This window comes from Lacimicrobium sp. SS2-24 (assembly GCF_002201535.1).
Classification (GTDB): domain Bacteria; phylum Pseudomonadota; class Gammaproteobacteria; order Enterobacterales; family Alteromonadaceae; genus Lacimicrobium.
In genome coordinates this window covers 115,047-172,717 of sequence record NZ_NIWW01000005.1, presented here as the reverse complement: position 1 = coordinate 172,717, position 57,671 = coordinate 115,047, and the positions used below count along the sequence as shown (strand labels likewise).

General features: G+C 50.8%; 51 protein-coding genes. 24 read left to right on the top strand and 27 right to left on the bottom strand.

The window, feature by feature from the left end:
- Positions 1-12 precede the first annotated feature (12 nt).
- The 5 genes from CCY32_RS10550 to CCY32_RS10530 all read right to left on the bottom strand — a co-directional run bounded on the left by CCY32_RS10550 (position 13) and on the right by CCY32_RS10530 (position 4,355).
- Positions 13-1,062 carry a TRAP transporter substrate-binding protein gene (locus CCY32_RS10550; RefSeq protein WP_246840596.1) on the bottom strand — a complete coding sequence of 350 codons (1,050 nt, stop codon included), beginning with the start codon at positions 1,060-1,062 and terminating at the stop codon, positions 13-15.
- A gap of 54 nt (positions 1,063-1,116) precedes the next feature.
- The gene (locus tag CCY32_RS10545; RefSeq protein WP_088330589.1) at positions 1,117-2,487 is read right to left on the bottom strand and encodes a TRAP transporter large permease subunit; all 1,371 of its coding nucleotides are present in this window, start codon (positions 2,485-2,487) and stop codon (positions 1,117-1,119) included.
- Positions 2,487-2,996 (bottom strand): TRAP transporter small permease subunit, encoded by a 510-nt coding sequence (locus CCY32_RS10540; protein ID WP_246840589.1) that lies wholly within the window; start codon positions 2,994-2,996, stop codon positions 2,487-2,489. Before CCY32_RS10540 ends, CCY32_RS10545 begins: the two co-directional genes overlap by 1 nt.
- 151 nt (positions 2,997-3,147) lie before the next feature.
- Complete coding sequence (gene bolA / locus CCY32_RS10535) at positions 3,148-3,471, bottom strand: transcriptional regulator BolA (RefSeq protein ID WP_088330588.1); 324 nt, start codon at positions 3,469-3,471, stop codon at positions 3,148-3,150.
- A gap of 278 nt (positions 3,472-3,749) precedes the next feature.
- Positions 3,750-4,355: an alpha-ketoglutarate-dependent dioxygenase AlkB gene (locus tag CCY32_RS10530; protein ID WP_246840588.1), complete on the bottom strand. Its 606-nt coding sequence runs from the start codon at positions 4,353-4,355 to the stop codon at positions 3,750-3,752.
- A 17-nt stretch (positions 4,356-4,372) separates the two neighbouring features.
- Between CCY32_RS10530 and CCY32_RS10525 the strand changes: the two genes are divergently transcribed.
- From CCY32_RS10525 to CCY32_RS10515, 3 genes are read left to right on the top strand one after another with little or no spacing between them, the layout of a single operon-like run.
- Complete coding sequence (locus tag CCY32_RS10525) at positions 4,373-5,506, top strand: methyltransferase (RefSeq protein ID WP_088330671.1); 1,134 nt, start codon at positions 4,373-4,375, stop codon at positions 5,504-5,506.
- Positions 5,507-5,524: 18 nt separating this feature from the next.
- Positions 5,525-6,130 (top strand): peptidylprolyl isomerase, encoded by a 606-nt coding sequence (locus CCY32_RS10520; protein WP_210401727.1) that lies wholly within the window; start codon positions 5,525-5,527, stop codon positions 6,128-6,130.
- A 1-nt stretch (position 6,131) separates the two neighbouring features.
- Complete coding sequence (locus tag CCY32_RS10515) at positions 6,132-6,593, top strand: DUF4174 domain-containing protein (RefSeq protein WP_088330586.1); 462 nt, start codon at positions 6,132-6,134, stop codon at positions 6,591-6,593.
- Between the two features lie 9 nt (positions 6,594-6,602).
- Here the strand turns inward: CCY32_RS10515 and djlA are convergent, their stop codons facing one another.
- The gene (gene djlA, locus CCY32_RS10510; protein ID WP_210401726.1) at positions 6,603-7,448 is read right to left on the bottom strand and encodes a co-chaperone DjlA; all 846 of its coding nucleotides are present in this window, start codon (positions 7,446-7,448) and stop codon (positions 6,603-6,605) included.
- A 547-nt stretch (positions 7,449-7,995) separates the two neighbouring features.
- Between djlA and lptD the strand changes: the two genes are divergently transcribed.
- From lptD to CCY32_RS10475, 7 genes are all read left to right on the top strand, one after another.
- Positions 7,996-10,122, top strand: coding sequence for an LPS assembly protein LptD (gene lptD, locus CCY32_RS10505; RefSeq protein WP_246840587.1), 2,127 nt, complete (start codon positions 7,996-7,998; stop codon positions 10,120-10,122).
- 104 nt (positions 10,123-10,226) lie between these two features.
- Entirely contained in the window at positions 10,227-11,516 is a 1,290-nt protein-coding gene (gene surA, locus CCY32_RS10500) for a peptidylprolyl isomerase SurA (protein WP_088330584.1), read from the top strand.
- A gap of 5 nt (positions 11,517-11,521) precedes the next feature.
- Positions 11,522-12,511 (top strand): 4-hydroxythreonine-4-phosphate dehydrogenase PdxA, encoded by a 990-nt coding sequence (gene pdxA, locus CCY32_RS10495; RefSeq protein ID WP_088330583.1) that lies wholly within the window; start codon positions 11,522-11,524, stop codon positions 12,509-12,511.
- Positions 12,508-13,314 carry a 16S rRNA (adenine(1518)-N(6)/adenine(1519)-N(6))-dimethyltransferase RsmA gene (gene rsmA / locus CCY32_RS10490; protein ID WP_088330582.1) on the top strand — a complete coding sequence of 269 codons (807 nt, stop codon included), beginning with the start codon at positions 12,508-12,510 and terminating at the stop codon, positions 13,312-13,314. Before pdxA ends, rsmA begins: the two co-directional genes overlap by 4 nt.
- Positions 13,315-13,317: 3 nt before the next feature.
- Positions 13,318-13,692, top strand: a complete 375-nt coding sequence (apaG, locus tag CCY32_RS10485; RefSeq protein WP_088330581.1) for a Co2+/Mg2+ efflux protein ApaG — start codon at positions 13,318-13,320, stop codon at positions 13,690-13,692.
- Complete coding sequence (locus CCY32_RS10480; protein ID WP_088330580.1) at positions 13,692-14,492, top strand: symmetrical bis(5'-nucleosyl)-tetraphosphatase; 801 nt, start codon at positions 13,692-13,694, stop codon at positions 14,490-14,492. The genes apaG and CCY32_RS10480 overlap by 1 nt, the downstream gene beginning before the upstream one ends.
- A gap of 122 nt (positions 14,493-14,614) precedes the next feature.
- Complete coding sequence (locus CCY32_RS10475) at positions 14,615-16,639, top strand: methyl-accepting chemotaxis protein (RefSeq protein WP_088330579.1); 2,025 nt, start codon at positions 14,615-14,617, stop codon at positions 16,637-16,639.
- A 79-nt stretch (positions 16,640-16,718) separates the two neighbouring features.
- Here the strand turns inward: CCY32_RS10475 and folA are convergent, their stop codons facing one another.
- The 4 genes from folA to rplU all read right to left on the bottom strand — a co-directional run bounded on the left by folA (position 16,719) and on the right by rplU (position 19,128).
- Positions 16,719-17,228, bottom strand: coding sequence for a type 3 dihydrofolate reductase (gene folA / locus CCY32_RS10470; protein ID WP_088330578.1), 510 nt, complete (start codon positions 17,226-17,228; stop codon positions 16,719-16,721).
- Between the two features lie 8 nt (positions 17,229-17,236).
- Positions 17,237-18,394, bottom strand: coding sequence for an Obg family GTPase CgtA (gene cgtA / locus CCY32_RS10465; protein ID WP_088330577.1), 1,158 nt, complete (start codon positions 18,392-18,394; stop codon positions 17,237-17,239).
- Between the two features lie 149 nt (positions 18,395-18,543).
- Positions 18,544-18,801, bottom strand: a complete 258-nt coding sequence (gene rpmA, locus CCY32_RS10460) for a 50S ribosomal protein L27 (protein WP_088330576.1) — start codon at positions 18,799-18,801, stop codon at positions 18,544-18,546.
- Positions 18,802-18,816: 15 nt separating this feature from the next.
- Positions 18,817-19,128, bottom strand: coding sequence for a 50S ribosomal protein L21 (gene rplU / locus CCY32_RS10455; protein ID WP_088330575.1), 312 nt, complete (start codon positions 19,126-19,128; stop codon positions 18,817-18,819).
- 272 nt (positions 19,129-19,400) lie between these two features.
- Here rplU and ispB point away from each other — a divergent pair, with 272 nt between their 5' ends.
- Both ispB and CCY32_RS10445 read left to right on the top strand, forming a co-directional pair.
- Positions 19,401-20,372: an octaprenyl diphosphate synthase gene (ispB, locus tag CCY32_RS10450; protein ID WP_088330574.1), complete on the top strand. Its 972-nt coding sequence runs from the start codon at positions 19,401-19,403 to the stop codon at positions 20,370-20,372.
- A gap of 228 nt (positions 20,373-20,600) precedes the next feature.
- Positions 20,601-22,058, top strand: a complete 1,458-nt coding sequence (locus CCY32_RS10445; RefSeq protein WP_088330573.1) for an amidohydrolase family protein — start codon at positions 20,601-20,603, stop codon at positions 22,056-22,058.
- 83 nt (positions 22,059-22,141) lie between these two features.
- Here the strand turns inward: CCY32_RS10445 and mdh are convergent, their stop codons facing one another.
- Entirely contained in the window at positions 22,142-23,077 is a 936-nt protein-coding gene (gene mdh, locus CCY32_RS10440; RefSeq protein WP_088330572.1) for a malate dehydrogenase, read from the bottom strand.
- Between the two features lie 273 nt (positions 23,078-23,350).
- Here mdh and argR point away from each other — a divergent pair, with 273 nt between their 5' ends.
- Positions 23,351-23,812 (top strand): transcriptional regulator ArgR, encoded by a 462-nt coding sequence (gene argR, locus CCY32_RS10435; RefSeq protein ID WP_088330571.1) that lies wholly within the window; start codon positions 23,351-23,353, stop codon positions 23,810-23,812.
- 68 nt (positions 23,813-23,880) lie between these two features.
- Here argR and CCY32_RS10430 read toward each other — a convergent pair whose 3' ends face one another.
- Together CCY32_RS10430 and CCY32_RS10425 are read right to left on the bottom strand one after the other, a co-directional pair.
- Positions 23,881-25,050: an endonuclease/exonuclease/phosphatase family protein gene (locus CCY32_RS10430; protein ID WP_088330570.1), complete on the bottom strand. Its 1,170-nt coding sequence runs from the start codon at positions 25,048-25,050 to the stop codon at positions 23,881-23,883.
- A 124-nt stretch (positions 25,051-25,174) separates the two neighbouring features.
- Positions 25,175-28,309 (bottom strand): TonB-dependent receptor, encoded by a 3,135-nt coding sequence (locus tag CCY32_RS10425; RefSeq protein ID WP_088330569.1) that lies wholly within the window; start codon positions 28,307-28,309, stop codon positions 25,175-25,177.
- 330 nt (positions 28,310-28,639) lie between these two features.
- Here CCY32_RS10425 and CCY32_RS10420 point away from each other — a divergent pair, with 330 nt between their 5' ends.
- The 6 genes from CCY32_RS10420 to CCY32_RS10395 all read left to right on the top strand — a co-directional run bounded on the left by CCY32_RS10420 (position 28,640) and on the right by CCY32_RS10395 (position 34,950).
- Complete coding sequence (locus CCY32_RS10420; RefSeq protein WP_141096218.1) at positions 28,640-29,488, top strand: PhnD/SsuA/transferrin family substrate-binding protein; 849 nt, start codon at positions 28,640-28,642, stop codon at positions 29,486-29,488.
- The gene (locus tag CCY32_RS10415) at positions 29,478-30,440 is read left to right on the top strand and encodes a hypothetical protein (protein WP_088330567.1); all 963 of its coding nucleotides are present in this window, start codon (positions 29,478-29,480) and stop codon (positions 30,438-30,440) included. The genes CCY32_RS10420 and CCY32_RS10415 overlap by 11 nt, the downstream gene beginning before the upstream one ends.
- 159 nt (positions 30,441-30,599) lie before the next feature.
- Positions 30,600-31,223, top strand: coding sequence for a uridine kinase (udk, locus tag CCY32_RS10410; protein ID WP_088330566.1), 624 nt, complete (start codon positions 30,600-30,602; stop codon positions 31,221-31,223).
- Between the two features lie 35 nt (positions 31,224-31,258).
- The gene (locus CCY32_RS10405) at positions 31,259-32,467 is read left to right on the top strand and encodes a NupC/NupG family nucleoside CNT transporter (protein ID WP_088330565.1); all 1,209 of its coding nucleotides are present in this window, start codon (positions 31,259-31,261) and stop codon (positions 32,465-32,467) included.
- Between the two features lie 17 nt (positions 32,468-32,484).
- A complete protein-coding gene (locus CCY32_RS10400; RefSeq protein WP_088330564.1) occupies positions 32,485-33,324 on the top strand; it encodes a 2OG-Fe(II) oxygenase family protein in 840 nt (279 codons plus the stop codon).
- Positions 33,325-33,336: 12 nt separating this feature from the next.
- On the top strand, positions 33,337-34,950 hold the full coding sequence (locus CCY32_RS10395) for an alkaline phosphatase family protein (RefSeq protein WP_088330563.1): 1,614 nt from the start codon (positions 33,337-33,339) through the stop codon (positions 34,948-34,950).
- A gap of 33 nt (positions 34,951-34,983) precedes the next feature.
- On the opposite strand, the gene CCY32_RS10390 is transcribed toward CCY32_RS10395, so the two are convergent.
- The 4 genes from CCY32_RS10390 to glnK all read right to left on the bottom strand — a co-directional run bounded on the left by CCY32_RS10390 (position 34,984) and on the right by glnK (position 39,594).
- A complete protein-coding gene (locus CCY32_RS10390) occupies positions 34,984-35,898 on the bottom strand; it encodes a Dyp-type peroxidase (RefSeq protein ID WP_088330562.1) in 915 nt (304 codons plus the stop codon).
- Between the two features lie 18 nt (positions 35,899-35,916).
- A complete protein-coding gene (gene ggt, locus CCY32_RS10385) occupies positions 35,917-37,605 on the bottom strand; it encodes a gamma-glutamyltransferase (RefSeq protein WP_088330561.1) in 1,689 nt (562 codons plus the stop codon).
- Between the two features lie 363 nt (positions 37,606-37,968).
- On the bottom strand, positions 37,969-39,237 hold the full coding sequence (locus CCY32_RS10380) for an ammonium transporter (protein WP_088330560.1): 1,269 nt from the start codon (positions 39,235-39,237) through the stop codon (positions 37,969-37,971).
- An 18-nt stretch (positions 39,238-39,255) separates the two neighbouring features.
- Positions 39,256-39,594 (bottom strand): P-II family nitrogen regulator, encoded by a 339-nt coding sequence (gene glnK, locus CCY32_RS10375; protein ID WP_088330559.1) that lies wholly within the window; start codon positions 39,592-39,594, stop codon positions 39,256-39,258.
- A gap of 269 nt (positions 39,595-39,863) precedes the next feature.
- Here glnK and CCY32_RS10370 point away from each other — a divergent pair, with 269 nt between their 5' ends.
- On the top strand, positions 39,864-40,841 hold the full coding sequence (locus CCY32_RS10370; protein ID WP_088330558.1) for a phospholipase A: 978 nt from the start codon (positions 39,864-39,866) through the stop codon (positions 40,839-40,841).
- Here CCY32_RS10370 and CCY32_RS10365 read toward each other — a convergent pair.
- The 6 genes from CCY32_RS10365 to dbpA form a co-directional block, all read right to left on the bottom strand.
- Positions 40,832-41,638 (bottom strand): M28 family peptidase, encoded by an 807-nt coding sequence (locus CCY32_RS10365; RefSeq protein ID WP_168171490.1) that lies wholly within the window; start codon positions 41,636-41,638, stop codon positions 40,832-40,834. The genes CCY32_RS10370 and CCY32_RS10365 overlap by 10 nt on opposite strands.
- Positions 41,639-41,778: 140 nt before the next feature.
- A complete protein-coding gene (locus CCY32_RS10360; RefSeq protein WP_088330556.1) occupies positions 41,779-42,939 on the bottom strand; it encodes a tetratricopeptide repeat protein in 1,161 nt (386 codons plus the stop codon).
- Between the two features lie 142 nt (positions 42,940-43,081).
- Entirely contained in the window at positions 43,082-44,692 is a 1,611-nt protein-coding gene (locus CCY32_RS10355; protein ID WP_088330555.1) for a M28 family metallopeptidase, read from the bottom strand.
- Positions 44,693-44,706: 14 nt separating this feature from the next.
- On the bottom strand, positions 44,707-45,105 hold the full coding sequence (locus CCY32_RS10350; RefSeq protein WP_088330554.1) for a hypothetical protein: 399 nt from the start codon (positions 45,103-45,105) through the stop codon (positions 44,707-44,709).
- A 7-nt stretch (positions 45,106-45,112) separates the two neighbouring features.
- A complete protein-coding gene (locus CCY32_RS10345) occupies positions 45,113-46,942 on the bottom strand; it encodes an ABC transporter ATP-binding protein (RefSeq protein WP_088330553.1) in 1,830 nt (609 codons plus the stop codon).
- Positions 46,943-47,106: 164 nt separating this feature from the next.
- Positions 47,107-48,486 carry an ATP-dependent RNA helicase DbpA gene (gene dbpA / locus CCY32_RS10340; RefSeq protein WP_088330552.1) on the bottom strand — a complete coding sequence of 460 codons (1,380 nt, stop codon included), beginning with the start codon at positions 48,484-48,486 and terminating at the stop codon, positions 47,107-47,109.
- A 184-nt stretch (positions 48,487-48,670) separates the two neighbouring features.
- On the opposite strand from dbpA, the gene CCY32_RS10335 reads away from it, so the two are divergent.
- Entirely contained in the window at positions 48,671-49,504 is an 834-nt protein-coding gene (locus CCY32_RS10335) for an ion transporter (protein ID WP_088330551.1), read from the top strand.
- Here the strand turns inward: CCY32_RS10335 and CCY32_RS10330 are convergent.
- Both CCY32_RS10330 and pyrC read right to left on the bottom strand, forming a co-directional pair.
- On the bottom strand, positions 49,473-50,279 hold the full coding sequence (locus CCY32_RS10330) for a transporter substrate-binding domain-containing protein (protein WP_168171489.1): 807 nt from the start codon (positions 50,277-50,279) through the stop codon (positions 49,473-49,475). The two genes, CCY32_RS10335 and CCY32_RS10330, sit on opposite strands and share 32 nt — an antisense overlap.
- Positions 50,280-50,284: 5 nt before the next feature.
- On the bottom strand, positions 50,285-51,322 hold the full coding sequence (pyrC, locus tag CCY32_RS10325) for a dihydroorotase (RefSeq protein WP_088330549.1): 1,038 nt from the start codon (positions 51,320-51,322) through the stop codon (positions 50,285-50,287).
- A gap of 131 nt (positions 51,323-51,453) precedes the next feature.
- Here pyrC and CCY32_RS10320 point away from each other — a divergent pair, with 131 nt between their 5' ends.
- Positions 51,454-54,378, top strand: coding sequence for a ligand-binding sensor domain-containing diguanylate cyclase (locus CCY32_RS10320; RefSeq protein WP_168171488.1), 2,925 nt, complete (start codon positions 51,454-51,456; stop codon positions 54,376-54,378).
- Between the two features lie 10 nt (positions 54,379-54,388).
- Here the strand turns inward: CCY32_RS10320 and CCY32_RS10315 are convergent, their stop codons facing one another.
- Together CCY32_RS10315 and CCY32_RS10310 are read right to left on the bottom strand one after the other, a co-directional pair.
- The gene (locus CCY32_RS10315) at positions 54,389-54,829 is read right to left on the bottom strand and encodes a DUF3429 domain-containing protein (RefSeq protein WP_088330547.1); all 441 of its coding nucleotides are present in this window, start codon (positions 54,827-54,829) and stop codon (positions 54,389-54,391) included.
- The gene (locus CCY32_RS10310) at positions 54,819-55,172 is read right to left on the bottom strand and encodes a DUF393 domain-containing protein (RefSeq protein ID WP_088330546.1); all 354 of its coding nucleotides are present in this window, start codon (positions 55,170-55,172) and stop codon (positions 54,819-54,821) included. The genes CCY32_RS10315 and CCY32_RS10310 overlap by 11 nt, the downstream gene beginning before the upstream one ends.
- A gap of 296 nt (positions 55,173-55,468) precedes the next feature.
- Between CCY32_RS10310 and CCY32_RS10305 the strand changes: the two genes are divergently transcribed.
- Positions 55,469-56,257, top strand: coding sequence for a nucleoside-binding protein (locus CCY32_RS10305; protein WP_088330545.1), 789 nt, complete (start codon positions 55,469-55,471; stop codon positions 56,255-56,257).
- A gap of 119 nt (positions 56,258-56,376) precedes the next feature.
- Positions 56,377-57,183 (top strand): cytochrome d ubiquinol oxidase subunit II, encoded by an 807-nt coding sequence (locus CCY32_RS10300; RefSeq protein WP_088330544.1) that lies wholly within the window; start codon positions 56,377-56,379, stop codon positions 57,181-57,183.
- The last annotated feature ends 488 nt before the right edge of the window (positions 57,184-57,671 follow it).

Here is a 57,671-nt window from a genome sequence, read left to right as displayed (position 1 = left end):
TCGCCCTCATCACTACTGGCGGTTCTTGTAGTATTCAAACTCGGACAGTCTATGGTAGCGACTGACGTTTTTCTGAAATTCCTGATAAGAGGCATATATCCTGGCAAACTGAGGATCGGCCTGTGCCTGCTCCTGCATGACCTCGGCAGAAGCCCGTTTCAGCGCTTGCATAACGTCTTCGGGTAATGGCAACACCTTCACTCCATGCTTGTCCTGTAATGCCTGCAAGGCTTCATTATTGCGGGCGGTGTATTCATCAAGCATGTCCTGATTGACCGCGCGGGTAGCCACTTCAATGATGGCCTGTAAATCCTCTGGCAGCGACTGGTAGGCCTCTTCATTAACGGTGAATTCCAGCATCGCGCCAGGCTCATGCCAACCGGAGTAGTAATAATAATCCGCCACTTTATGCAGACCAAAAGCCAGATCATTGTAAGGGCCGACCCACTCGGTGGCATCAATTGCACCGGTTTGCAGTGAAGTGAAAATCTGCCCTCCAGGCAAGGCGACTGGCATCCCCCCCACCTTTTTAAGCACTTCTGCGCCCAGTCCTGGCATACGCATCTTCAGGTTTTCTAAATCAGCGATACTAGTGATTTCTTTCTTAAACCAGCCAGCCATCTGCACCCCGGTGTTACCCCCTGCAAAGGGAATCACACCAAAGGGCTTATATAGCTCACGCCATAGCTCAAGACCGCCACCATAATGGATCCACGCATTCATTTCCGTCACATTCATACCAAAGGGGATGGCAGTAAAAATCTGTGCTGCGGGCGCTTTACCCTTCCAATAATAGCTACCAGCATGTCCCATTTGTGCTGTGCCATTGGATACAGCATCAAATACTTCAAACCCCGGCACCAGCTCACCTGCCCCATAAACCTGGATCTTGAGGCGACCGCCTGACATCCTGTCTACGTAGTCAGCGAAGGTTTCAGGTGCCCTGCCCAGACCTGGAAAGTTTTTGGGCCACGAGGTCACCAGTTTCCATTTAAAGGTCTGTTCCTTCGCCGCTGGAGCTGAATCAGTTGTTGTGGATTCAGAGCAGGCAAATAGCAGGATCGTGACGCAGGCAACGCTCAGATTTCTGAAGATATTCAAAACGAACTCCTTGTGTTAACTATAAAGTTTATCCGGCAACCAGGTCACCAGCTCAGGCCAGACGGCGAGTGCACCCAGCAAGAAAAGTTGCAGAATAATAAAGGGAATTACCCCACGGTACATATCCGATGTTTTGACACTTTCTGGTGCCACACCCCGCAGATAAAACAGCGCAAAACCAAAGGGGGGAGTCAGAAATGACGTTTGCAGATTAATAGCGATCATGATGCCGAGCCATACCGGATCCACGCCCATCATCAGCAATACAGGCCCGACAATGGGCACCACGACAAAGGTAATTTCAATAAAATCAAGAATAAAGCCCAACAGAAAGATGACCAGCATCACCACCAGCATGGCACTGAACACACCGCCGGGCAGACCGGTAAAAAAGTCTTCTATAAGCGTCTCTCCCCCCAACCCTCTGAACACCAGAGAGAAAACGGAGGCGCCAATCAGAATTAAAAACACCATCGCGGTGACTTTGGTGGTGCTCAGCATGACCTCCTGCAACCGGGGCAAGGTTAACTGACCGCTAAAAAGCGCCAGCAGTAAGGCGCCCAGCGCGCCAACTCCCGCCGCCTCTGTGGGCGTTGCCAGACCGAGTAATATTGACCCCAGCACCAGTACCATCAGCAGCAGGGGGGGCAATAATGCTTTCAGCAGTGGCAACAAACTCAGCGTAGATTCTTGTTGAGTTTGGTCTTTGCGCACAGACTGGGGTTTTAGCATTCCCAGAGCCAGAACATAGATGAGATACATTCCCACCAGCATCAGTCCGGGGATTAGCGCCCCGACGAAAAGGTCTCCTACCGACACCGAATCGGGAGAAAAGATGCCCATGTTCAGTTGCGCCCGTTGGTAAGCGCTGGAGAGAACATCGCCCAGCAATACCAGTGCTATGGAAGGAGGAATGATCTGTCCCAGAGTACCGGTGGCACAAATGCTGCCTGTAGCCAGGGCTGGTGAGTAGCCCCGTTCAAGCATTGAGGGCAGAGACAGGAGCCCCATAGTAACAACGGTGGCACCAACAATACCGGTACTGGCTGCCATGAGCATGCCCACCAGAATCACCGACACCGCCAGTCCTGCCCGATATCGGCCGAAAACCTGCCCCATTGCCGTGAGTAACTGTTCGGCCACCCGCGACTTTTCCAACATCACCCCCATGAATACAAACAAGGGTACTGCCAGCAACGTCTGATTTGTCATGATGCCGTAGATACGACTGGGTAATGCGCTCAGGTACGCCAGATCAAAGGCCCCAAAAGACGCACAGATCCCTGCAAAAATAAGCGCCGTACCCGCCAGTGAGTATGCGACAGGGTAGCCCAGCATCAATACCAGACAGACCACCAAAAACATCAGTAACGCGAGCCATTCCATTAATGATCATCCTGTTTCAATGACAACAGACAACTGATGATGTGTGCCACACCCTGCAACAGCATTGTCAGGGCAAACAGCGGGATCAGGGTCTTGAGTACAAACACCAGAGGTAACCCTCCTGCTTCACCAGACCCTTCCAGCAGGGCCCAGGATTTGGCCGCGTACTCCCAGCCGACAATAAGAATGTAGAGATTGACTGGCACCAGTAAAAACAGCGTGCCGCCAATATCAATGCGGGCCTGCGTTGCCGCTGAAGCCTTACGATAAAAAATATCCACCCGAACATGCTCGTCAGCTTTAAGTGTATGTGCGGCACCCAGCAGAAAGACCATGGCATGCAGATAAAGCGCCGATTCCTGCATGGCTATCCAGCCAAGATTAAACCCGTATCTGAGCACCACAATGGCAAAGACCAGTAATACCATCAGCAAGGTCAACCAGCTGACCAGCCTGCACAGGCGATGATTCAAATCTGAAATGAAGGTGTGACAGCGTTGTAACAACAAGGAAGGTCTGCGCTCTTATTTTGTCAGGTCCGGATAGCTATTAGCTTTTAACAAAATATTTACTGAATTGGAATGGTCAGTAGCAACAAAGGTCGTGGCGGGCTAAAGAAAAGGCGCTGCTACCCGAAGGGCAGCAGCCGCTAGAATGAGATCAGGAAGCCTTGCGTTTTAATCCACCAAGGCACTCGGGCGAGTCAGGCGCACCACCATACAGGCCCCGCCACTCACTGTCGGTGTAGGTATGCAATGCCAACGCATGAATATGGTTGGCCAGTTCGTCACGCAGCACCGCATTAACAGCCCTATGACGGTTAATTAACCGCTCACCATCAAATGAAGGTGATACGAGCACCACCTTAAAGTGCGTTTCAGACCCTGTTGGTACATTATGCTGATGACTCTCATTCACCACTTCCAGATAGGCAGGGTCAAAATGACTGAGTAATTTCTCTTCGATACTGGACTGAATATTCATCAACGTTCCTCTATCCCTTGTTAAGCTGTGTGCTGAACTTCTGGCGTCACGCAAAACCTCACATTTTGCGTTCCCCATGACTAAATTTAGCCTTCTGACACGCCATAACAAGGCAAAAAATGTAATTAACATGGCGCAGTTATGCTAACTCACTGAGCCTCCGATATATATTTTTATGCGATGTCTAAGCGAACTTTTATAACGCAAATATTTTTCAAAAAGCGCTAACGAACACTCTGAAAGTGACGTTTTTTTTATTAATTTTCAACAAGATACCTCTATTTTTGAGGGTAAATCCATCTGAACGTCAGGTTAATGCGCGCGTCCATTGGCCGACGGCTTTTGGGTAAGGCATGTTGCCAATACTGCTGAGTGGTCCCGGCCATGATCAACAGGCTGCCATGATTGAGCACCAACCGATATTTCTCATTGCCTGTTCGGCGCTTAAAATCCATATTGCGGCTTTGCCCGAGACTGACCGAGGCAATCACAGGCTCATTCCCCAGCTCGGGTTCATCGTCGGCGTGCCAGCCCATACTATCTGACCCGTCGCGATAATAATTGGCCAATACGGCATTGAAACGAGTCTGCGTTTGCGTTTCGCAGGCGGCTTTGACTTGCAATAACGCCTCGGTCCAGGGCATAGGTGTCATTTGCAATCCGGAATAACGATAGTTCGCACCAGGATCGCCGTACCATGCCTGCAAGCGCGGTATATTCACCTCTTTACCGTAAATTCTGATACTATCCTGACGCCAGGCCAATGACCGTTGTAACTGCTCAAACAGTGCGTTGGCCTGCTTATGCGGCAGAAAATCAGCCACGAAGGTCAGATCAGCATCGGCCAGAGCAATTGCTTGCTGATCGAAAAGACTATTTTGCACAAATGAACCTTAGCCCCATGAAAACCGACCTGATTTTAACAGATAAAACGCTACAACTTTACCGTTACCCGGCCGCCAGTCAGCATAAAAGCGAGCAGGCCTGGGACGCTGCTGACGAATATCTGTTGGCCTGTCTGAGCGAAAGCGAGCCATCCCAGACGCAGCCGCTTTGGATTTTTAATGACGACTGTGGCGCACTTGGCTGCGCCCTCAGCCAGTTTCATCCGAATTGGATAAACGATTCCTTCGTCTCCCGACTTGCCTGCCAACAAAATTTGCAATGCAACGATATTGATCCATCGCGCATCGTTTTTTTTGACAGTTTAAGCCTGCCAGATACGCCCCCACACCTGGTATTGATCAAAATTCCTAAGACCCTTGCGTTACTTGAATACCAGCTGTGGCAGTTACAATCCAGCGTGACACCTGACACCCGTATTATTGCAGCGGGTAAAGTCACACAAATACATACCTCCACGCTGGCATTATTTGAAAAATACCTGGGGCCGGTGACCACCTCATTAGCCAGGAAGAAGGCCCGTCTCATTTATTGTCAGCCGCAGACACATCAGAGCCAGCCCTGCCCCTATCCGAGCAGCTGGAAAATGCCACAACGAGAATGGCTGATTCAGAATCATTCCAATGTCTTTTCCCGTCAGCAGCTAGATATTGGCGCACGGTTTATGCTTGAGCATTTGCCTCAGGAACCCGTTGACACGGCCATCGATCTCGGTTGTGGCAACGGCGTGTTGGGAATGGCCCTGTTGGAGTCTGGTATTGCACAGCATGTGTGCTTTGCAGATGAGTCTTATATGGCAGTGGCATCCGCTCGTCTGAATGTCTCTCATAACCTGTCGGCGGCCATCTCACAATGTGAATTCCGCGTCAGTGACTGCCTGAGCCAGATCTTACCCCGCAAGACCCATCTTATTCTCTGCAACCCTCCTTTTCACCAGCAACAGCGGATTACCGATCATATTGCCTGGCAAATGTTTAAACAGGCCAAAGATGCTCTACATCGAGGCGGAGAGCTGAGGATCATTGGCAACCGACATCTTGGCTATCACCACAAACTGAAACGTCTGTTCGGGGGTTATCACCAGGTTGCAGCAAATAATAAATTCAGTATCTTATCCGCCATCAAACGCTAACGACCATAAGGAATCATCATGCGAGCCTGGTTTACAATTCTTTTGCTAATGGTGTCTGTCGGTGTGGCAGGCAAAGATGACGGTGCGAAAGTGCAACCGGATAATCTGTTTCCAAAAGTGAAACTGGAGACCACGATGGGAGACATCGTGGTGGAATTGGATCGGATCAAAGCCCCGCTCACCACCAATAACTTCCTGCTATATGTCTCTAAACGCAGTTACGAAGACACCATTTTTCATCGGGTCATTAATGACTTCGTGGTGCAGGGGGGAGGATATGACACCCAGTTCAATACAAAGCCCACGATACGCACCATTTTTAACGAATCTGGCAATGGCAACAAAAATGAGCGCTATACCCTGGCCATGGCAAGAGAAAACGATCCCCACTCCGCCGGTCGGCAATTCTTCTTTAATATGAATGATAATGACAGCCTGGATCCGGGCCGAAAGTGGGGCTATGCCGTATTTGGACGCGTTATCGAAGGCATGGATGTGCTGGATAAGATTGCGGCTGTGGAGACCCATGTTGATCCCACCTACGGCTGGCCTGATGTACCGGTTGAGCCAGTGATTCTGAAAAAAGCCAGCGTGTTACCCCCCAACTACGTGCCCAGTTTCTGAGATGTCCCGTCCATTCACCGTTGCACTGCTTACACTTCTGGCGTTCAGTCTGCCGGTCAGTGCCAAGGCCCCCCTGACGGATTTAAGTGCCCTGCAATGGAAACACCGTGTGTTACTGCTCAATGCCGCTTCTGCAAACCAGGCGAATCTCTTTCAAACACGTCTTTTGCGAGCGTCCGACGAAGTACAAGCACGGCACCTGTACTGGTTTATTGTGCCAGCAGACATCAATGCTGATACGCCGCTGCTAAGCAATTATCCTGGTACCGTATCGTCTCAACTGGGCCGGCAACTTAAGCGCACCTATTTCCGGTCATCGACGGATCGCATCGTTCTGATTGGCAAGGATGGCGGGATCAAATATACCGACCGTACACTGCAATTCAAAACACTCTGGGCGCGTATTGACGCCATGCCAATGCGCAAAGCGGAAATGCGCGAGGCAGACCCACAGCAGCAATGATTGTAGGTCTCACTCCCGCTGCTTTTTAATCAGTTCGTAAGCCGCCTGGATGTCCTGGGCTTTGGCTTTCGCCACCTCCAGCGCTTGTTTGGGTAGCCCCTTGGAAACCAGCTTATCGGGATGGTTTTCACTCATCAGTTTACGGTAGGCTTTTTTGATGGTTGCCATATCATCACTTTTTTTCACCCCAAGGATTTGATACGCATCACTGATACTTTGCGCCTCGGAGTAAGTTGCCCGCCCCCGTGAACTGCCACTACTGCTGCGCCGCTGATGGCTGCGGGTGCGAAATCGCAACTCAGCCTCATACACAGATAACAGATACAGCAGCTCGTGTTGACGGAAACCCAGATGACTGGCAGCAGACTCCAGTACCTTTTGCTCGGCTCTGTCCAGACCGCCGTCGGCATACGCAGCCTGAATCAGTATTTCCAGAAACACCTGCAGAATATCCCGACGTCCGTGGCATGACTCATAGAACTCCTGCAATGTCTGTTTTAACGGAAAGTCTGCGGCTTTGCCCTCCCTGAAAGCCTGCTGGGCTTCTTTACGGGTTTCACCGGTCAGTCCCATCTGGTCCATCAGGGCGGTGGCCATTTTAATCTCGTCGCTGGTCACCTGGCCGTTGGCTTTTGCGACATGTCCCATACTGGAAAACAAGGCATGAAAAAATACGGCCTGACGTTTGAGATCGTCGGCTCGGCCGAAAAACCGTCCGAATCCTCCCTTTTGATTAAAATCCTGGCTGTATCCCCGGTCGAAAAGATGCCCGACGATGAAACCCAGAATGGCACCGGGGATCCGGCCAAACATAAAACCAAAAAATGTACCTAACACCTTTCCCCAAATGGGCATATCAGATTCCTTTACGCTTTACCTTTGCACAACTCTGTCAAGGCAGTGCAAACACCTACCCAACCCATCGTTGTCCCATGTCAGAGCATGAAAATGCGGGTGTAACTTATTGCATTGATTACCATTTTGATAATGACAGCAAACCAGGCTATCAACAGCGGTCCCGCTGATCACGAACTGTCCGTTCACCTTGCCATTGTATAAGAATTTGTGCGTTCGTCATGCACTGTGTGTCGTTTAGATCGGCATTCACACAGCAAACTCGCTGCGCGGATAAGGGCTATGGTGGGCCATATAGCGGCTCAAGGAGGGACCGGACAAGCAGAAAAAAGCCGACGAGGCGCGTTTTAACTTCAGCATTTTAAGGGTAAACGGGTATATTACTGGTAAAACAGACTGAAACCCTTAAAATTGCCTTTTTCGCCCACAACCGGTTTGTTGAGTCATTGCCCGCGCTTTTATGAATTTATCCCGTTTGACAATGTTATCGTTGGGTCTCTGCTGTGCTGCGCTCTCGGCTGAGCCACAGGTATGTCTGGCTCCCCCAATGCCACTTAACGAAAGTGATAGGGTGGTAAAAGATGACAATATCAGCGTTAAAGCCCAGGAAGCCCGAATACAGCAAGACAAGCTAGCGCAATTCAGTGGCAAAGTGGAAATACACAGCAAGCAAGGCACCATACAGGCACAACAGGCCCTTATCGACAAAAGTGCCAGGCAGCTTAAAGCCAGTGGCGATATTGCTTTTAGTGATAATCAGATTTATGTCACCAGCGATAATATGGGATTGGATCTGGCCTCGGGCAGTCTGTCACTGGAAAACACCCAGTATCAGATGCTGGGGTTCGTAGGCAGAGGACAGGCAGAGAATATCGCCATTAGTAATCAGACCGGGATCCAGCTTGATGGCGTCAGTTTCACCACCTGTCCCGCAGGTCAGGAAGACTGGCTTATCAAAGCCAGCAGTATTTCCTTAGCACCTGGAGAGATCTGGGGAGAAGCGCGCAATACCCGCTTCTATCTGGCCGGTGTACCTGTGCTATACCTTCCTTATTTCAGTTTCCCGGTATCAGAGCAACGGCAGACTGGATTGCTGTTTCCAACCCTCTCCAGTTCAGATCGCATTGGTGTCGGTTACGAACAACCCTACTACTGGAATATCGCGCCAAACTACGATGCTACCCTCGCCCCCCGACTCATGTCAGACCGCGGATTGCAGCTGAAAACCGAATTCAGATACCTGAGTGACGAACATCAGGGGCAGCTGAATGTAGAATATCTGCATGATGACAGGCGCAGCGATCTCGACGACGCCCGCTATTTTTACCGTTTCGTTCATCAGGGGCAGCTGACCCAAAGCTGGCAGATCAGTGCCGAAGTGAATGGCCTGAGTGATGATAACTACATTGTTGATTTGGGCTCTGAATTCTATAACCGCGCCGATACCCATCTGAATCAGACTCTGCAATTATTGTACTTTTCAGATGATTTAAATTTCTCTGCTCAAATCAGGGACTTCGAAATCATTGGTAACCATCCCAACAGTTATCGTGCGATCCCTGAGCTTAGGCTGGACTATCACCATGATCTAGGGACATTGCTCGATTTCAGATTCGACTCGGAATTAGCCCACTTTGAAAATGGCGATGAGAACAGTCCGTCTGCCACACGACTTCATCTGGCTCCCACGCTTAGCCTGCCATTGCATAATAGCTGGGGCGAATTCATCGCAGAAGGAACCTTGTTACAGACTTTTTATCGTCAATCCCTGCCTGATAATTCCTCTCTTGAGGAATCTGTCAGCCGTACCTTGGGGCGGGGGCGATTGTATGGTGCAGTAAACTTTGAGCGACAAATCGAACTTTTTGGCGACCAGATGACTCAGACACTGGAACCGAAAATGCAATATCTGTACACCAGCTATGAGGATCAACAACATATCGGACGTTACGATACCAGTCGTCTGCTCAATGACTACGTCGGATTATTCCGTGGCCAGGAGTTTACCGGTCTGGATCGCATCAGTGATTCCAATCAGCTGACCGTGGGTCTGACAACCCGACTGTTAGATGATAATGAGAGCGAACAGTTACGTCTGAGCTTAGGCCAAATTTTCTATTTTGGAGACAGTCGCCTGAGTGACAACGAGCGTGAAGAAGATCGCTCGGCGTTGGCGGCAGAACTGGACTGGCGCATCAGTTCCAAGTGGTTTGTTCGCTCACAGATCCAGCTTTCATCGGTTAATCAGCGGGTTGAGCGCAGTAATCTGTCGTTGGACTACAAGTTAGCCGAGGACAAATTGGTGCAGTTAAATCACCGCTATGTCAGAGATATTTCCGGCAATGAAATTGATCAGGTGGGGGTGACGGCAAGCTGGCCTCTGTCCAGGCAGTGGCACTGGGTGGGACGATGGTACAAAGATTTGTCCAGCAACAGAACCATTGAAAGCTTTACCGGTATACAATATCAGTCCTGTTGTTGGGCCTTACAATTTGTCGCCCAGCGCTATCTGAGTAACCGTTTTGACGCTCTGGGTGAACAGAGTGGTGATGAGTTTGAATCAGGTATTGCATTACAGTTTGTATTCAGAGGCTTTGGTGGAAAAGACTCCGCCAGGTCCTTACTAAATGAAGGGTTGTTCGGATATCGGCACCCTTATTTTCTGAATAACTGATATCATCGAAGCGGGATCCATTGCTTCGCCAGGAATTTCCCCTTGACCACAGCATTAAAGTGGGCAAGCTGGGCGGCGTTGAGGATCCGTAAAATTACAAACCAATGAAGTCGAATATGAAATTAAACGCTGTACTTTGCTTTTTACTGTTTTTCCCGGTTGTAGTCAGCAGCCAGCCCCAGGAATTGGATCGCGTTGCGGTCATTGTCGATCAGGGCGTGGTGCTGGAGAGTGAAATCCAGGAACTGGTCCAATCCGTTAAACGCAACGCCATTGCCTCCGGGCAGGACTTGCCATCGGATCAGGCTGTGCGCACCCAGGCTACTGAACGCCTCATTCTTACTAATCTGCAAATGCAGATGGCAGAGCGAATGGGGATCCAGGTCAGCGACCCTCAGCTTGAGCAAACCATTGAAAGTATTGCTCAGAGCGAAGGTGTCACGGTAGAGCAGCTCCGAGCCGGGCTGACCGCCGAAGGGGTGAGCTACGACAGCTATCGCGAAGAGGTGCGTCGTGAGCTGATTACCGGTGAAGTGCGTCGCGCCAATGTGCGCCGTCGTGTCTATATTACGCCTCAGGAAGTGGAGAGTCTGGTCAGACTGATGCAACAGCAGGGTCTGCAGCAGGCTGAATATCGCCTTGGTCATATCCTTATTGGCTTTCCCCCGGAGCCGAGTGAAGAAGACATCGACAGTGCCAGAGACCGCGCAGATAAAGTGCTTGAGCTGCTGAACAACGGCTCAGACTTTGCCAAAATTGCGATTGCATCTTCCTCCGGCGCTAAAGCACTGGAAGGTGGCGACATGGGCTGGATGAATATTAATGCTATGCCGACACTGTTTGCAGAAGCGGTTCAGGATAAGAAGAAAGGTGAGCTGATCGGACCTATCCGCAGTGGCGCGGGTTTTCATATCCTCAAGGTCATGGACCTCAAAGGGGTTGAGCAGGTTGAAATCACTGAAGTGAACTCCCGTCATATTTTAATTAAGCCTACTGTGATTCTCAGTGAAGAACGGGCAAGACAGATGCTCAGAGAGTTTAAAGAGCAGATTCTCGCCGGAGAAGCTGACTTTGCGGAACTGGCAAAAGAGCATTCAGCCGACCCGGGTTCTGCCCTCAAAGGCGGCGAACTGGGCTGGTCTGACCCCAGCGCTTATGTGCCTGCCTTTAAAGAAGCATTAGAGCGACTCGAACAGGGAGAGATCAGTGATCCCTTCCGCTCGACTCACGGCTGGCATATCGTTCAGCTGCTAGACCGACGCGTGGGTGATGTCACCGATAAAGTACAGGAAGAAAAAGCCTATCGTCTGCTGTTTAACCGTAAATTTGCAGAAGAAACGGACAACTGGCTGCGCGAAATGCGTGACAGTGCCTATATCGAAGTGCTGGAGTAACCATCTTGAGTGATCGTCCTCTGCGTATCGCCATTACGCCGGGAGAACCTGCCGGTATTGGTCCTGACCTGATCATTGCTTTATTGCAACAATCCTGGCCGGCGCAATTGGTATTGTTTGGGTGTCAGGACATGCTTCAACAGCGCGCTGAAGCCCTTGGCTTGCCCTTAACGCTGCTGCCTTATGATGAGCAGAACAAGGCCCTGCAAAAACCGGGGCAGGCATACATTCAGTCTGTCCCAACGGCGGTTGCTGTGCAGGCCGGAAAACTGGATGCGGGCAATGGTCAGTACGTCGTAGAGACCCTGCGTCAGGCCAGCAGTAAAAATCTCAGCGGTGAATTTGATGCGGTCGTAACGGGCCCGGTTCACAAAGGCATTATTAATCAGGCCGGCATCTCTTTCAGCGGGCATACAGAGTATTTTGCCCATCAGGCTAATATTGCCGATGTGGTGATGATGCTGGCAACCGAGGGGCTGCGGGTGGTACTGGCCACGACGCACATTCCGCTGGCCTATGTGTCTAAGGCCATTACACAAGACCGCTTACATAAAGTTATCCGCATTGTTAATGCCGATCTGAAAGCCAAGTTTGCTATCCCCGAACCACGCATCCTGGTCTGCGGCTTAAACCCCCATGCCGGTGAGGGTGGCCATCTTGGTACAGAAGAACTGGATGTGATTATTCCGGCACTGGAAGCATTACGCGCGGAAGGACTGAATCTGGTGGGACCGCTTCCGGCAGACACCATTTTTCAACCCAAATATCTGCAACAAGCGGATGTGGTGCTGGCAATGTATCATGACCAGGGCTTACCCGTGCTCAAATACAAAGGCTTTGGTGCGGCGGTAAACATTACACTGGGTCTGCCTTTTATCCGCACATCCGTGGATCATGGCACCGCACTGGACTTAGCTGGCAGCGGGGAAGCCGATACAGGCAGCTTCAGGCTGGCCCTGCAAAAAGCCATTGATATGGCCGGAGCCAAACAATGAGTAAAAAACACCAGGGCCATACGGCGAGAAAACGCTTCGGTCAGAACTTTCTCCATGATCCCTACATCATCTCTGCCATTATCGATGCCATTAACCCACAAGCTGATGAAAATCTGGTGGAAATTGGCCCGGGTCTTGGCGCACTAACAGAGCCCGTCTGCGAGCACGTGAACAAGCTCACTGTGGTAGAGTTGGACAGAGATCTGGCGGCACGATTGCGCACGCATCCCTTTATTTCCAGTAAGCTGACCATTATCGAAGCCGATGCGATGAAGTTTGATTTTGCTTCACTGACCGACAGCGAACATCCACTTCGGGTATTCGGCAATCTTCCATACAATATTTCAACTCCCTTGCTGTTTCATTTATTCCAGTTTGCCGGGGTCATCAGCGACATGCACTTCATGCTGCAAAAAGAAGTGGTTAAACGCATGGCCGCAAGCCCGGGAAGCAAAGACTATGGGCGCTTATCCGTGATGACCCAGTACTATTGTCAGGTGCTGCCGGTTCTTGAAGTGCCCCCAGGCGCCTTTAAGCCCGCTCCCAAGGTGGATTCTGCGGTGGTCAGATTACTGCCTTATCAGGACAAGCCGGTACCGGTAAATGACCCGGGCAAACTGAATCAGGTTTGTGCTCAGGCGTTTAATCAGCGTCGTAAGACCATTCGCAATAGCCTCAAAACCCTGCTCAACGAAGAACAAATCAGCAGTCTGGGCTTGAATCCAGATGCCAGAGCAGAGACACTTTCACTCAGTGACTTTGCTGCACTGGCCAATCTGTTGGATCACACAGCCCGAGGGTAATCAATGCAGAGTGACGCTATCCGTATTCATGTAACAAGTCAGTATCTTGAACAGAGCTCCATACCCAATGCACAAAAATATGCGTTTTCCTATCATGTGCGCATTGAAAACCATGATACACAAGCCGTCCAGCTGCTAAATCGTTATTGGCTCATCACCGACGCTGATGGCAATAAAAGTGAAGTACAGGGCGCCGGTGTGGTGGGCAAGCAACCTGTTATTGCCCCAGGTGACAGCTATGAATACAGCAGTGGCGCTATCCTTGAAACTCCTGTTGGCAGCATGCAAGGCTTTTATGAAATGCAGCGCACTGACGGAACTCGCTTTAAGGCGCCCATTCCTGTTTTCAGCCTTGTTGTGCCAAGTTTAATCAACTGATGCGTACTTTTATCGTCGGTGACATTCAGGGAAGCTATTCGGCCTTACGCAAGTTATTAGATAAAGTTGGCTTCGATGCGGACACGGATTCGCTGTGGGGAGCAGGAGATTTAATTGGTCGCGGCGAAGAATCCCTGCAGACCTTACGGTTTTTTTCTTCTTTAGGGAAACACGCCAATGCAGTGTTGGGTAACCATGACCTGCATTTTCTCGCCGTGCACCTGGGCATCAAATCGCCGAAGACGCAGGATAAGTTCGGTCCCTTGCTCAAAGCAGATGATTGCGACGAGCTTGCCCATTGGCTGAGGTACCGTCCCATGACCTGGACGCCGGACCAGGACACCCTGCTCAGTCATGCTGGCCTGTTTCCGGGCTGGACCATTGAGCAGGCCTCAGCCCTTGGCAAAGAAGTCGAACAATGTCTGCAGAGTCGCCACTGGAAGGCGCTGCTTTCGACCATGTACAGCAATAACACCAAAGCCTGGACACCACAGCTCAGTGGCTATGAACGCCTGGTGTTTATCATCGACGCCCTGACCCGTATGCGCTGGATCACCTCGGATCTGAAGCTGGATTTAAAAGCAAAATCAGGTCTAAGCTCAGTGCCGCAAGGGTTGTACCCCTGGTTCAGTCACCCTCAGGCAAAGTTGTCCGCTCACCAAAGGGTGTTGTTTGGTCATTGGGCCGCACTGGAGGGCAAGACCGGGCAGACAAACTGCATCGCATTGGATACCGGTTACATATGGGGCGGAAAACTCACCGCGTTGGAGTTACCAGGCAGCCATTTACATCAGATTTAAGAATAAAATCTTTGCGTCGATACAATGACTTAGCATATGTTTAATTTGGCACGTGATCTGCAGCCATTACTCTGGTAATTTTGCCACTAAGATTTGATCAATAGCTGTTCCGGGGACTTTCTATGAAACTAACAGTAGCAATGCGCGTTATCGGTGGTTTTGCCATCATTACCCTACTGCTATTTATTATCAGTATCTTCTCTCTCGTCAACCTTAGCAGCGTCGATTCAGCGGTTGAAGAAGTCAATGAGCTGGCTATCCCGACACTTCAGGGCAGCAGCGGACTCAAGGTCTCCTTTATGAATATGGGCCGGATTACCTTTGAAGGGTATTACGAGTCTGACCTGACAAAACTGGACAACCTGCAAAAACAGCTGGAAACCAGCAAAGGCAACTTTGAGACCCAGTTGAAGCAACTCAAATCAGCTGTTGTCGGACAGGCCGCCCTGACCAAATCACTCAATCAGGTGGAATCGGTTTATCAGGAATACGCTGATAACGTCAGCAGAATGTTCAACAGCCGCCGTAATGACCTGCAGCTGGGGCAACGTTTATCCATGCAGTTAATGTCACTGGAAGACAATACCGATGATACGTCGATGTTGTTGCTGGATTTTTCTGATTTAGATGATGCCCGAAATGGTGGTGCGCTGGCTGAAGCGGCGCGTATTGGCGCAGACCTGGAAACAGAGCTGATGTCACTCATCAGTGTGGCTTCTCAATATAGCAAGACGGCCGATCTTACCCGGGCAGAAACCATCGGCAACGAACTTCAGTTAACCCTGGACAACGTGCTCAGCATCAAGCAAAGCATGATAGAAAGTGCAGCTGGTCGAGATGACAGTGGCATGCTTGCGGATATAGAACAGATGATTCTGGACATTGAGAGCACAGCAACGGCATCGCAGGGCATTGTGAACAATCAGGTGGCACGGCTGGAGAGTCAATTGGATGCCAGTGATGCGCTGGCAGACTCTGAGGCCAATATTACCGCAGCCGTTAGTGACCTTGATGCCCTGTTAAACCAGGCCAATGACATTACTGCCATCGCCAAAGAAGATGTCGCTGATTCTGTGGCAACAGGCACCACCAGTACCGTGATTATTATGCTGGTCTCTGCGGGCGCGGCAGCCGCCATTGCCTTTTTCAGTGTCAGAGCCATCACCATTCCTCTGAATAAAGTCAACGAAATGCTGCATGTGGTTTCCGGTGGGGACCTGACACAGAAGCTGGACGATTCATCCCAGGATGAATTCGGTGAGCTGGCCAGAAACTGTAATAACCTCATAGACAGCCTCAAGGGTCTGATTTCAGGCATCAGTTCCAGAGCCAGTCAGCTTGCCGCTGCGTCTGAACAAACATCAGCCGTCACCGCACAGACCACCAAGTCTATACAGGAACAGAAATCTCAGATTGCACAGGTGGCAACCGCAACCACAGAGATGAACAGTACGTCGCAATTGGTTTCGCAAAGTGCTGAGGATACCCTCAACGAGATCCGCAACGCCGATTCCGAAGCCGAGAAAGTCAAAGCCATTTCTCAGGAAAACCGCAACACCATCATGGCACTGGCTAAAGAAGTTGAGAAGGCCAGTGAGGTTATTAATAAACTGAATCAGGACAGCGCCAGTATCGGCGGTATTCTTGATGTCATCCGCGGCGTGGCCGACCAGACCAACCTGCTGGCACTCAATGCAGCCATTGAAGCTGCCCGGGCCGGAGAGCAGGGACGTGGTTTTGCCGTTGTTGCTGATGAAGTAAGAACCCTGGCCAGCCGCACGCAGGAATCGACGCAGGAAATTCAGTCCATGATTGAAATACTGCAGGCCGGTGCAGAAAAAGCGGTGAACGTGATGCAGCAGGGTAAACAGCAAGCTGAGGTCTGCGTAACACAAACCGAAAAGGCTACCTCGGCACTGGATCTCATCACCAACGCCGTGCATAAAGCGCACGATGTATCGACCCAAATCGAGCAGTCGGCCCGTGAGCAGCATCAGGTTTCTCAGGAAATCAGTGAGAAGCTTGAAAACATCGTTGCCATTGCAGAAGAGACCTCAACCGGGGCCGAGCAAACCACTGACTCCAGTCACGAAGTGGCCAAGCTGGCAGATGAACTGCAAGGCTCTGTGAGACAATTCAGGGTGTAATGGCAACGTCTGTTGTCATGGCATAAAAAACGCGCTGGAAAGCGCGTTTTTTGTTGTTACCATGCCGTTTTTGCACGAATCAGACCTCTAGCACCTTTCGACGCTGCAAGGTCTTAAAGACCAGTGGGTAAGGGTTTTCTTCATCGGCCTGCACATGCTCTTCTTCCAAGGCACGCCAGTTAGCTTCTGCCTGGTAATCGGGGAAGTAGGTGTCACCGTCCACATCGAGTTTAATCTCGGTGATGTACAAGCGCTCACACAAGGGTAAGAAATGGCTGTAAAGCATTCCCCCACCAATCACCATCACCTCTTCCGCCTGTTCCTGCTGAGCCAGCTCGAGTGCCTGTTCAGGGCTCTCGGCACGCTCAACGCCCTCAGCAGCAAAAGACGCATCGCTACTGACAACAATGTTTTTCCGCCCGGGCAGCGCTTTACCAATGGATTCAAAAGTCTTGCGCCCCATCACCACGGGCTTACCCAGGGTCTTACTCTTAAAATGTCTGAGATCAGCAGGCAAATGCCAGGGCATACGGTTGGCTGAGCCGATAACCCGCCCCTTTGCCATCGCTGCAATCATTGAAATTCGCATCGTATTCCTCATCTTGTGTAGATTATCTCTACTCCGGAATCGTCATCTGGATCATCATCGTCCCAGTCATCGTCATCCGGCTCCTGTAATTGTTCTTTGTGGTAGGTATCCCACTTAAATTCAACGTCCTGCTCCACCTCTTCCGCTTCCTGCTCGGCAGGCAGACTGTCCAGATACGCCATCACGTCCTGACACAACGCTTCGGTTCCTGTCTTGCTGAGGGCGCTGATACTGAAATGTTGTCCCTGCCAATCCAGTGACGACATTACGTCGTTCATGACTTCCGCCAACTCGTCCTCGGTCAGCAGGTCAGTTTTATTAAAAATTATCCAGCGCGGCTTCTCAGCAAGTTTGGGGCTATATTGCTCCAGCTCTGCAACGATGGTTTTGGCATTCTCAGCAGGACTGGAGCCATCCACCGGCAATACATCGATAATATGCAGGAGCACCCGACAACGCTCGAGATGTTTCAAAAAGCGAATACCGAGTCCGGCTCCTTCGGCAGCCCCCTCGATTAACCCCGGAATATCGGCGATCACAAAACTGCGTTGTCCCTCCACACGCACCACACCCAGATTCGGGATCAAGGTAGTGAAGGGGTAATCCGCCACTTTGGGTTTGGCTGCCGACACGCTGCGAATAAAAGTGGACTTACCCGCGTTAGGAAGTCCCAGCAAACCGACATCGGCCAGTAACATCAGTTCCAGCTTAAGGTTTCGTACATCACCGGGCGTACCATCGCTTTTCTGTCGCGGCGCGCGGTTGGTGCTACTTTTAAAGCGCGCATTGCCCAGGCCATGAAAGCCCCCTTTGGCGACTTTCAGCTTTTTGCCATGTCGGGTTAAATCGCCTAACACTTCGCCGGTATCAACATCCGTGGCGCGAGTCCCAACCGGCACCTTAAGTACCAGGTCCTCACCACTGCGCCCGGTGCAATTGCTACCCTGGCCATTCTGACCACGCTGGGCACGATGAATGCGATCAAAGCGGTAATCTACCAGTGTATTGAGGTTTTCATCGGCAAGCAGATAAACGCTGCCACCATCTCCGCCATCTCCCCCGTCAGGACCACCTTTGGGAATATACTTTTCACGGCGGAAGCTAATGACGCCATTGCCACCGTCTCCGGCTTCAACACGAATTTCAGCTTCATCTACAAATTTCATCTGTCTAACCTCACTGGCAAACTGCTACTGGGCATTCTACCGGATTTATATTGCATTATGGTATCGCTTCACCAGGCGCCGAATTCATAACCCGGAGCCAAAAAAAAACCCCGCTTCGGCGGGGCTTTTCAAGCTACATGAGCTGCCGTTTATTCAGCAACGATGCTCACGTACTTGCGGTTCTGGGGACCTTTAACTTCAAACTGCACCTTGCCACTCTCCAGAGCGAACAGGGTGTGGTCCTTGCCCAAACCTACGTTGTTGCCAGCGTGAAACTTGGTACCACGCTGACGAACAATAATGCTACCGGCCAATACTGATTCGCCACCAAAGCGCTTAACACCTAAGCGTTTGCTTTCTGAATCGCGACCGTTACGAGTACTACCACCCGCCTTTTTATGTGCCATCTGTCAGTACTCCTCTTAAGCGCTAATACTGGTAATCTTCACTTCAGTGAACCACTGGCGGTGGCCCATCTGAGTGCGTGAATGCTTACGGCGACGGAACTTAACGATCTTAACCTTATCGCCACGACCATGAGTGACCACTTCCGCCTTGACTTTACCGCCATTAACAAATGGGGTACCGATTTTAATGTCATCACCGTTGCTGATCATCAACACATCGTCAAATTCAACAGACTCGCCTGGCGCGACTTCAATCTTTTCAAGACGAACGGTTTGGCCTTCAGCCACACGGTGTTGTTTACCACCACTTTGGAAAACCGCGTACATACTTAACTCCGCTCTATGCGTCTACATGACGCTACAATTCTAAAACAGGGCGCGAATTGTACGTGAAGTGCTCAGCTTGGGCAAGAGCTATTGTCAAATTATTTGACCAGCACACGCCGCTCATGGCGGGCACCTGAGCATTATGTCTTACGCAGCCAGATCGGTCGGCATTATAACCTGAATATTACACCGACTGAACGCACTGCACTGGAACAGAAAACAGATTTCTGCAAGAATGCCGCCAGACTTCAATCGATATGCTCCCAAAATCCATGAATATAGCGCAGATTCGCCAACTGGCAGAGCAGGACATGCAGGCAGTCAATCATCTGATACAGCAGCAGGTGAGCTCTGACGTTGCACTGATCAATCAATTGGGTTTTTATATCGTCAACAGCGGCGGCAAGCGTATCCGGCCTCTGTTATGTGTGCTAAGTGCCAGGGCAATGGGCATTGAAAGTACCCAGCATCATACCCTTGCCGCCATCATTGAATTTATTCATACCGCGACCCTGTTGCACGACGATGTTGTAGACGAGTCGACCATGCGCCGGGGTCGTGAGACCGCCAATGAGCTGTTTGGCAATCAGGCCAGCGTACTGGTGGGCGACTTTCTCTATACCCGTTCTTTCCAGATGATGGTCAGCCTCAAACGCATGAAAGTCATGGAGATCCTCTCCGATGCCACCAATGTCATCGCCGAGGGTGAGGTCATGCAGCTGATGAATTGCAATGACCCGGATATCAGTGAAAAGCGTTATATGCAGGTGATCTATAGCAAAACGGCGCGCCTGTTCGAAGCCGCTACCCAGCTCGCTGCTGTGCTTACCGATCAATCCCCCGATATTGAGAAGGCATTACAGGATTATGGGCGTTATCTTGGCACGGCCTTTCAGCTGATTGACGATGTGCTGGATTATGATGCGGACAGTAACAAGACCGGCAAGAACGTGGGAGATGACCTGGCCGAAGGCAAACCCACCCTGCCTCTGCTTTATGCGATGTGGCATGGCGATACAACTCAGGCAGAAATGATTCGAAATGCCATCGAACACGGCAATGGATTAGCCAATCTCAAGCCAATTTTGCAGGCCATGCAACAAACCGGAGCATTGGAATACACACGCCAACAGGCCATCAAAGCCTCTGAACAGGCCGTCCAGGCTATTCAGAGCCTGCCTGAATCGGACTATAAGCAAGCCCTGATTTCACTGGCACGGTTGTCCGTGTCACGGGAAGACTGACGCAGCAGTTTTAACCTAAACAAAGAACAAACTCAGTACCACGTTTCGCCAAGCGTGCATCTGTGCGGATACAACTAAACCGACGATCAGCACATTCGATGGTTCTCGGTTCTGCCGCCGTCGGTAACCCCGCCATCTCCTCCAATCAACGCGTTTTCACCCCACACCGGGAGGCAGAGTTGTGTTTTCACTGCTAGCTTTATCTGGCTTGCATTAAGGAGAACACTCATGCCCGCTCGTATTCCTGTACTGCCGATCAAAATGGACACCACCTCCAATGGAGAATTTGTTCCACCACGACTTAGTCAAAGAGAAAAGCATATCAATCAACTCGCTGACCAGCAGATAGATCTCGGCGCTCATCGTCTGGGGCTAGACCGACGCACTTTCATGTTATCAACCTGTGCCGCCGCAACCACCCTGCTGTGTGCCAACAAGGTGAATGCCGCAGCGGGTCTTACCGGGGGCTTCTACCAGTTGTCTGGAGAGGCGGCGATGGAAACTGAACCTGCTGATGCGGCATTGATGGGCGATGAGTTTATCTTCGATATACAAGGACACTTTGTGGACCCCAATGGCCGCTGGCTCAACCAGTTACCTGAACAAGCGACACCTTTTGCCGGTATGCCTGGCGCAGCCTGTTCTCTGGCCGATATACCCGGGGACAGATCTTACCTGCAATGCCTGGGTCCTAAGCAGTTTGTCAAAGACGTGTTTATGGACAGCGACACCAATATGATGGTGCTTTCTTTTGTTCCCTCGCGCCGGGAGAACGAGCCGCTGACCATAGAAGAGGCCGACGCCACCCGCCGCATTATTGATGAGCTTGAGGGAGACCAGAGGCTGCTATTACACGGTCGGGTCAACCCCAATCAGGATGGTGACTTACAAGGCATGGAAGAGCTGGCCGAGAAATGGCAGGTCAGCGCCTGGAAGACCTATACCCAATGGGGACCAGAGGGTCAGGGTTTCTTCCTGCATGAGGCCCCCGGTATCGCCATGATTGAAAAGGCCCGACAACTGGGCGTGAATAATATCTGTATTCACAAGGGTATTCCTTTTGGTCAGCAATCCTATGAACACAGCCTGTGTACCGACATTGGCATCGTTGCTAAGGCGTTTCCTGATATCAACTTTATTATCTACCACTCTGGTTTTGATCCTGGCGTTGAGGAGCAGGCCTTTAACCAGGGGGCTGGAAGAGCGGGAACAGACAGCCTGGTGCAATCGCTGATCGATAATGACATTGCCCCCAACACTAATGTGTATGCTGAACTGGGCTCGACCTGGCGCTTCGTGATGCGCCATCCCGAACAGGCAGCACACCTGCTGGGCAAACTGATCCGCTACGTGGGCGAAAACAACGTATTATGGGGCACGGACTCCATCTGGTATGGCTCACCACAGGATCAGATTCAGGCCTTCAGAAGCTTTCAGATCAGTGACACCTTTCAACAACAATATGGTTATTCGTCTTTGACACCAACACTCAAACGCAAGATATTTGGCCTCAATGCCACTAAGCCCTATCAGGTGAGTATAGAGGAAGTACAGCGCTTTATGGGCAAGGACCGTATTGCTACTAGCAAAGCCGAATATCAGCAGGCTCCACAGCCCCATTTTAAGACCTATGGGCCGAAAACCCGGCGTGAGTTTCTTAACCTGATGAAATGGCAGCAAGGGTAAGTACAGGGGCGAAAACAGTACTTTTGGCACAAAAAAACCGGTCTGTAAGGACCGGTTTGTGTGTTTTCTGTAAGCCTTTGACGTTAACCGTTAACGAAGTCTTCACCCAGTTTGATATCGCCACGCAGACCTTCAAGCATATCCTGTTTGGCTTTTTCTTCGAAGTCACTCAGCTTGCCATAGGGCAGCACTTCATCAACCCCTTCTTTGCACAACCGCACAGGGTGAGCAAAGAAACGGGCATCATCAGAGTTCGTTTCAACATAGGTGTATTCCACCACGTTCTCGCCACGCATCGCCGCCACCAGCGACAAGCAGAAACGTGCCGCAGCCTGTCCCATAGACAGAGTTGCGGAGCCACCACCGGCTTTGGCTTCAACCACTTCAGTACCTGCATTCTGAATGCGGTGGGTCAGGCTCTCGACTTCCTCATCGGAGAATTCCACACCTTCCACCTGAGACAGCAGAGGCAGAATGGTGGTGCCGGAGTGACCGCCGATAACCGGAACATGCACGTTAGCAGGATTTAAGCCTTTGAGTTCAGCTACAAAGGTTTCTGCACGGATCACGTCCAGCGTGGTCACCCCAAATAGTTTACTCTTGTTGTATACACCTTTGGCCTTGAGCGCCTCGGCTGCGATAGCCACAGTGGTATTCACCGGGTTGGTGATGATGCCGACGCAAGCTTGCGGGCAGTTATCGGCAACCGCTTCCACCAGGTTCTTAACGATACCGGCATTGATATTAAACAGATCAGAGCGATCCATACCCGGCTTGCGGGGTACACCGGCTGGGATCAACACAATGTCCGCCCCGGTCAGCGCATCAGCCAGATCATCTTTACCATAGCCCTGTACTTTCACATCTGTTGGTATGTGACTCAGATCAACGGCTACACCAGGTACAACAGGCGCCACATCGTATAAAGACAGGGCCGTACCCGCAGGTAATTGGGTTTTTAGCAATAAAGATAAGGCCTGGCCAATTCCGCCAGCAGCACCTAAAACCGCTACTTTCATGATTTTCTCCTGTGAATGGTAATCGTCGCTGAGCTCCGGCAATTGCCGCCTTTACAGAGCGTAGCGTGCGAGAGCACGATTGAATAAATATGCCGGCAAAGTCTACTGTCTGACCGTCTCCTTAGCAAGTACCCAAGCCCGGTTGACGACCACATAAGCCATAAAAACAGGCGTTGTGTACCGACATTGCAGGAAACTACCTCAACATAAGACTATGGTATAGCGGCGACAGGTAAGTATAATAATGCACTTCTAGATGTGACAGGATACAGCATGACAGCCAAACAAGACGATTTAATCAAATCATTTAAAGCCTTTCTTAAAGCAGAGAACTTCGGTTCCCAGGGGGAGATCGTCGAGGCACTCAAAGAGCAGGGATTTGAGAACATCAGTCAGTCCAAGGTGTCGAGAATGCTGAGCAAGTTCGGCGCCGTGCGCACCCGCAACGCCCGCGGTGATATGGTGTACTGCCTGCCTCCTGAGCTGGGCATGCCCACGGCCAAAAGCCCATTGAAACAACTGGTGCTGGACATTGTTCACAATAACGTCATGGTGATTATCCGCACCAGCCCGGGGGCTGCACAGTTAATTGCCCGTTTGCTGGACTCTCTTGGCAAAGCAGATGGGGTACTGGGAACCATTGCCGGTGACGACACCATCTTTATCGCCCCTGCCGACATCAGCCGTATTGAAGAAACCCGTAAACGGGTCGAAACCCTGTTTGAAAACGTGTAGGTCGGGCCTGAGCCCGAGATTTCAGCGTTCTCATCAGGCCGCGCCCGCGGCCTGAACGCCCTGCCCCCTTAATTCTCCAGCATCAGGTCCATCCAGACCAGTCGGTGATCAGAAGACGCATTGCGATTCTCAATCAAGCGATATAGGGGCTCATCGGGTTTGGGCCAGAACACCCCCGCCCCAAGCACCTTCCAGCCAGCTTCAGAGGGAAGCACATAATCAGGACGCATCCTCCAGGCGGCGGTATGCATGGCGCCAAGGGGGTTATCCTGACTGTGGAATGCGCCGCCCGCACTTTTGGGTACAGTGTGGCCATGAACTTTTGCGTGGGTCAGCAGGTTAACAATCGGCTCTTTGTATGCATCGCCTTCGGTCTGTGAGGCATTGAGGTCGCCAATAATCACAAATCGGTCGCCCTTAAGGCCTCCCTGTTGTCCCTTGTCATCGTAAATATAGGCCGACTGCCAGGGCGAGGATAAATAATCCACCCAGAACCGAATCTCGTCATGATTGCGCTTACCATTGCGGTTCTCCGGGCCGTCGAAAACTGGCGGTGTAGGGTGACTGGCAAGCACATGCACGATGTTGCCGTCGACATTCACCGGAATATCCCAGTGCGACTTAGAAGACAGTCTCAACACCTGCTTCGCAGCCTCGCTGTACCAGGGTTTACCCTGCTCATCCACCACCGTGGTCATCAGGTTATCCGGCATATCTTTCCACAAAAATCGCTGGAAGGTGCGCACGTCATCTTCGAGGATGGGGAAACGGCTTAATAAGGCCATGCCATATTGCCCCGGGTACAGTCCAAAACCAAAGGCGTCCGCGCCTTTTCCAGAGGCCACACCATCATTGTTAAGGTCATGGCCCGAATCGACACCGGTATTCACCGGCGCAATATAAAAGTAGGGATAATCGATAGGTGTTGCGCCTGACTGTGAGCGGCTCAGGTAATGACGAATAAACGCCTGAATCCCCTTGTTGGGGTCGGCATCATAGTCAAATTCGTTCAGTAAGATAATATCGGGCCGCACACGCTGAATAATCTCTGCAATGTTACGAATTTGCTGATGTTCGCCACTTGCCAGATGCTCAAATAACTCTTCGCCGGACACCTCTGTGCCCCGAGGCACGTAGTTTTCAGCCTCCATACTGACATTAAAAGTCGCCACCCGAATTTCCATTGCCTGCACTCCTGTGCTGATTAAGGTGAGCCAAAACAGAATCATGTTCTTCATACTGTATTCTTTAAACCTTTTTCGATGCAGTCCAACGCCTGATGCGTCGACACCTGTCGTTATCATAAACAAAAAAGCCGGCGCGAGGCCGGCTTTTGACTTGCTTTAAAGGCGTTGAACGTTTTTAGAAGGTGTATTTCACACCCAAACGAACTTCCCACAGAGACGCATCCGCGACGCGTGTCTGACGCGCAGGCTCATAAAATGTCTCATACACATACTGATTGTTATCATTGATGGTACCGCCAATGATCTGCTGTGCGCGAGGGAAGCTGGCTTCGTACATAACACCCCAATCATCATTGAGTAAGTTACCGAAGTTCTCAATCACGAGGTAGGCTTTCGCTTTATGCTCTTCATAGAAGCCTGGGAATTCCTGTTCCACTTTTACGTCGAACTTAGTCCACCAGTCACTATTGATGCTATTACGTCCCATGATTTCGCCACGGGACAGACCTTCCTCAGCGATAAAGGCATCAAATGCAGCCTTATCGAAGCTATCAGCATACACCACTCTGCTGTCACCCTCTTCCGGGATATAGGCAAGGTGCATATCAATAAAGCCAATAGAGCTTCCCAACGAGCCGTCCAAATCTCCATTAAAGACGTAGCTATACGGGCGACCTTCATTGGCCGTGCCGAACACAGTTACCCGCGTCGCATACCCATCAATGAACTCTTTCTCATAAGAGGCGCGTAATGTGAAACGATGAGGAATCTCATAGTTTGACGTGGCTGCACCTGGATCTTCAGGATCCGTTACTGCCGGGCTGATGTAGTTAGAGAAGGCTACAGAGCTGGTCATCGGGCTGACGTCTTTTGCTTCGGTGAACGCATACGCCAGGCTCCAGTCCAGACCAAAGTCATAGGTCTTGCTCAATGACAATGAGATGCTGGTTGATTCGCCAGAATCTCCCTTCACATTGGTCAGCATGAAGTCCTCACGGCGACCATTTACACTGGTGTAGATGGGACGACCATCGGGTGCCAGTTCTCCGGTGCGTACGCGCGTTACATCCCTGATGATGGCCGCATCTTTCTTGTCAGTGTAAAGCAAGTCGGCCATCAGGACATAGTCGTTGTCAAAGGTGTAGGTCAGACCCAAAGCGTATTTCCATTCAGATGGAATCTCGAAGTTCGGATCCAGAATATTAATACCACCATTACGACCTTCTCCTGCGGCTACTGCATCATACAGATCCTGAGGAATATCATAGATAGGACGCCCTTCGCCGGTAAAGTCCATATCAAAAACAGACGTACCACTGCGATCCTGATTTTCCTTCAGGATAATACCGTTGTTCTGGTAATTATTACCCACCCAGACATTGGGGTTACCACCGGAATAGAGTCCGAATCCACCTCGTACTTCCAGATCATTAGACGCCATCCAGTTAAACCCGAAGCGTGGCTGAATGAGATCTTTACCATCCAGATTCTGGACGTTTGAGAAGCCATACAACTCTTCGATAAGCGGGTTTTCTACCGGATAATCATCACTTGAATACCAGTCGTAGCGGATACCAAAGGTAAAGGTCGCATCCCAATCAATATGATAGAATTCATCCTGAATATAGGCCGTGTGTATCTGATAAGAGAACTCAGCCGCACCATCCGCCGGGTCATTGGTACCCGCAGCACTCTCGTAAGTAATACGGAACGGGGTACCATTGCGGAAGTCTTCGATAGAGCCAAAGCGGTACTCACCTTCGGCTTCCTGTACAAAGAGGTTGAACACATCCAGGTTTTCGTACTCGTACCCGCCGGTGATAACGTGATCACCTATCAGGTAGGTACCGGCCAGTTTAAACGTATCATTAGAGTAGGTCAGCTTGTTTGCGTGACGTGAATCATCTGCACCGAGGTATACGGTAGCTTCAGAACCATTGTTCTCTGTTGTGATTTGCACTTCACCGAAATCAGTCCCGCCCAGAGGGACAACACTGGCTTCAAAATCAGAGGTACCAATACGCAATTCGGTAGAGAAAGAATCCGTCCAGTCTGAATACAAAGAGGCTACGACAGACTCAAATTCACCACTTTGATCATAGTAATGATTTGAGTATTCAAATTCGTCAGAGTCACCATCTGACTCGCGAATAGTATTGCCGTCATTGTAGTTATACACCAATGATGCACGATGAGCGTCATTGATCTGCCAGTCCAATTTCGCCATGATTTTTTCATCTTCAACCGGCAGACTGCTTACCAACTCACCGGGCTCATAACCATATATATTGCGAGCGATGTCCAGGATTTCATCGTACTGTGCCTGAGAGAAACCCAGAACAGGTACCGCAGCGTTAGAACCCGCAGGGCCACGGTCAAACAAATCAGAGCCTTCAAGCTTTTCATAGGAAGTGAAGAAGAAGAGCTTGTCTTCAATTAACGCACCGCCTACATTGAAACCGTAGCGACGTTCATTGAAAGCGCCAACATTAATGTCTTCACCTTCCAGAGAGTCACCGCGCATAGAGTCATTGGTATAATCAAAAAATACCCCGCCCTTTAACTCATTACTTCCTGATTTGGTAACAGCATTGATATTACAGGCTGTAAAACCACCATACTGAACGTCAAAAGGAGCCAGTTCTACAGCAACCTGTGCGATAGAGTCGTATGAGAAAGGAATACGTACCGTGGGGTAGCCATTAGAGTTGAGCCCAAAGTTATCGTTAGTACGAATACCATCAACGGTAAGGCTGTTAAAGCGAGAGTTTGCCCCGGCGCACTGTACCGAATCATTAAATCCTTCATCGATGTACACGCGTGGGTCGATTTTGATCAGATCTTTGAGGTCACGGTTAATAGCGGGCGCACTCTCAATGGATTTCAAATCAAAGTTCGCGGCCGGGCCTGTTGAACCATACAAAGAGTTAACGGCAGAACCTGTCACGACAATGGATTCCATGACCTGAGTCTCTAAGCCTAAGCTAAGGCTTGTCGTTTCACCCAGTTTCAGATACACATTTTCTCTTTTTGTTGTACCTGCTTCATCGGTCACTTCAATGGTGTAAGGACCGCCAACCTGCAGGCCTCTGAGACTGAAAGAACCGGAATCATTTGATGTGATAACACGAACAGCACCCGTTCTGGCATCTGTCACTGTTACCGTTGCTCCGGACACAACCTGTCCCGATTGAGTAAGGATATTACCCCGTATCCCGGAGGAGGTTTCCTGGGCCATAGCGCCTGTGGTTAATCCCACAGACATGGCAACCGCTAAGGCAACGCGGTTAAGCTTGGATTTCGTAAACATTGTGTTTTCCTAGTTTCAGTTGTTATGTGCAAACAGAGTTTAGTTGCAATTTATTGCAAATTCATGTCGTTGCGAGTCCCATACCACCCGTTTTAGGACTCTGGCTCACCTGTGCAGAAAGTGTGCACCCCATTCGATTCGCGAGGTAAATTCTCCCCTCTCAGAGGAAAATAGAAAGGCCTCATAAAGATTCATAACTTCTTATTCATAAAGCTTTAAAATCAATGGGTTATAAAATATGAGTAAGATTACTTATTGCAACAAGTAAGCTTAGCTGTTCCAATACTGTGCATTACGCATCTGGTTAGACCTTTTAAGCGGAGCTGTCACTTGACCCTGTCAAAAACATCGCTGGTTTTCCTGGCGCTATTCCTCGGTAGCCTGCTCTGGATCGTCGTGCAACATGTGCATTCTAGCAAAATGCCGAGCTTTATGCCGTTAATTCAGAAAAATACCGAATGTCGTACGGGGAATGCCGAGAATACTGCCTCTCTGATACTCTTTATCACCACAGAGTCCGTGGCCCGCAACCTGTCCCAGGCATTGTGCCAGAATACGGTTGTAGGCAAGCAATTTGGCAGTGTCAAAGCGTTCTGGAGCCACAGCGAGGCGCAAGTATTACAGTTTGTTGGTAAAGGCATTGCTGACCTGGCACTGGTAAAAGAAAACCTGCTGGAGGCCGTGGAAGGAAAGTCTACCTACGGATACAAAATGGTCGCAGCTTACCCTGATTACTCGGCCTATCTTATCGCCATGCGCGAAAAGCCAGCCTTGACCAAAGAGTACCTGTTAGGTAAGCGACTTGGCCTGCTGGACTATCCCACCAGTCGTTCAGGGCACATCATCCCGATTCAGCTGTTTAAATCCCTGGCCCTGCCGCTGGACAATATGCACATTACTTATGCCAATTCGCATTCAGAGTTGCGACAGCTGCTTACCTCCGGGCGGGTAGATATTATTTCCTCTTTCTGGCAGGAGAGTGACGAGGCCATTCTCTCAAAGAACTATATTACGCCCATTGAACAGGAAGTGAGCGGCAGCAAGTGGTACCTGAAAATGGACAGCAACAATATCGATTTATTCTGCGCGGTTCAGCAAACCCTGACTGATATCGCCAGAAATCAGAATTCCAGTTATTTCAGCCGTCTGACAACCGAACCGAACTGCCATGTTGAATAAGCTCCAGCTACCTGTGTATAAAAAGATCGCCTGGTTCATCACCCTGTTGGGTTTGTTCCTGGTGTTCCAGATCATTGGTTATTTATCCGCTAACATCGTGCACCAACGCCATATTCAGCAAAGCATCCTGGCCGTGGAACAACGTATTGCCCTGGATTTGCCCTGGCTGCAGTTGCCCAATGAAGCCATGAAGTCCGTCGCCGATAAAGCCGCTATCCGGGCTTACCTGCAGCGTCTGAACGAACAGGCGCAAGCACAGCAGCTTCCCATCACAGTGACCGCGTTACAGGGGATAGACGCTGAAGCAGATAAGGCTTTTGGCTATTTTGTTGAGAAACAACTCAATGCGCCGGCTCAGACCTTCCGTCTGACGCTGATGGCTCAGCCATACCGCTTAAGCCAGAGTTTTTCGCCACTGGCGCTGATGGCCGCACTCATAATGACGCTGGCGTTATATCAGTATCAAACAGCCAAAGCCCGTGCCAGACAAGAGCAAAGCAGGCCAGAAGAAGGGGTTCATGAGGCACCTAAGCTGGTTATCGATCTGCATAACCGTACATTCCGCCACAACCTCAGTGGCAAACAAGTGCAGTTGTCCAATAAACCCTTTTGTTTTTATATTGCCCTGGTTGATTATTGTCTAAACACCGAGGCACCGGCCTTGAATCACAATAAAAACATACCCGAAGCCCTGCTCGAATTAGCCAATCGCTATTTTTACCGTATGATTGAGTTAGGACACACTATCCGTAAGCGTCCGGATTTCAGTTCAAACCTTGATAAAATGCTCAGCGAAATCCGCGCCGCGCTGGATGAAGTCTTTGCCGAGGCACCAGAGCAAAAAATCCCCTTCTATCCACCCAAAGCGCAGGGTGAAGGCTCCCGCTCAAAATTGCACAACTATGCATTGGAGCAATTACAACCCGAAGATCTGGAGTTTATAGGTAAGTAATCTGGCTCAGCCAGCGTGCATCTTCCGGGTGCCTGGGCATTGAGTTTATAAAGGGGAGATTTACGTAAGACTAATTCCTCTTAAAACGCCCTCTGTCACTGACTTTTCATGATTTGGCTGGTAATCTTGTGGCCACCAATAACAGCCAGTCACGTGACCATGTCAAACACCAGTATTATCGCAATTTCAGGGGGTTCAGGCTCAGGAAAATCCCTTTTCACTCAGACCCTGATTACTGAAATTCTGGATTCAGGCATGAACATTCTGGTGCTGTGCGAAGATCACTACTATCGCGATCAGTCTCACATGACCATGGAAGAACGGCTGAAAACCAATTATGACCACCCCAATGCCTTTGAACACGAACTGCTGATCGAACACCTGCTGGATCTCAAAAGTGGAAAAAGCATCGAATACCCTCAGTATTCCTTCAAAACCCACACCCGACTGCCGGAAACACAGACACTGGAACCGGCTTCAGTGATCATCGTGGAAGGGATCATGCTGCTGGCCAGCCCCCAGCTGTTGCCACTTTTCGACATCAAAGTCTTTATTGATACGCCGCTGGACATTTGCCTGCTCAGGCGCATTACCCGGGACGTTCAGGAGCGTGGACGGACACTACAGTCGGTCACCGAACAATACGAATCGACGGTCAAGCCCATGTACCACCAGTTTGTGGCGCCCAGTCGTTTCACCGCCGATGTGGTGGTTACGCAAGGGGGTAAAAACCGTATTGCTCTGGATGTGCTCAAATCCCATATTCAGCAAGCACTGGGATAATCGGATTTACATTACAATAACAACAGGAATCACACATGATTAGTCTGCTCGGCATACTGACACTTTTTGCACTGGGGTGGCTGCTCTCGGTGAATCGTAAGGCCATAAACTGGCGAACGGTATTGGGTGCCTTTGCCCTGCAATTGTCCTTGGGTGCCTTGGTGCTCTATATCCCCTTCGGCAAGGAAATGTTGCTATCGATGGCACAGACCGTGTCACAAATTATCGGCTATGCCAAAGCCGGGATCAGCTTCTTGTTCGGCGACATGGGAGAAATGAAGTTTGGCTTCATGTTTGCTGTGCATGTGTTGCCCATTATTGTGTTTTTCTCTTCCTTTATTGCGGTGCTGTATTATTTAGGCGTCATGGGGTGGGTTATTCGTCTTATTGGCGGCGCGATTCGCTGGTTGCTGAAAACCAGTCGCCCCGAGTCCATGTCAGCTACCGCCAACATCTTCGTGGGGCAAACTGAAGCCCCCCTGGTGGTCCGGCCTTTTATCCCCACCATGACCCGTTCCGAGCTCTTTGCAGTGATGGTTGGCGGCCTCGCATCTGTAGCAGGTTCGGTGCTGGCCGGTTATGCCGGGCTGGGTGTGGAGCTGAAATACCTGATTGCGGCCAGTTTTATGGCCGCACCGGGGGGCCTGATGATGGCAAAACTGATGATCCCGGAAACAGAAACGCCGAAGAATGATGTTGCTGAGTTGTCTGAACCTGAAGAGAAGCCCGTCAATGTGATTGATGCCGCCGCCACCGGCGCTGCCAGTGGCTTAATGCTGGCCCTCAACGTTGGTGCCATGCTACTTGCCTTTGTAGGCCTGATTGCCTTGTTGAATGGCCTGATTGGCTGGGTGGGTGGCTGGTTTGGCGCCGGCGAACTGACGTTACAGATTATTCTGGGTTATGTTTTCCAGCCCCTGGCCTTCATTATCGGTGTTCCCTGGGATGAAGCCCTCAGAGCAGGCAGCTTTATCGGTCAGAAAGTGGTGGTCAACGAGTTTGTCGCGTATCTGGATTTCGTCAACTACAAAGACCAGCTCAGTGAAGGCACGCAGGCCATCGTTACCTTTGCCCTGTGCGGCTTCGCCAATCTCAGCTCCATCGCTATTTTGCTCGGGGGCCTGGGGAGCATGGCGCCGAGTCGTCGTCATGATATTGCCGCTTTGGGACTGCGCGCCGTTGCGGCAGCCTCTCTGGCTAACCTTATGAGCGCCGCGATTGCCGGCTTTTTTATCTTTTTGTAACCCTTCAGGTAAAAATTATGAAACTCATCGCCATTGATTACCACGCCGACAATGCTGCTGAGGCCTTTGTGGAGTCCTTGCATCAGACCGGCTTTGGTGTTCTCAAGAATCACCCCATCCGTCAGCAAAAAGTAGATGCCATCTATGCTGCCGGTAAGGCGTTTTTTGATAGTGAAGAAAAGCACCAGTATCTGTATGACAAAGAAACCCAGGATGGCTATTTCCCGCCGTCCGTGTCTGAGGTTGCCAAAGGTCATAAAACCAAAGACATCAAAGAGTATTTTCATTACTACCCCTGGGGTCGCTGTCCTCAAAGCCTGAAGGCCCATCTGGCCGACTATTACCAACAAACCACTGACTTTGCCGCCGAGCTGCTCAGCTGGGTCGAGGCTCATTCTCCTGAAGATGTGGCCCGCCACTACCGCGAACCGTTGTCGAATATGGTAAAAAACAGTCAGCAAACGCTGCTTCGGGTGCTGCATTATCCACCGCTGACCGGCACAGAAGAGCCCGGTGCGATTAGAGCGGCGGCGCATGAAGACATTAACCTGCTCACCATTTTGCCCGCTGCAAATGAACCTGGTCTGCAGGTCAAAAGTAAAACCGGTGAATGGCTGGATGTCCCCTGTGATTTTGGCAACCTTATTGTCAATATCGGTGATATGTTGCAAGAGGCGTCTGCGGGATACTTCCCATCGACTACACACCGGGTAATCAATCCGCAAGGCGCGGATCAAAGCAAATCGCGCATCTCGCTGCCCCTGTTTTTGCATCCCCGCCCTGAGGTTGTGCTTTCCGAGCGGCATACGGCAGACAGCTACCTGAAAGAACGCTTGCGTGAACTGGGCGTAAAGTAGGAGTTGCCGGTAATGAAGATGAAAGCTTGTGTGATGGTTATCCTGAGCCTGTTGATATCAACCCCGCTACAGGCGAAGCCAAAACTGGTACTACAGATCACCGTTGATCAGCTGCGCGGCGATATGCTCAGCCGCTATCAGCCGCATTTTATTACCGAAGAACAGCAGGGCTTCAATCTGTTTTTGCAACAAGGCACGGCTTATCTCAATGCCCATTATCGTCACAATACCACCCTGACGGCTGTAGGGCATGCCACTCTGGCCACCGGGGCGCTGCCCTCTGAGCATGGTGTTGCCGCGAACAACTGGGCTGACAGACAAAGTGGTGAGCGGGTCTATTGCGTCGCCGATGAATCCACTCATTTGTTGGACGCCCAGGGATACAGCGCATCACCGGCTAACCTGATGGCGTCTACCTTTTCCGATGAGCTGTATCTGGCCAGCGATGGTAAGGCAAAAATCTTTTCTGTGTCGATCAAAGACCGGGGTGCCGTGCTGACCGGCGGACAGCATGGAAAGTCCTTCTGGTACGATAAAAGCAGCGGTAATATGATCAGCAGCAGTTTTTATTTTGATGCCTTACCCGAATACGCGCGCAAATTTAACCAATCCGGCTATAAGGACCAATTCCTCAACCAACACTGGAACCTTAGTCAGCCGCAAACAACCTATCGCAACAGTGCCGCAAACCGCAATTTTCAGATTCCGCCAAAAGGCTTCAACCGGGGGTTTCCACACACACTTCCGGCACAACCCGATAAGCGCTATTACAGCCTGCTTACCTATACGCCCTTTGGCGATCAGCTTACCGCGGCGTTTGCCAAGATGCTGATTAAGGAACACGGGCTGGGTGAAGACGCTACCACCGATTACCTGGCCATCAGCTTTTCCGTTAACGATTATATCGGCCATATGTTTGGTCCCAACAGCCTTGAAACTGAGGACAATCTGATTCGCCTGGACCGCACGCTGGCCGATCTTTTTGCCTTTATCGACAAGCACATCGGCATGCAAAACGTGTTGATTGCGCTGTCCGCTGACCATGGTGTCGATGCTATTCCCGAATATAAACGGTCCCTGGGCTTCAGGGCCTTTCGTGGCAGTTTAAAAGCACAGATAAGCGCGCTCAATGCCCAGCTGAGTGAGCATTTTAAAACCCGTGACGCGCTCATCAAAGCTGTGCAATTGCCTTCTGTGTATCTCGACAATGCCGTTTTGCAAGAACAGGGTATCGCCGCACAACAGGCCCAGAAAAAGCTGGCAGAGCTTATCAACACACTGCCGGGTATTGCGCGTACCTTTACCCGCCAAACATTGCTAACTGAAGATTTATCTTTTGATGCCATCGCCAGCAAGGTGCAAAACGCCTATGTCCCCGAGCGTAGCGGGGATGTGGTGATTGTGCAGCAAACCTCGTCGATGTCAGGCGATTATGCGGCTGCAACCCATGGCTCACCCTATCGTTATGATACTCATGTACCTCTTCATTTCGCCGGCTGGAATATTCCAACGGCCAGGATCTATCGGGAAGTTTCCCCCGAGGACCTGGCACTGACGCTCTCAGCCCTGCTGGAGATCACTCAGCCCAACAAGGCCACGGGCAAGTTACTGACCGAATTATTCTGAAGTATTATGAAGCGGGACTAACAAAGGCCTGCGCTAGTCCCGGGCGTGATGCTTGATAAACTGAATAGACGGGGCGAAAAATGCCGCCCCTGATTCCGCACTGGTATAGTCGAGCCACTTGTCATAGTGGCCCTCCTCGTCCCCCACTATCATACTCTGCAAACGCTCCACAAAGGGCCGCGCGCTGCTGCAACAGCACACCACCATCACCCCCTGTGTCTGCATGTCGCCATAGGGCATACTGTGGAGCAGCATCTGGCTGACCGTTTCCGGCTCGCCACATCGGGCCGCATGAGAGAAAGGCGCCAATTGAGACCCTCGCAGGCGTCGATTATCGTCTTTGTTGTACCCCATAATCATTTCCTGGCTGGCCAGATCCAGCTGCTGCCATTTCGCCAGATCGTGGCGGTATCGCTGCACATGGACGTAACTTCCGCCACAAAAGTCCGGGTCATCATCACCAACAATGGCTACATCCAGCTTTTTCATGCCTTTAGGGTTGTGGGCATCAGCAACGAAGCCATTGAGGTCACGTCCTTCGAGGTAGCGAAAGCCTTTCACCTGCTCCACCAGCTCGGTGTGTTCTTTGAGCAGTTCACACACCTCAACACCGATCAGATGGCAAATATCTGCGCGATCGGCACGAATTTGAATGAACAGATCACAGGGCTCTGCCGGTGCGTGACGATCCTCACAATGCAGATCCGGGAAAGGTGCCAGTTCAACAGGAATCAGCCCCGGATACAGTTCCAGCCAGAAGTTACTGCCCACGGCAACCATGCCTGACACCATCGCCTCATAATGCTCCTCATCATAATACTCAAAAATAGAGAGCAATCTGGCAAGGTGCTTTCTGACACGAGCCGTATCCTCATCGATCACGTTAAACAGCAGGTAAATGGCATGCAGACTGGGTTCTGCACTGACTCCTTTTTGTGGCTGTGACATAAGACGCTTCTTGAATCCTCAGTAACCTGCTGCCTGACCGTCTTTACGACTCTCAGACGCGCCATAATAGACCTTATTCTTATCATCCCACATGATAGCCTGGTAACCACCAAAGGCGCCGGAGACATCCGTCAGGGTATGCCCCATTTGCACCAACTGACGGCGCACCAGTGGGCTGAATCCACTTTCCAGACTGACATAGCCACCATCCTGCATGATTTCATCGGTGGGTTGACTGGAACCGGAATGAAGAATCCGCGGCGCATCACCGGCTTCCTGCAAATTCATTCCAAAATCAATCAGATTAATCATAATCTGGGCATGCATCTGCGGTTGAGTCGCCCCGCCCATGACACCGTAACTCAACCAGGGCTTACCATTGCGGGTAACAAAAGCCGGAATGATGGTATGGAAGGGTCTTTTCCCCGGTTCATACTGATTAAAATGGCCGTCCTTCAGGGAAAACATTTCACCGCGATCCTGAAGAATAAAACCCAGACCGGTAGGCGTCATGCCCGATCCCATTCCCCGGTAATTGCTCTGGATCAGTGACACCATATTACCCTCGGCGTCAGCTGTAGTGAGATAAATGGTATCACCCTGCTGGAGCCCTGCATCATAGCGTTTTGCAGCCTTGTTAGCATCGATCAGTTGACGACGCTGTTGAGCGTATTCTTTAGAGATCAACCAGTCCACGGGGATATCATTAAAAGCCGGATCGGCGTAATACTTCGCTCGGTCTTCAAAGGCCAGCTTCTTGGCCTCTACAAAGGTATGAATATATTCGGCTGAGCCGAAACCCATTCCCTCAATATCATAGCTCTCCAGAATATTGAGAATTTGCAGTGCGGCGATACCCTGACCATTGGGCGGTAGCTCCCATAAGTCGTAGCCACGGTAATTAGTGGAAACTGGCTCCACCCACTCAGAGGTATGTGAGGCCAGATCCTCTTCACTGAGGAATCCGCCCTGTTCTTTCATGTAGGCAGCAATGGTTCGGGCGATATCTCCTTTATAAAAGGCATCCCGGCCGCCTGTAGCAATTTTCTCATAAGTGGCGGCGAGATCCGGATTCGTAAACACTTCGCCTTTGCGGGGTGTCCGTCCATTGGGCATGTACGTCTCTTTAAATCCGGGAAACTGACTGAGCACAGGTACGCTGCGCTTCATGTAATAGGCAATCAGTTCAGAAACCGGGAAGCCTTGCTTAGCATATTCAATACTCGGAGCAAGGATATCTGTCATGGGTAAGCTGCCAAACTTACTGTGTAACTCAAACCAGCCATCCACCGCACCGGGGACCGATACCGGTAAGGGTCCGTGGGATGGAATCTTTGTCAGCCCCTGCTGCCTGAAATAATCCAGGGTGAGAGATTTGGGAGAGCGTCCTGAGGCATTTAAGCCATAAAGCTTCTGGGTTTTAGCATCCCAGACGATGGCAAACAAATCACCGCCAATGCCATTACCCGTAGGCTCAACCAGGCCCAGCATGGCATTCGCCGCAATGGCCGCGTCGATGGCATTGCCTCCCTTTTTAAGGATATCCAGAGCCACTTGCGTCGCCAGGGGTTGGCTGGTGGCTGCCATGCCGTTTTGCGCAATTACTTCAGAACGGCTGGCAAAAGGTAACCCGGTGATACGATCATAGGCCTTCACCGACGGTGCAACCACGCACAAGAAAATCATAAAGCGTATCAGCACATGCATATTGAGCTCCGAGAAACGAAAAATGGAGAATAAAGGATAACCCCTTCAATAGCTAATTCACAACGCAAGCTATTACCGCAATCCAGGTAAAGAAAGGATCATACAAACTGCTTCCGGCCATCCCGGCATACCGTCCATCCCTGACATCGCCGGGAAATGCTCCCTGCAATCCCGGCATACCGTCCGTCCCTGGCATCGCCGGGAAATGCTCCCTGCAATCCCGGCATACCGTCCGTCCCTGGCATCGCCGGGAAATGCTCCCTGCAATCCCGGCATACCGTCCGTCCCTGGACATAAAAAAGGCCTGTCGTTTGACAGGCCTTTTCAGTATCGGATTATTCTTCTTATTATTGATGTTTCGTATTATTTACGTGAGCCGGTGAAATCAGGATAGGCTTCGAGTCCACAGTCCACCATATCCAGTCCCTGATACTCATCCTCTTCACTGACGCGGATGCCCATGGCAGCTTTCAGGATCCCCCATACCACCAGACTGGCAATAAAGACCCAGAAAAAGATAGTGGCAGCGCCAATAATCTGGCCACTAAACGTCGCGCCTGAATTGGTCAGCGGTACGATCAACAAGCCAAACAGGCCGACGGTACCGTGCACGGAAATGGCGCCCACAGGATCATCAATTCTGAACTTATCCAGTGCCACAATCGAGCCAACCACAATCAGACCACCAATGGCGCCGAACAGCGTGGCTTGCAAGGCCGTCGGTGTGGAAGGTTCAGCAGTGATGGCCACCAGCCCTGCCAGTGCGCCGTTTAAGGCCATCGTCAGATCGGCTTTCTTAAACAAAATACGGGCAAGAATCAGTGCCGCCACAGCACCACCTGCGGCTGCGGCATTGGTATTCAAAAAGACCATGGCAACGGAGTTAGCGTTGGCAATATCACCCAATTTCAGCACCGAGCCGCCGTTGAAGCCGAACCAGCCCATCCACAGTATAAACGTACCCAGTGTCGCCAGCGGTAGGTTGGCACCGGGAATTGCATTGATTTTCCCTTCCTTGGTGTATTTCCCTTTACGGGCACCCAGCAATAACACACCTGCCAGCGCTGCGGCGGCCCCTGCCATGTGCACGATACCCGAACCAGCAAAGTCAGAGAAACCAAGATCACCTAAGTTGTACAAACCAAAGACGTCCTGACCACCCCAGGTCCAGCTTCCTTCCAAAGGATAAATGATACCGGTCATCACCACTGCGAAGGCCAGAAAAGCCCACAGTTTCATACGCTCAGCCACGGCACCCGAAACGATTGACATGGCCGTTGCCACAAAAACCACCTGGAAGAAGAAGTCTGAGGCGGCAGAGTAAACGGCTCCCCCGGCAAAACCGTCTTCCCGGGCAGCAAATTCACCCAGTGTCGCGTCAACGTCGACGCTCTCAATACCGGCTAAGAATATGCCGCCGTCGTACATAATGGCGTAACCACAGACCATGTACATAATACAGGCGATCGCATACAGCGCGATATTCTTGGTCAGTATCTCGGTGGTGTTCTTAGCCCTGACCAAACCGGCTTCCAGCATGGAGAAGCCGGCAGCCATCCACATTACCAGTGCACCACAGACCAGGAAATAAAAGGTGTCCAATGCATATTGCAAATGAAATGCTTGTTCCATTGTATTTTCCTCCAATTGTTAAATAGCAGCGTTGTCGGTTTCACCGGTACGGATACGCACCGCATGCTGCAAGTCGAAGACAAAGACCTTACCGTCACCAATTTTTCCGGTCTTGGCTGCACCGACAATGGCCTCAACCAATCGATCGAGATGATCGTCCTGAACGGCAATTTCCAACTTCACTTTGGGAAGAAAATCCACTTGATATTCGGCACCACGATAGAGTTCGGTATGCCCCTTCTGCCGACCAAAGCCTTTGACTTCGGTCACGGTCAGACCGTCTATACCGATCTCTGAAATCGCTTCACGAACATCGTCAAGCTTGAATGGCTTGATGATGGCACTGACTAATTTCATCTTGTTGCTCCTGATTGATTATTTGAGTGTCGACAACAAGAGCTAAACAATCGCCGTGCCAGAATATTTTTATTATTAATTACAACAAGTTAGTTTTATGATTAGCCTCTTAACAGAAAATCATTGCACTCTTATCGGGCTTCATGATGTTTACGCCCCAAATTGGTGCAAATCATTATAGATAGCTATTTGCACGTCAATTAGTCATAAATCGGACGCTCAACTGGGTTAGAATTCCGTCAGTTACTGAGGTCGGTGGAGGATGAAGAATGAATCGAGTAACAATAGCTGTGCTGTGGATCATGTGTTGCGCATTCAGCCTGCATGGGATGGCACAGTCAGAGCAGGAGACCCAGCCTGAGGAGCAGACGCAGCAGGAGGGTGAACCGGCACAACAAACTCAACCTTTGATTCAGCAAGTCAGCGACGCGGACGAAAATCTGGTCAAGAAGCGCATGGAGGCTGATCTCAGTAGCCAGAGCAATCCATACAGCTTCACGCAGCACCGGCTAAATTACCTGCTGCCATTCAGTTACCAGAGTAACCCCAATCAGATGGCAGAAAACGGTCTCAGCGAGGGCAACATTGATCATTTCGAGGCCAAATTTCAGATCAGCATAAAAATGCCGGTTCATCTGGTAAACCGTGAAGAAAGCACAGAAGGACTGTATTTTGGCTTCACTGCAATGTCTCTGTGGCAGGTTTATAACAGTGAAATATCCAAGCCCTTTCGCGAAACAAACTATGAGCCCGAGTTGTTCTACAACTTTGAAACCAAACTCAAGATACTCGGTTACCGGTTTAATCTGGCACAAATTGGTATCAACCATCAGTCTAATGGACAAAATCAGTTGCGCTCACGCAGCTGGAACCGCCTTTACGGTTCACTGCTTTTCAGTGACGAGACCTCCTTTTATTATCTGAAAGCCTGGTACAGGTTTAAAGAGGATGAAAAGGAAGATCCACTGGATCCACAGGGCGATGACAATCCGGACATTACCCATTATCTGGGCCACTTTGAGTTGGGATATGGCACCCGGTTGGGCAACTTCAATTTGATCACGCTGCTGCGCAATAACTTTAAGACCAGTGACAACAAGGGCAGTATCGAAGTGAACCTGAGTTATCCCATCAGTGACCGCTATGAGATCCTGTTACAGTATTTTAATGGCTATGGCGATTCGCTGATCGATTACAACCGCCATCAACAACGTATTAGTCTAGGCGTGCAACTGGCTTATTTCTGATATTCAAGGGACAAGGAATCTATACCCAGCAGCAAGGCGCCAAGGGCTTCTGTTGCCTGTTCCATCAGCGTTATATTGAGATTATCGAAACGATCCTGCTCTGTGTGATAGTAAGCATGGTCACCGGTTGTCGCAAACAAAAACGCGATGCCCTCACTGGCAAAGGCACCATGATCACTGGCCTGTCGATAGTGAATACGTCTTGAGCTGCCGAATCCTCTTGGCTGGCGAGGATAGCTGGCAGCAATCCGCAGCGCTGAGCGGCTTTTTACTTTGGCAATAGCCTGTTGCAAAGATGGATCGCGGCTACCGCCGATGTAAAGCTGCTGGCGCAGATCACCGACTCCCAGCATATCCAGATTCAGGTTAAACACAATATGGCTAAGCGGCACCGGGGGCGCATTCACAAAGGCTTTGGCGCCATGCAACCCATGTTCTTCAGCATCTGTGGCCAGAAAGATAACCGAATGACGCAATGGCGCGTCGGCGATAGCCGACGCCAGCACCAACATCACCGCAACGCCAGAGGCATTATCATCGGCTCCATAAAAGATCCGACGCCCCTTTTTGCCGAGATGATCATAGTGAGCACTGACAACAATATAACATTCAGGCAGCTCAGTACCTTTTACCCAGCCAATCAGGTTGACACCCTGCCCCTCAGAGAGCCAACGCCCAAAAGTAAACGAATGACGAAAACCGGGGTTAAACGCTGATATCCCCTGGCGGGTAAAGACCTGCGCAATGTATTGCTGCGCCAGCAAAGCCCCCTCGCTGCCTGTCTCTCTGCCCGCCATGACCTCATTGCTCAGTTGATAAGCATGAGTATGTAGCTGTTGCAGTGCAAGGGGCAACGCATGGGCGTTAGCCCCTAAAACTCCAAGAAGGAGAGTAAAAGTGCGTACGTGCCTCATCGGCGAGAGTTATACGACCAGGGTCAGAGGCGGGTTAACAGACTGAGTTTAGTCTGGTAACGCTGTTCATCCTGCTCAAACACAGAGCGACGTTTGGCCATTCTCAGATAACGTTCCGTGGCTGTGATATCACCGAGCTGATAATAGGTCTTAGCCAGGCCAAAGTAGAACTCATGCTTGTTTTTATCCAGCGCCACGGCACGACGATAATGATCAATAGCCTCACGCCAGTGAGACCGTTCAAACTCCTGCTCTGCCAGCAGATAGTGATAATAGGGATTCGCCAGACGTTTGCGCTCTATACGGGCCAGAATCGACTCAGCCATTTGATGGCGACCAGTCAGATTATACAAGTGCGCGAGGTTTTCCTCTGCGGTCTGACTGCCATTCAGTGCTATTGCCTGCTGATACGCCTGCTCAGCCCTGTCCAGCATGCCATTTAAGCGATACAACACGCCAAGATTCACCCAGGTTTCACTGAGTTGGGGAGACGTCAATGCCGCGGCCCGAAGATACGCATAAGCACCAGGGTAATTTTCATCCACCAGGTAATCTGCCGCCTTGTTATTGTAGAACATGGCCAACACCATCTGTTGGCTAACCTCCGCTGCGGGAAACTTGACTCGATACCCCTGAGGATCAAAGTCCACTTCCATACCGCCTTTGCGGATATAGGTGGTATTGTGCTGATTACGGGGCAATATCTTCAGATTAATATGCCCGTTGAGCATGCTGTAGCCCTGCTCGCGGGTCCAGAATTCAGGGATAGCCACATCCTGGAAGCGGACATCCATTCCTGCGTACTCTGCCATCGCAAACGTCATGATGGACATAGACAGGCAATTGGCTATGCGGTTCTCAAAGGTTTGTTCAGCAGTCGTATTGGCATGGCTGTCATACAACAAGTTCATATGAGAGCGGTCGAAAATACCTTTGATGAGATTGCGAATGCGGGCTTTGGGGTCATCCACCCGTAAAATCTGTTTGTCCACGAAGTGCTGCATGTCGGCACTGAGCCCAAACACCTGCTGTTGCGACTCAACTTCAATCTGCTGATAACCAGCAAAGACCTCATCGGCGAGATGCGTACGCGGTTCAATTTTTACCTGAGGGGGCTGACTGGCACAACCGCTCGCCAGCAAGATGACACTCACCCACCAGCATGCGCAAATAACTCGATACATCACCCACCTCTGTAATACCTCAGGCCCATAACTAAAACTAGTTTGCTTTGCGCTTACTCACAACCCCGTTCGTCCCTTAAATCTGTCTGTTCACGTCTTGATTCAGGAAACCAAAGGGGTCTGACCCGGCCAATGTCCGACTTCAGTGAGCCTGTTGTGTATCAGCCTCTTCAGCCAAGTCCGCTTCACGAATCTGCTTAAATTCCGCTCCCGGCTTCCAGGTTGGCCACGCGGAGGAGTTGGCCAGCTTTTCAAGCAACGCATAGATGAGGTGCAAATCATTTTTAACACCATCATATTTCCAGGTGTCCAGGTATTCATCTGCCGGTTTATGATAGCGATTGGCAATGTACTCAGGATCACTGTCTCCGAGATCCATAAACAGCAGGCCGGGTACACCTTGTTGCGCCAGGGCAAAGTGATCAGAACGAAAAAACAAACCATTCTGCGGATTGGCATCGGGCTTTACCCTGCGCCCCTGCTCAGCGGCGGCCTCTTCCAGCCAGTCTTCGAGTTCCTGCAGCCCATCACCATATTTGAGCACATAATCTGTGGCACCCGCCAGATTCATGCTGTCGATATTAAACAGCCCCACCATCTTGCGGGTGGGAACCGGTGGCTGCTGGGCAAAGGCAAAGGCCCCCAGCAGTCCCGTTTCCTCAGCAGTAAAAAACGCCAGCAAGACCGAACGCTGCAAGGGTTCATTCCGCTCACTTAACATTCTTGCCAGCTCTAAAACCCCGGCCACTCCTGATGCATTATCCACTGCGCCATTAAAAATGTTATCACCCTTCACCCCCACTTTCTTGCCAAAGGCATCCCAGTGCGCGGTCAACAAGATGTATTCATCCTTGCGGCTGGTGCCAGGAATCAACCCGACTACGTTGCGGCTCTCTCCCATTTTGTTCCAGTGAGTGGTCTTCAGGTTGGCCGTCAAGCCCAGCGCGACGGGCTTGAATCCGGGCCTGGCAGCAGCTGCTTTGAGCTGCTGGAAATCTGTCCCCGCTGCGGCAAAAATCTGCTCTGCCGTTTCCGTCTGCATCCAGCCCATGGCCTCGAGTTCATCACTATTGCCGCTGTCATCCACCAGCATATACTTGGTACCTGTGGCCCCCGATTCCACCACGCTCCATGGATAGCCTGCTGCACCGGTTTCATGCACGATAAACACGCCACTGGCACCGCGACGTATGGCTTCCTCGTATTTATATGTCCATCGACCGTAATACGTCATGGCGTTGCCACGAAACACCTCTTCATCCTGTGTCGCATAACCCGGGTCGTTAACCAGCATAATCAGCGTTTTACCTTTAACATCCAGGCCGGCATAATCGTTCCAGTTATATTCGGGGGCATGGATCCCATACCCCACAAAAAGCAGTTCAGAATCCTGTAACTGTGTGAGCTTCGTCATCTGTTGTGTGCGTGAGACGAAGTCTTTACCCGGTTCAAACGTGAGCGAACCGATCTTTAACTGCATATCCTGTGAGGCCGCTATGCTGGCCATCGGCACGGTCTGAACATAATCCCCCTGATAGCCGGGTTTAACACCCAGTTGCTTCAGTTCACTCACCAGATAATCAACCGTACGCTGCTCGCCCTCAGTCATCGGCCCCCTTCCCTCGAAGGCATCAGAGGCCAGTGTTTTGACGTAATTCTGATAGGCACGCTGTGAGAAGGTTTCACCGGTATCAGAACACCAGGCGGAATAACAAAACAACAATGACACCAGCAACAAAATACCCGTACGCATACAAACTCCTTAGCTTAAAGGAAGGTCTTCAGCCAGTCTTTGGCCTGCTCCTGTGACGCAAAAAATTCATGGGGCATCCCCACATGCTGATAGATACTATCCCAGAACTGACGAACAATTGCCGGGCTGTTTACCTCTGACAATACCACGGCAGCCGCCACCATGCCGGATTCTCTGGAACGTGCTATGGACTCATACATCATCTCTTTGGCGTCTGGGGTGAGCAGAGGCTCATTGTAAAAGATCACCAGATTACCCCATGGCTGACCTCGCAACTGGTCACGATAATGCTGCACATCACGCTGATACTGCTGTATCAAATCAGCATTGCCGGGCCCCTCAGCGTGCAGAATTAATACTCTGTCCTGTAATTCGATGCGAATACTGCCGTGAATTCTATAAAAATCTGTCATGGTATTGCTATTCCAGGCCAAGAAAACCGCCGGTCTGATGTGCCCATAAGCGCGCGTAGATGCCTTTTTGTGCCAGCAGCTCGGCATGGGTACCGGACTCCACAATCCGCCCCTCGTCCAGCACCAGCAGCCGGTCCATCGCCGCAATGGTCGACAGGCGATGAGCAATGGCCACCACGGTCTTATCTTCCATAATCTTATTCAGGCATTGCTGTATCGCCACTTCCACTTCAGAGTCCAGGGCTGAGGTGGCTTCATCAAGAATCAGTATCGGGGCATCTTTGAGCATCACCCGGGCAATGGCGATACGCTGTCGCTGTCCCCCTGAAAGTTTAACACCGCGCTCTCCCACATGGGCATCATAGCCTGTCCGCCCCTGCATATCTGACAGCTGATGAATAAAGGCATCGGCTTCGGCCTGTTTAGCCGCGTGGCGCATCTGCTCCTCACTGGCATCCATGCGTCCATACAGAATGTTCTCTCTGACCGAGCGATGCAACAGCGACGTATCCTGAGTGACCATACTGATTTTTCCGCGCAGGCTTTCCTGAGAAACATCACGGATATCCTGACCATCAATCAAAATTTGACCAGACTGCACATCGTAAAAACGCAATAGCAGGTTAACCAGTGTGGATTTCCCGGCACCAGAGCGTCCTACCAACCCCACTTTCTCGCCCGGTGCAATATTGATATTAAGCTTATCAAACACCCGGTTTTTGGCGTCATAGCAAAAGCCTACATCCTTAAATGTGATGCTGCCGCCCTTCACCCTGAGGTTTTCGGCTTCCTCTTTATCATTGACTTTCACCGGGATAGACAGGGTATTCATGCCGTCCTGTACCGTACCTATATTCTCGAAAAGACCCGCCACTTCCCACATGATCCATTGTGACATGCCGTTCAGGCGCAGACTCAGACTAACTGCCACAGCAATGCTTCCGGCGGTGGTCACACTGCCAATCCATAAATAGATGGCGAGTGCGGTAATAGAGAAAATCAACAATGCATTACTGATCCACACACAGGCATTGAGCACGGTAACCAGCCGCATTTGGGGATACACGGTGGTCAGAAAGTTATCCATACTCTCGCGGGCATAGCCCATTTCCCTGTTGGTATGGGCAAAGAGCTTGACCGTGGCAATATTGGTATAGCTATCTACAATGCGCCCCGTCATCACAGAACGGGCGTCAGCCTGTTTTTCTGAAACAGCCTTCAATCTCGGTAGCAGCACTCTGAGAATGCTGACATAGGCAATCAACCATAGCGCAAGAGGCATACTAAGACGCCAGTCAATGTTGAAGACCAACACAAACACACTGACAAAGTAAACGCTCACATACACCATGAGGTCTAGCAATTTGCGCACGGTTTCTCTGACAGACAACGCCGTTTGCATCACTTTGGTGGCCACCCGCCCGGCAAACTCGTCCTGGAAAAAGCCCAGACTCTGGCCCAACAGGTGACGATGAGCCTGCCAGCGAATGCGCATGGGGAAATTACCCAACAGGGTTTGGTGGTTTATCAGCGAATGTAAAATAATAGCGCCGGGCAACAACACCAGAATAACCAGCGTCATCCATAACAGACTCGCTTGTTCTTCTTGCAAAAAAGTCTCTGGATTGCGCGTGGAAAACCAATCCACTAATTGTCCCAGATATCCAAACAGACTCACTTCGAGTATTGCGACGACGGCACTCAGCAGCGACAGACTCAATAATGCGCCCTTCATGCCCTTCGAATAGTACCAGCAAAATTCCAATAGATTTCCCGGCGGCTGTTGTGGCGACTCTTTGGGAAAGGCCTGCACCAGTCGCTCAAAAAAAGAAAACATCTATCATCCTTACTTCTGTTATTCGCACCTGATTAACCAGGCACCGTAAAAATGGAAACAATCGTGACCTCAAGGTCACAGAAGAGTTGTCTCTCATGCTCTGTGATGGTTGAACCCGGATAACCGCGTGAAGGGAGTGTACCCGTCAGTCTGCGCGGCATGATTCAGGATAATTTACGCGCTCTGACCCGTTTGCCTTTCAGTTTCCCTTCGCGAAACTGGGCCATAGCGCGTTTTACGCTACGCAGTTTAACCGCCACATACCCCTGATTCTGCCCCAGACTGATTTTACCGATATCGTCGCCCTCAATGCCGGCGTCCTTGGTCAAGGCACCCAGAATATCACCGGGCCGTATTTTCTGCTTTTTCCCGGCATCAATACGTATCGTACGATAAAGTGGGTCAGTCACACCCGAGGCTTTGAAGCGTAATTTGCTGGCATCGGCCCAGTTAAACGCTTGTTGTTGATATGCTTCGATGGCTTTGGCCCAATTCAGCTCATCGGGACTACACAGGGTCAGTGCTCGCCCTTTATTGCCAGCCCGTCCTGTGCGCCCTATGCGATGCACATGCACCTCAGGATCCGCAGACACCTGATAATTCAGCACCAGTTCTACGTCTTCGATATCCAGTCCCCTGGCCGCAACATCTGTGGCGACCAGTAGTGCCAGACTGCGATTGGCAAACTGAATCAGCACTTCCTGACGTGCCATTTGCTCCATATCACCGTGCAGGGCGGCTGCACTGAAACCCTTTTCACGCAGCTGATCTGCCGCATTCTGGCAATCTATGCGGCTGTTACAGAAAACAATGGCAGACTGAGGCGCAAAATGAGTGAGCAGTGCCTGCGCAATAGTCAGACGGTTCTCTTTAGTCACTTCATAACAGCGCTGGGTAATCTGACTGGCATCATGTAACGAGGCCACTTTTATCTGCTCAGGATCACGCTGAATATCAGCACTGATCTGGTCAATCTGTGCAGGGTACGTTGCTGAGAACAATAAGGTCTGGCGCTGTTTCGGGGTGGCCGTTGTCACTGCGGCGATTTCCTCTTCAAAGCCCATATCCAGCATGCGATCGGCTTCATCCAGCACCAGTGTGTTAACCGCCCCGAGATCCAGATTACGACGCAGCATATGGTCGAGCACCCGCCCTGGCGTTCCGACCACTATCTGCGCACCATGTTTCAATGAGGCCACCTGAGACGCCAGTGGTACACCGCCATACAGGGTTAGTACCTTGGTATTTTCTTTATGTCGGGCAAGACGGCGAATTTCCGTCGCCACCTGTTCCGCCAGCTCTCGGGTCGGACACAACACCAATGCCTGAGTGCTGCTATCCTGCTCATTGACTTTGCTCAGCACCCCAAGTGAAAAAGCAACGGTTTTGCCACTGCCCGTGCTGGCCTGGGCAATCACATCCTTACCCTTGAGAATATGCGGTAAACTGGCCGCCTGAATCGGAGTCATACTGTGATAGCCGAGACTATCCAGATTGGCTAACACGTTTTGGGGCAGGGATAACGACGAAAAAGCCTGGTTCATAGGAACTCTCTGACAAATACAGGATGAATGGCGGATAAACGAAGGTGTGGACAATATAACCCCAACACCATGAGGCTATTTTATGCGTTTTTCATTCATTTAACGATCTGAATCTCTTGTAAATTATCTGACCGCCCCTATACAGTGGCATGGCAAGCTTTACTTATTGTGAAAGGCAGTGAACGTGCAACAATCTTCATCACACCACAACGCGTCCTCTTGGTTAATCAGATGGGTAGAAAACCCCTGGTTTACCAACAGCATCATCGCCCTGATTCTCATCAATGCCGTTACACTGGGCATGGAAACCATGACGCTGGCACCGCAGACACTGCGTGCGCTGCATATTCTGGACTGGATTATTCTGTGTCTGTTTACGCTGGAGCTGGTGCTCAAGTTACTGGCTTACCGGCAACACTTTTTCCGCGGTGGCTGGAACTGGTTTGATCTCATCATCGTAACACTCTCCTGGATCCCTTCCAGTGGGCCACTGTCCGTACTGCGGGCCTTCCGAATTCTGAGAATATTGCGCTTGTTTTCCGTCGTCCCACAAATGCGCAGAGTCATCGGTGCCCTGGGGCATTCGTTACCGGGCATGGCGTCAGTGGTGGGTGTACTGGGGATTATTTTCTACGTCTCTGCGGTGCTGGTAACCAAGCTTTTCGGTAGCCACCCCGATGCACAGATGCAGGAGTGGTTTGGCAGTATCGGCGCCTCAGCCTATACCCTGTTTCAGGTAATGACACTGGAAAGCTGGTCCATGGGAATCGTCAGGCCCACCATGGAGCTGTTTCCCCTTTCCTGGTTGTTTTTCGTTCCCTTTATCATTGTCACCAGCTTTGCTGTACTCAATTTATTTATCGGCATCATCGTCGATGCCATGCAGGTGATGCATGATGAAGAGGAGAAACACCATCCTCAGGTGGTTGCCACCAAAGCAGATATCGACGCCATTAAAACGCAGCTGGAACAGATTGCTGCCCGTCTCAGGGAAAAGGACGCTGAGCCCAAAGCTTAATAACACCATCAGCGTAGTGCAGCGTCAGGCCATGTTCTTTGCGAAATCGTGCCAGCCAGTTGTCCTTCAGTGTTACGAATGCCCGGGAGGCACGATACTCCTGGGCTGCCTGTCGCCACAGCAATGCCTCTTTCTCGGTGATGCCCTTGCGTGACAAGGCCACATAGGTTGTTTCAACGTTATGGGTATACAGCGGATACAACTCACTGCAGTCTTCATGCAGCTCACCGCAATAAAATTCCAGCCCTCCGGCAGAAAAGAATAATGCCTCAACCCGGCCTTTGAGCAATGCGGCAACGGCTTGCTTCCAGGTTGTGTACGACACCAGGTTTTTCAGTCCTGCATCGATCAGCAAGCTTTCACGAAAATCGCCCCGCTGCACTCCGATAGCAGAAAACTGTTCCAGGTCTGTCAGCGATGTCACCGGCGTGTGAGGCTTATGCGCGGAAAAGACACCGTGCACATTTCGGGTCAGTGGCATAATCCAATGAAACAACGCTTCTCGTTCGGCATTTCTGACCAGCGGAAACAGCAACACACGCCCCTGTTCTGTGGCCCGCATATAGGCGCGGGCCCAGGGGTTCAGCAATATGGGATCGCGGTTATCCAGTCTCGCCTGAATGCCACGCACCAGTTCAACAGCATAGCCAGTCAACTGCTCCTGTTGATCAAGATAGACAAATGGCGGCTCTTCATGGGTCAGCAGGTTGATGGCATCTTCAGACCAGGCAAGGGCACTGAAAAGCAGTGTGCAGATAACCATGAGCCGTTTCATCACCATCAATCCTGCTGAAGTTTCCAGTTCACGGTAGCACCGGCCTGAAAAGGCACAATCGGATTGCCATTCGGTAGCGTCAGTTGTTGCGGAATTTCCCAGGCCTCACGAACTAAGGTGACTGAATCGGTGTTACGTGGCAGACCATAAAAATCGGGGCCGTGAAAGCTGGCAAAGGCTTCCAGTTTTTCGATGACACCTAACTCCTCAAAAACCTGAGCATAGAGTTCCAGTGCACTCCAGGCGCTGTAACAGCCCGCACAACCGCAGGCAGATTCCTTTTGGTGTTTCTCATGAGGCGCGGAGTCCGTGCCCAAAAAGAATTTGCTGGAACCCGACGCCACCGCCTCGCGCAAGGCCTGTTGATGGGTATTGCGCTTGAGCACAGGCAGGCAATAATTATGTGGGCGAATCCCCCCCACCAGCAGATCATTGCGGTTGAGCATCAGGTGTTGTGGTGTGATAGTAGCGGCCACATTCTGTGACGCACTGTTCACAAAATCCACCGCATCTTTGGTGGTAATATGCTCCAGCACCACTTTTAAGTCAGGAAACTGCTCGACGATATGACACAGATGCCTGTCAATAAAGACCTTTTCTCTGTCAAAAATATCAATCTCTGCAGCCGTTACCTCACCATGAACCAACAACAACATGCCCTGCCTCGCCATCTCTGCAAAGACCGGGTAGAGGCTTTCCAATGCAGACACCGCAGCATCAGAGTTAGTGGTTGCCCCTGCAGGATAGAGCTTTGCGGCAATAATACCGGCGGCTTTAGCCTCGCGAATGTCCTCAATTCGGGTTTCATTGGTGAGGTAGAGCGTCATCAAAGGTTCAAAGGTGCTGTTCGCGGGTCTGGCATCCAGAATTCTGCCTTTATAGGCCTGCGCCATGGCGGCGCTGGTTACCGGCGGTACCAGATTGGGCATCACGATGGCCCGCTGAAAGCATCGTGCTGTGGCCGCAACCGTCTCTTTGAGGATATCACCATCTCGAAAATGTAAATGCCAGTCATCGGGTTTGGTGATAGTCAACGTGTTCATAAATCCCCTGTAAAAACTAAAAAGCCTGAAACTGAACATATTATGCCAGATTTGCCCGAATTCTCGCCCCTTTTTCTATGCACACTTGGCACAGGGGGAGTATTATTAGGCTAATGCTATGCCCGGATCATATGATGTTTATTTCGTTATCCAAGCGCTTTTGCCTGATACTCTCCCTGTTTCTACTGGGGCCGCCACTGGCGGCTGAGCCGGTTCCCCTGTCTGATTATTTTGTGGAGCGTTGGAGCGACCAGCAGGGCCTGCCCCATAACAGCGTTAACAGTATTAGCCAGACACCGGATGGCTATCTCTGGTTTGCCACCTGGGAAGGTGTGGTGCGATTTAACGGCCGGGACTTTACCCGCTTTGGCAGTGATACCGTGCCGGCCTTTGTCGATTCGGGCATCCGGGCTCTCTCTGTAACGTCTTCAGGGGATTTGCTGGCAGCAGGATCGAGAGGAAGCTTCGCCCGCTATCGCAATAATCAGTGGCATCCCATGCCCTTTATCGATGCCAGAATTAACTATGTGCTTGAGGATAAACAACAAAATATCTGGCTGGCTACCAACAGTCAGGGGCTGTTTAGAATTGACGCCAGCAACAAGGTTCGCCATTTTACCTCTGCAGACGGATTACCTTCGCTGACCATAGAGACCCTCCATGAAGATCGTCTCGGCAACCTCTGGGTTGGCACCGCCAGTGGTCTGGTGCGCCTTACCCAGAGCATGCTGACACAGATCAGAGATGTTCCTTCGGTTCCTGTCATCAGTATCGCTGAGGATCGAAGTGGCAATCTGATTATCGGGGCTGAAACGGGTCTTTTTCGGGGGCAGGGCGATCGTTTCACCCCCTATTATCCGCAACGTTTACAGGCAGGGATAAGCCAGTTACTGGCGGACAAAGAGGGAACACTATGGGTAGGCACTGCCAGAGGAACAGTGTACCGGGTTACGGATGATATGATCGATCAGGTTGGCCCCTCAGAAGGACTTCCGGACAGTCGCATCAAATCTTTGTATCTGGATGCTGAAAACAGTTTGTGGATTGGCACCAACTCAGGCCTGGTCAGACTGCGCAAAGCGAATTTCAGTACCATCAGTTCCCAGCAAGGGTTACCTGGAGATTATGTACGCAGTGTGCTGCATACCAAGGAGGGTAATATCCTGGTAGGCACCAGTCATGGGCTGGCGCGCATCGCCGGAACGCGCACCGAGACCATCCCCTTACCTCTCAACGATACACCTATGCCATCGATTCTGAGCCTGCACCAGCAAGGCGACACCCTGCTCATTGGTACCCACCAATATGGACTCGTGGTGATGCAACCCGGTTTCCAGATAAAGCAGTTCAACATGGCATCGGGGCTGGCATCCAACCAGGTCCGTGCGGTGCTGCAACAACAGGATGGCACCATATGGGTCGGAAGCTCACAGGGTTTAACCCGCATCAGGGAGCAAAAGCTGACCACCTATACCAAAAGAAATGGGCTGCTTGATGATTATGTGATGGCACTGGCGGAGGATAACAGTGGCACAGTCTGGATTGGTACCGAATCCGGAGCGGCCCTATACAGTGATGGTGCCTTGCAGCCACTGAGTTTGGATCATCTGGATAACACCAGCTCGGTGTATGGTTTTTATCCGGGTCAAAACGGAGAATATATGTGGCTGGCGACAGATCGCGGTTTAATTCGCTATCGTTACCGTGATCGCAGTCTCAGCATCATCGGCCAGCAGCAGGGATTTCCCATTCAAAAACTGTTTCAGGTCGCCCAGGACAATCAACAAAACCTCTGGCTCACCTCCAACCTGGGGATGGTGAGAATGCCATTGCAACAGGCTCACGCGTTGGCCGACGGCGAGCTTGAACAGGCTGATGTGAGGGTCTTTTCCAATGGTGAGGGTATGCTCAGTCATCAGGCCAATGGCACCTCCAGCCCTGCTATTGCCAAAGATGAGAGCGGTCAGATCTGGATTGCCACAGCTCAGGGTGTGGTTCGTGTTGATCCCGAGAACATTCGTGAGCTGAGTGATTTTTCTGTACCCGTTGTGCTGGAACACATCGAAGTGGATGGAATGGCCGTTGCGGTGAGCGACAACCTCGAACTGGCTGCAGACACCCGCCGCTTGCAGTTCAGGTACGCAGGACTAGGCTATATCCTGCCAGATGCCATTGAGTACTACACCTGGCTGGAGGGCTTTGATACCGATTGGGTCCCCCGTGGCAATGTGCCGGTCGCGGAATACACGAATCTTGCCCCAGGAAAATACCAATTCAATGTCAAAGCCCACTATCCCGGCGCCGAAATCAGCAGCAGTGATCATCTATTCAACCTGAAAATAACGGTGCTGCCGTATTTCTGGCAACGTACAGAAGTCATGCTGGCGGTAATATTACTGGTCGTCATGATACTGATTGCCGTTATTCGTGCCAGAGAGCACGTCTTGAAGGCCCACGCCAGAGAATTGCGTGAACAAGTGAAACAGCAAACCCAGAAAATTCAGCATCAGGCCAAACTGTTCGAACAACAGGCGATGCAGGATCCCTTAACCGGCCTGGCAAACCGGCGCTCTTTTGACAATTATCTGAAACAACTGAGCGAGAATCCGACCCAATATCAGGGCTATTTTCTCGCCATTATCGACATCGACAACTTTAAGCTGGTGAATGACCGCTGGTCCCACGATGTGGGTGACAGGGCCATTCACGCTGTCGCATCGGTGATAGCGCACAACTGCCGCGAAGGAGATCACGCAGCGCGCTGGGGAGGAGAAGAGTTCTCACTGGTGATGCCAAATGTGGATGTAACAAAAGCCACCGAGATATGTGAGCGTATTCGACAACAAATAGAGGATGCCGATTACACTCATCTTGGTTTTGGGCTTAATCTTACAGTCAGCATCGGACTGAGTGGCAGTGTCGCACTTGACGACTATCGGCGCCTGCTGATTGAAGCAGACAAAGCTTTGTATCACGCAAAATCGACAGGCCGCAACAGTGTCAGGGTATGGCAAAAACCTTCAGGCCCCACGCCTATTGACAGTTGCTCTGCCTAACAGAGTGAGACTAAGATAGCCACCACATGCACAGATGACTGCACACGACCACCGTGGTTAACTGAGTGCGTAATCCTGGATATCCCGGCGGATAGGCTGCATCCAAATCCTGTTTGATTTCATAAAGGCGCAGAAGAGCAAACAGGCCCGCCTGAACCAGCAAAGCAAATTGGGAAAGTAGCGCAAAGGTAATCACACTCACGACCACCAAACCGACCGCAACCAGACCTTGCTTCAGTGGTGAAACAACCGAACACAGAACAGGCCAGAGTACGCCTGCCATAAAGCCGAGAATCAGACAGCTGTACAAGGCATACAGCATGGACAGAGAAAGTGTCGTTTCCCAGGCATCTAACAAGGCCAACAGGGGCACACCAATAAAGGGCAGAAGTCCGGCATAGCCGAGTAACCGGGCAGTGAAAAGGTCTAAAGCGTAACGTTCAGGAGCCATCACACACGCCATCCATGCATTGCTGTCGCTTTTTCGCCCAATACCGATAGGTTTTGTCAGCGAGCCAATATAGCGGAGCAAATGAGATAATGCTGGTTAGCCAGCCAAATCCGGCCAGTCGCCAATAGTAGAGGGTGGCATCAATGCCGGTGATAAACTGATTGCCATCCCACAGGTGCAGGTTTGCCATCATTTCAGCCTTGCTGGCACCGGCAAATCCAGAGAATCCCTCGCCGCTTATATCTACCAGGGTGATTTTTTCCTGCAGACGAGGCTTCAGCCAATGGATTTCATGACGACAAAGCCGGCAACTGCGGTCATAGAAAAGGCGCTTATCCTGCATTAAAGTTTCTCGTTATTGGCATACTTACCAATACGCACCGCAGGTCTAAGAGATCATTGACAGTCATGCATACGTCGTTGTTTCCCCGCGGTGACGGATGTTGCCTGAAATGTCCGAAGCCGCTCTTTAAAAGCGATAAAGGTTCGCCTCGCCAAACCCTGCCTGTCCCATTAAAAGCCAGATTGACGTGAATAAACACCATACCGCCTCGACCTGCTAATGCACAATGATCACCAAGTGATAAAACTAATCTATAGTTAATCCAGATACTTACACAAACTGATAGGACTCGCACTATGAGATATTTTTCTGCCTTGATGCTCGCGTTGTCGCTAGGCAGCGGGCCATTGTTAGCCCAGAACTGGAGCGTGAATGAAGTTCAATATCAGCGGGGCACTCTGGATGCGCCATCCTTTGCTGGTGGCGGACAAGCCTCAACCCACATCCTGACTTTTCAACACGCCAGTGGCTGGGAATATGGCGATAACTTCTTTTTCGTTGATCATCTCGATGATGACAAGTTGGACGGCTTCAATGACCGTGACTGGTACGGAGAGTGGTACAGCAATTTCAGTTTAGGAAAAATCACCGGCAATACGGTCGGTGCAGGGCCCATCAAAGATGTGGGTATCATTCTGGGTTTTAACCGTGCTGCCGATGCCAAGGTGCTCAAGTACCTGCCGGGAGTACGCTTTTCCTGGGATCTGCCAGGGTTTGCCTTCCTCAATTCAGATTTGACCGCCTACATTGACGACAGTGCTGGCGTTGAAGAGGGCGGTGCACCAACAGAGAGTAACAGCTGGATGCTGGATATTAACTGGGCCTATCCATTTTCTGTCGGTGAACAGGATTTTTCCATTCAGGGGCATATGGAGTATATCGCCTCACGTGAAAACCAATTTGGCGAGCCGGTCTCTCACTGGATTCTTGCCCAGCCACAAATACGCTGGGATATGGGTAAAGCGCTATTTGATGTCAAAGGCAGGCTGTTTGCCGGTGTCGAAATTCAGTACTGGCAAAATAAACTCGGTGACGACAACACCGATGAAAAAGCCATTCAGTTACTCGTCGTAGCCCGGCTCTGAGGCTAATCCAAAAGAAAACCTACCCGTTGGCCAATCCGTAGACCCGACGCTTGCGTCGGGCGAACCGACAAGCCTATTATCTCAACCTGCAACAACACTAAGCTGCCGGAACATGATGTCTGTCGGTTGGCGCACGGCTTACAGACTCCTTTCCCGATGCGCACTCTCTGGTTCTCAGAGAGCTGTATCTGCCAGCCACATTCATGTTGCTGGGTCTGATACTACGAGGCGTGGCTTTTGATTTTCGCGCCAAAGTCAGACCAAAACACAAGCGTGTATGGGACAAGGCCTTTAAATTCGGCTCGCTGCTGGCTGCCTTTATGCAGGGCTATATGCTCGGCATGTATATCATGGGTTTTGAGCAAAGTCCTGAGGGCTTTCTATTTGCGCTGCTCAGCGGTGTAGGGGTGACAGCGGCCTATTGTTTCATTGGTGCCTGTTGGCTCATCATGAAAACCGAGCATGACCTGCAGCTAAAAGCGGTTGCCTGGGCACAAAAATGCGCCTGGCTGTGTTTCGTCGGTGTTATCGGCGTGTGTATTGTCAACCCGCTGATCAATGACCTGGTATGGCAGCGCTGGACCAGTCTGCCCTCGGCACTGTTTATCTGGCCGATTCCTTTTGTCTGTCTGAGCCTCTTCGTTGTCTGCCATAGTGTGTTGCAGCGACTGCCCCTTGAGGACGATGCCGGATGCTGGCTACCTTTTATTATTGCCCTGCTTATCTTTGACTTTTGCTTCCAGGGCCTGGCCGTCAGCTTTTTCCCGTATATCGTGCCGGGAAAAATGGATATTTTTGCCGCGGCCAGTGCGCCGGCGTCGCTGCGCTTTATTCTGGTGGGGGCTGTGATTGTTGTGCCCTGTATCCTTGCCTACACCGCTTTTTCTTATCGGGTGTTCTGGGGCAAGGCCACTGATCTCAAATAGTACTAGGGCCTGTTGATCTTTGCTGTATGAATTTTGTTCTAATCAAACGCTTTTTAATCGAGGCGCAGTGTTGAAGGCCTAATGGATTAAGTCGAAATGCTGCAACAAAGAGTAAAAAGCGTTTAAGACGAATCCGAAGGACAGCGTTTGTGCGGCATTTCTACTGCTTCAGCACTCTTTCATGTAGAGCAACTACACTACAATCGAGCTTCCTTGTATAAATACCGCACAACTCGCTGAAAAAACATACAGCAAAGATCAACAGGCCCTATCTAATGGCATAAAAAAGACCGCGCCAAAATGGCGCGGCCAAACACTTTCAGGGAATAACATCCTGAAATGGGCACTTGCCCGATTGGAAATCCACCAGCTGATTGGGGTCAGCTGCCAGATACTGACGCTATTACAATTACCAGGCCAACTTTAATTAATTCTTAATATTCAACACCTTATTAATTTCCATGATAGATGGCAGCGACCTGAGCGTC

What these genes read in the sequence shown, in the direction of transcription:
- mdh (WP_088330572.1), bottom strand. Translation starts at nt 23,077, where the DNA reads ATGAAAGTAGCGGTTTTAGGTGCTGCTGGCGGAATTGGCCAGGCCTTA.
- CCY32_RS10380 (WP_088330560.1), bottom strand. Translation starts at nt 39,237, where the DNA reads ATGGAACAAGCATTTCATTTGCAATATGCATTGGACACCTTTTATTTC.
- CCY32_RS10390 (WP_088330562.1), bottom strand. Translation starts at nt 35,898, where the DNA reads ATGTCACAGCCACAAAAAGGAGTCAGTGCAGAACCCAGTCTGCATGCC.
- apaG (WP_088330581.1), top strand. Translation starts at nt 13,318, where the DNA reads ATGCAGAGTGACGCTATCCGTATTCATGTAACAAGTCAGTATCTTGAA.
- rplU (WP_088330575.1), bottom strand. Translation starts at nt 19,128, where the DNA reads ATGTACGCGGTTTTCCAAAGTGGTGGTAAACAACACCGTGTGGCTGAA.
- CCY32_RS10415 (WP_088330567.1), top strand. Translation starts at nt 29,478, where the DNA reads ATGTTGAATAAGCTCCAGCTACCTGTGTATAAAAAGATCGCCTGGTTC.
- CCY32_RS10320 (WP_168171488.1), top strand. Translation starts at nt 51,454, where the DNA reads ATGATGTTTATTTCGTTATCCAAGCGCTTTTGCCTGATACTCTCCCTG.
- CCY32_RS10310 (WP_088330546.1), bottom strand. Translation starts at nt 55,172, where the DNA reads ATGCAGGATAAGCGCCTTTTCTATGACCGCAGTTGCCGGCTTTGTCGT.
- CCY32_RS10520 (WP_210401727.1), top strand. Translation starts at nt 5,525, where the DNA reads ATGCGAGCCTGGTTTACAATTCTTTTGCTAATGGTGTCTGTCGGTGTG.
- cgtA (WP_088330577.1), bottom strand. Translation starts at nt 18,394, where the DNA reads ATGAAATTTGTAGATGAAGCTGAAATTCGTGTTGAAGCCGGAGACGGT.
- ggt (WP_088330561.1), bottom strand. Translation starts at nt 37,605, where the DNA reads ATGCATGTGCTGATACGCTTTATGATTTTCTTGTGCGTGGTTGCACCG.
- dbpA (WP_088330552.1), bottom strand. Translation starts at nt 48,486, where the DNA reads ATGAACCAGGCTTTTTCGTCGTTATCCCTGCCCCAAAACGTGTTAGCC.
- CCY32_RS10515 (WP_088330586.1), top strand. Translation starts at nt 6,132, where the DNA reads ATGTCCCGTCCATTCACCGTTGCACTGCTTACACTTCTGGCGTTCAGT.
- CCY32_RS10425 (WP_088330569.1), bottom strand. Translation starts at nt 28,309, where the DNA reads ATGTTTACGAAATCCAAGCTTAACCGCGTTGCCTTAGCGGTTGCCATG.
- CCY32_RS10430 (WP_088330570.1), bottom strand. Translation starts at nt 25,050, where the DNA reads ATGAAGAACATGATTCTGTTTTGGCTCACCTTAATCAGCACAGGAGTG.
- CCY32_RS10345 (WP_088330553.1), bottom strand. Translation starts at nt 46,942, where the DNA reads ATGTTTTCTTTTTTTGAGCGACTGGTGCAGGCCTTTCCCAAAGAGTCG.
- argR (WP_088330571.1), top strand. Translation starts at nt 23,351, where the DNA reads ATGACAGCCAAACAAGACGATTTAATCAAATCATTTAAAGCCTTTCTT.
- CCY32_RS10315 (WP_088330547.1), bottom strand. Translation starts at nt 54,829, where the DNA reads ATGGCTCCTGAACGTTACGCTTTAGACCTTTTCACTGCCCGGTTACTC.
- rsmA (WP_088330582.1), top strand. Translation starts at nt 12,508, where the DNA reads ATGAGTAAAAAACACCAGGGCCATACGGCGAGAAAACGCTTCGGTCAG.
- folA (WP_088330578.1), bottom strand. Translation starts at nt 17,228, where the DNA reads ATGCGAATTTCAATGATTGCAGCGATGGCAAAGGGGCGGGTTATCGGC.
- bolA (WP_088330588.1), bottom strand. Translation starts at nt 3,471, where the DNA reads ATGAATATTCAGTCCAGTATCGAAGAGAAATTACTCAGTCATTTTGAC.
- CCY32_RS10350 (WP_088330554.1), bottom strand. Translation starts at nt 45,105, where the DNA reads ATGACAGATTTTTATAGAATTCACGGCAGTATTCGCATCGAATTACAG.
- CCY32_RS10405 (WP_088330565.1), top strand. Translation starts at nt 31,259, where the DNA reads ATGATTAGTCTGCTCGGCATACTGACACTTTTTGCACTGGGGTGGCTG.
- pyrC (WP_088330549.1), bottom strand. Translation starts at nt 51,322, where the DNA reads ATGAACACGTTGACTATCACCAAACCCGATGACTGGCATTTACATTTT.
- CCY32_RS10355 (WP_088330555.1), bottom strand. Translation starts at nt 44,692, where the DNA reads ATGCGTACGGGTATTTTGTTGCTGGTGTCATTGTTGTTTTGTTATTCC.
- lptD (WP_246840587.1), top strand. Translation starts at nt 7,996, where the DNA reads ATGCCACTTAACGAAAGTGATAGGGTGGTAAAAGATGACAATATCAGC.
- surA (WP_088330584.1), top strand. Translation starts at nt 10,227, where the DNA reads ATGAAGTCGAATATGAAATTAAACGCTGTACTTTGCTTTTTACTGTTT.
- CCY32_RS10475 (WP_088330579.1), top strand. Translation starts at nt 14,615, where the DNA reads ATGAAACTAACAGTAGCAATGCGCGTTATCGGTGGTTTTGCCATCATT.
- CCY32_RS10330 (WP_168171489.1), bottom strand. Translation starts at nt 50,279, where the DNA reads ATGAAACGGCTCATGGTTATCTGCACACTGCTTTTCAGTGCCCTTGCC.
- glnK (WP_088330559.1), bottom strand. Translation starts at nt 39,594, where the DNA reads ATGAAATTAGTCAGTGCCATCATCAAGCCATTCAAGCTTGACGATGTT.
- djlA (WP_210401726.1), bottom strand. Translation starts at nt 7,448, where the DNA reads ATGCCCATTTGGGGAAAGGTGTTAGGTACATTTTTTGGTTTTATGTTT.
- rpmA (WP_088330576.1), bottom strand. Translation starts at nt 18,801, where the DNA reads ATGGCACATAAAAAGGCGGGTGGTAGTACTCGTAACGGTCGCGATTCA.
- ispB (WP_088330574.1), top strand. Translation starts at nt 19,401, where the DNA reads ATGAATATAGCGCAGATTCGCCAACTGGCAGAGCAGGACATGCAGGCA.
- CCY32_RS10305 (WP_088330545.1), top strand. Translation starts at nt 55,469, where the DNA reads ATGAGATATTTTTCTGCCTTGATGCTCGCGTTGTCGCTAGGCAGCGGG.
- CCY32_RS10445 (WP_088330573.1), top strand. Translation starts at nt 20,601, where the DNA reads ATGCCCGCTCGTATTCCTGTACTGCCGATCAAAATGGACACCACCTCC.
- CCY32_RS10400 (WP_088330564.1), top strand. Translation starts at nt 32,485, where the DNA reads ATGAAACTCATCGCCATTGATTACCACGCCGACAATGCTGCTGAGGCC.
- udk (WP_088330566.1), top strand. Translation starts at nt 30,600, where the DNA reads ATGTCAAACACCAGTATTATCGCAATTTCAGGGGGTTCAGGCTCAGGA.
- CCY32_RS10365 (WP_168171490.1), bottom strand. Translation starts at nt 41,638, where the DNA reads ATGGCGGGCAGAGAGACAGGCAGCGAGGGGGCTTTGCTGGCGCAGCAA.
- CCY32_RS10370 (WP_088330558.1), top strand. Translation starts at nt 39,864, where the DNA reads ATGAATCGAGTAACAATAGCTGTGCTGTGGATCATGTGTTGCGCATTC.
- CCY32_RS10395 (WP_088330563.1), top strand. Translation starts at nt 33,337, where the DNA reads ATGAAGATGAAAGCTTGTGTGATGGTTATCCTGAGCCTGTTGATATCA.
- CCY32_RS10360 (WP_088330556.1), bottom strand. Translation starts at nt 42,939, where the DNA reads ATGTATCGAGTTATTTGCGCATGCTGGTGGGTGAGTGTCATCTTGCTG.
- CCY32_RS10480 (WP_088330580.1), top strand. Translation starts at nt 13,692, where the DNA reads ATGCGTACTTTTATCGTCGGTGACATTCAGGGAAGCTATTCGGCCTTA.
- CCY32_RS10545 (WP_088330589.1), bottom strand. Translation starts at nt 2,487, where the DNA reads ATGGAATGGCTCGCGTTACTGATGTTTTTGGTGGTCTGTCTGGTATTG.
- CCY32_RS10525 (WP_088330671.1), top strand. Translation starts at nt 4,373, where the DNA reads ATGAAAACCGACCTGATTTTAACAGATAAAACGCTACAACTTTACCGT.